Raw genomic sequence first — 57671 nt, 5'->3', positions numbered from 1 at the left:
AGTGCTTGCGGCCCTGTTTCTTGCCGCCGCCGGCGCCCTTGTCGCTGCCGGCCTTGAGGTGGCTGGCAGCGTCCTTGCCGCGCTTGTTGCGTTCACCCTTTCCGCTGCTATCCTGATCCGGCGCGTCCTGCACCGGCGTGGCCGATTGCCGGTTCTGGCCGGCCTGCGATGATGACTTGCCCATGGCGATGTCCTCCTTGGTTGCTGCCGTCTTCATCAGCCTAGCGCGGCTCACTGCAATGGCTATCGGCGCAGTGCTGCGCACTCTGTAGGAATCACGCTTGCGGCGCGGCCCAGGTCTGGTGCAGATGTAGCCGAACACCCAGCATCTCGCGTAAAAAGTACGCACTTCTATCGACTTACTGCGCCACTTCGTGGGCGCACCGATCCTGCCCACGTGAAACAATTCCCGCACGGAAAAGGAAAGACGCGCTGCCGTTTTTCGTCCTAGACTAGTGCCATGACTGCAGACGCTGTCTTTTACAAAAGGACAGGCTGCGGCTACAGCGAATGATGTATTGACCTTATCCCTTACCGATCGGAGACCATCATGGCACAGACTTTGGCAGCAGTATTCGACAACCGCGCATCGGCCGAAAGCGCACGGCAAAAACTGATCGCCTCGGGCTTTGGCAGCGAGCGCATCCGTCTCAACGACTCCGCCAGCGACTACAGCGGCGCGCCATCGGCCACCTCGACCGTGGCCAACACCACCGGGCGCGACGACGACGGCTTTGTCGCCAGCATCAAGCATTTCTTTGCCGACCTGTTCGGCAGCCATGAAGACCGCTATGTCTATGCGGAAGCCGTCTCGCGCGGCCACGTGGTGCTGACCCTGGAAAGCGCCAGCGACGCGGAAATCGACCGCGCCAGCGACATCGTCGAAGACTTCGGTCCGCTCAATATCGAGGAACACAGCGAGCAGTGGCGCGCGGGCGGCTGGAGCCGCGACGACAGCACCACCGGCGGCGGCTATGCCGGCAGCAGCGCCGGCAACCTGAGCGGCAGTGCCGGCGCCAACCTGCAATCGCAGGCGCAGGCCGGCAGCCTGTCGCAGCAGGCCACACCACTGGGCGCGGGCGCCGAGCTGGGCATCAATCCGGCCGTCCCCGTGGGTAACCTCAGCCAGTCATCGACGGCCTCGCAGCAGTTTGCCCGAGATGACACACCGGACTTTATCCAGCCCGGTGGCGCGACCAGCCTGGGCGGCGGCACGCGCAATGTGCGCACCTACCCGCGCGTGGACAGCTTGTCGAACGATGTCATGGCCGACGAGCAGTACTACCGCAGCCACTGGGACGCCACTTACCTGTCGACCGGTGGCCGTTTCGAGGACTACGATCCGGCCTACCGCTATGGCCGCTCGATGGCCGGCAGCGACACCTACCGCGGCCGTCCGTGGGAGGAAGTGGAACCTGACCTGCGCAGCAACTGGGAACATACCTACCCGCAGTCGGCCTGGGAAAACTTCAAGGATGCCGTGCGCCATGGCTGGAATCGCTTGACGTCATAAGGCGATTGCCCGGCAAGAGCGCTGTCAGCTTCAGGAAGGGCCGTAGGTCGGATTAGCGCGGCAAAGCCGCGCGTAATCCGACATTGCCGCTGCTCATGCGTCAGCTTCAAAAAGTGATTCAGGATATGAATTCGCGCGGCAAAGCCGCGCGTAATCCGACATTACCGCTGCTCATGCGTCAGCTTCAAAAAGTGATTCAGGATATGAAAATGATCCTCGAAAAACTGCTCCTCCATCGCCGGCAGTGAGGCCAGCGGCAGCCACTGCGCCAGCGCCGCGTCGTCGGCGGCCGACACTTCCGGCAGCTGGCTGGTCTGCAGATTGAAATGGTGGGCGTGCGTGATGGTGCGCCCGCGCTGGCTGCGGTCGGGGTGGTCGAACACGGCCACGCCGACCAGCGCTTCTTCCAGGGTCGGCGCCAGCACGCCCAACTGCGTCTCTTCCGCCAGTTCCCGTATCGCACCCTGCAGCAAGCGTTCGCGCGGCTCCAGGAAGCCGCCCGGCAGCGCCCATAAATCCTTGCCCGGATACCCACCGCGTTTGACCAGCAGCACATGGCCGCCCGTCTGCACCAGCGCATCGACGGTGCTGAAGATCGGCGCGTACGGCGCCGTGCGCCAGCGCGTTTTATACGCTTCGATGGCGCGGTGTTCCTGCACCAGCGGCGCGTACCACGGCAGCATGGTCCAGGCCTTCAGGTACTGGGCGATTGTTCTGGGCAGCAGCTGCGCCAGCGCGCCCAGCGACACGTCGACGTCTTCCGCTTCGAACAGCACCTTGCGGATCGCCGTGGCGCCGATCGGCGCGCTGGAATCGATCTCCTGGTTGAGCATCGTCCACTGCGGGAAGTGGTGCAGATAATAGCTGGTGGCGTCCTTGAAGCAGGCCACCAGCGCCACGCGCGCGGCGCGCGGCACGGCCTCGGCCACCTTGCGGCGCACGCTGTCGGCCCACAGGCCGTCGTCATAATAGTCGCGCACGGCCACATAGTGCACGCGCACGCGCTGCGCTTCGGGCAGGCTGGCGGCGATCATGGCGGCCCGCTCCTGCCACGTAAACGGGTTCTTCGGGCTGCGCGCATGGAAGGCCGAACCGAGCACCAGCACCACCTGCGCGGCGCTGGACAAGGCGGCCTGCAGCAGGCCGGCGTGGCCGCTGTGGAAGGGCTGGAAGCGGCCGATCAGCACCGCGCAGTCAAAGGACGAATTGGGGTTGGCTGCGCTCATGCTGCGTCTCCGGTAGGGTAGTGGGCGGCGATCGGCAACTGGCGGCCGCTGCCAAAAGCGCGCGAGCGCACGCGGATGATGGGCGCCGCCTGGCGCCGCTTGTATTCATTGCGCGCCACCATGCCGAGGATGCGCGTGACCAGGCGGCGGCCCTCTTCGCTCTCGCGCAGCTGGCCGACAAACGCCAGCGCCTGCGCGCTCTCGGGCGCCGGCAGGCGGTTGCCCTCGATATGCCACTTCAAGATTTCATCGAGTACGGGGTAGGGCGGCAGGCTGTCGGTGTCGCGCTGGCCCGGCGCCAGTTCCGCCGACGGCGGTTTGTCGAGCACGGCGACCGGGATCAGCTCGCGCCCGGCGCTGGCGTTCACGTGGCGCGACAAGGCGAACACTTCCGTCTTGTACAGGTCGCCAATCAGGCCCAGGCCGCCATTGGTGTCGCCATACAGGGTGCAGTAGCCGACCGAGATTTCACTCTTGTTGCCAGTGGTCAGCAACAGCGCGCCAAACGCGTTCGAGTATTCCATCAATATCGTGCCGCGCACGCGCGCCTGCAGGTTTTCCAGCGGCAGGCCGGCCAGTTTGCCGTCGAACGCCGCCGCATAGCCGCTTTCATATTGCGCCACGATATCGCGTATGGGGTGCGTGAGCAGGGTGATGCCCAGGTTCTCGCACAGCGCCACCGAATCGGTGACCGAGCCGGCGCTGGAAAACACGGACGGCATGGTAATGCCGACGACATTGCCGGCGCCCAGCGCTTCGACGGCCAGCGCCAGGGTCAGCGCCGAATCGATGCCGCCCGAGCAGCCGACCACGACCCTGGTAAAGTTGCAGCGGCGCGCATAGTCGCGCAAACCCAGCACGATCTGGCGGCGCGCGAATTCCACCGCCGCGATGCCGTCCACGTCGGGCACGGGAAACGGCTGGCCGTCTGGCTGGCTGAACTGGCCGGCGTCAAAGCGCAGCAGCTGAAAATCTTCGACGAAGCGGGCCGCCTCGAACTGCACCCCGGCCTGCGGCGAGATGGCGAACGAGGCGCCGTCGAACACCAGCTGGTCGTGGCCGCCGACCTGGTTGACGAACAGCAGCGGCAGCTCCAGGCGGCGGCAGGCGGCGCCGAACACGGCATGGCGCAGCGCGCGCTTGCCGATATCGGACGGGCTGGCGTTGATGCTGACCACAAGATCGGGCCGCGCCGCCTGCAGCGAGGCGAATGGATTGACGGCGTAGGCACGGCCCGCGTCGTTCCAGCCGTCTTCGCAGATCATGAAGCCGACCTTGTGGCCGGCCACGTCGAGGGTGCAGGCCACAGGCGGACCGGCCTCGAAATGGCGGCCTTCGTCAAAGATGCCATAGGTGGGCAGCAGCTGCTTGTAGTATTCGGCGACGATCCGCCCGTCCTGGATCGCCAGCAGGGCGTTATGCAAGGGCTTGCCGGGGCCGGGATTGGGGCGCGCCGTGCCAAGCACGGTAACCAGCGCCGGCCAGCGCTTCGACGCCTGCAGCACCGCCTGCAGCGCCGCATCCATATTGCGCACAAAGGCGGCGTCCTCGAACAGGTCGCCCGGATAATAGGCGCTCAGGGTCAGCTCGGAAAACACCACCATCTGCGCGCCATCGTTGCTGGCGCGGCGCATATTGTCAATGACGGCGGCGGTGTTGGCGTCAAAATCACCGATGGTGAAATTGCGCTGGGCGATGGCAAGCGAGAGCATGATGTTTTCTTTCAGTCAAAAGCGCGTAAATCGCTATCGTGCCTGAAAACGGACAAATGGTACTGATGCAATCGTGCAAGCCCCGGTGTCTACAGGGTTTTCAGCCAGGCCCGCAAGCGCGTGCGCGCATTGGCATACGGCGACGACGTATTGAACTGGATCATGCGGCCCATGCTGTACTGCTTGTACCACGGCTGGCCATACAGCTGCCCATCGTCGCTCGCTTCCACCAGCGCCACCAGTTGCTGCCTGGCCAGCGCCAGGCGCTGCAGCAATTGCGCCATGTCGAGGTGGGCATGGTCGGCATAAAACCGCTGCGCCAGCACGCCAAGTTGGTTCCACGTGAAACCTTCGGCGGGAAAAGCGATTTCCCCGATGGACTTTCCCGCAGCGAGTTGCGCATGCCAGTGCAGTACCAGTTCGTTCCAGCCCACCAGATAGGCCAGCAAATCGCACACGCTCATGCGCGTGCCGGCCACATGCCCATCGAGCACCGGCTCGCGGGCTAGGCCCGCTGGTACCCGCGCCAGGTCCTGCTGCAGCCTGGCGTAGCTGGTGTTGATGGCGTCCAGTAATTCCTGCCGGTTGTGCGGGATGGCCATTATGCTTCCTTGCCAGTCTTAGCTCGTCAGTGGCGGCATGGGCGCCGGCTGGGGCGAGGCCCCCGGCACCGGTGCGGCGGCCGAAATGGCCGGCGCCTCGAACTGCGCTGGCAAGCCGCTCAGGATCATGGTGTTGGGCTTGGCGATCGAGATGCCGGCCGCATCGAGGCGCTTGAGCAGTTCGAACAGCAGGGCGCTGCGGATGCCCGACGTCAGGCGCGGCGAGGAGGCAAAGCCGGTGGCGTTGAACAGCAGATTGCCATTGTCGATGCCGTCAAGCTGCACGCCGGGCGCCGGCGTGTCGAGCACGTCGTGGTTGTCGACAAACACGCCCAGGATCAGTGCGCGCGCCGCTTCCGCATCCGTGCCCAGCGGCAGCGGCAGCTTGACCTGCACCAGGCCCAGCGGACTGGCGTGGGTAACGTTGCGCACCGTCTTGGTAATGAATTCCGAGTTCGGCACGATCACGGTGGAACGGTCGCCCATCTGGATTTCCGTGGCGCGCACATTGATGCGGCGAATATCGCCTTCCACGCCGCCCAGCGAGACCCAGTCGCCCACTTTCACGGGGCGCTCGGCCAGCAGGATCAGGCCGGAAACAAAGTTCTGCACCACCGCCTGCAAGCCAAAACCGATACCGACCGACAGGGCCGACGCCACCCATGCGATGCGTTCGAGGCCGATGCCGGCCGACGACAGCGCCAGCGCCACGGCGGTGATCGCGCCGACGTAGCCGAACAGCGTCAGGAACGAGGTCTGCATGCCCGAATCGAGATTGGTGGTCGGCAAATAGCTGTTTTGCAGCCAGCGCTTGAAAAAGCCCACGCCGATATAGCCCACCAGCAACACCAGCAATGCCTGGATCACGGAACCGGGACGTATCGCCACCTGGCCGATGGCCAGGCCGTCCTGCAGCTTGCCCAGGCGCTGGAACAGTTCGGCCGGGCCTTCGCCAAAGGGCGCCAGCAACAGCATCAACATCAGCAGCACGATCAGCGCCCGGCCCAGGCCCGACAGCAGCACGGCCGCCTGGTCGCGCGCCTTTGGCGTGGCCAATACAGGATTGGCCGAATCCGGTGGCGGCGGACGCGAGGCCAGCAGCATGCAAACGTCATCGACCAGCACCGTCAGCAGATAGGTGGTGCAAACCACCACCATGATCCAGGTGATCTGCTTGGTGACAAAGCTGCCGAAGGCCACATAGCCGACCAGCAGGCTGATCAGGCTGGCGGCCAGCGCCAGCCACAGCAGCACCACCACGCAGCGCAGCCACAGCGGCGTGACGGGCGAGTCGGGCTCGGCCGCGCGCACCTGGCGCCAGCAGCGCTCGGCGCGCAGCAAGCCGTAGGCCACTGTCATGCTGAGCACCAGCGCGACGATGCAGTTGACCGCCACCGCCGTCGACAAGCCGGTATTGATGACGATGGAGACGCGCTCGGCGGCCCACACCAGCACCATCACCAGGGCGAACACGGTCGGATAGCGCGCCATGCGCGAGGCCAGCGCGTCGGACAGCGGCAGCAGGCGCCACGAGGCACGGTTCGGCGACAGCAGCGCGTGGCCGAGCCCGGCCGTAAAGCCGGCAAAGCAGATCACGCCAACCAGGCTGCCAAGGAAAACATCGGTCTTGTCGGTCACGCCGTTATTCCAGCGCACGCCCAGGGCCAGCAGTTCGGCCACCAGGCCCGGCGTGGCCAGCGCCAGCACCAGCACGGCCAGCGCATGCAGCGAGCGGCGCAAACGGCCGTGCGGTACGCGGGTCGAGGTGAGCATCAGCAGGCGGCGCGAAATCCATACACTGGCCACCAGCACCAGCACGATGGCGGCGAAAATGCCGCCCCACACCGTCAGCGGCGTGGCGCGCGCGGCGTCGACCAGCTCCTGCCCCAGGTTCTGCAGCCGCATGCGCGTTTGCGGCCATTCTGCATAGAGCTGCTTCCAGAAGCCGCCAGCGAGGATCGACGAGGTGCGCTCGCCCAGGCGCGCCTGCAGCTGCGCGCGGCGCACCGTGGTGACCTGCTCGGACGCTTGCGCCGCTTCCACCGACAGCAGCCGCGCCAGCTTGACCTGGGAATCGAGTTCGCTGCTGCTGTGATCGAGCTGCTTGCGCTGCTCGGCCACGTCGGGCGCGTCCTTGGTGCCGGCCGCAGGTTTGCCCAGCTCGGCCAGGCGTGCCTGCACGCTGGCCAGCTGCGGCTCGATATCGGCCGCCACCTTGTCGGCCTCGGCGCTGGCGGCCAGCGCATCGGCTTTCATTTGCGACAGGGTAGCGTCGGGTACGTCGGCCTCGCCGTCCAGGGTTTTCTGGATGGTGGTGATCTGCTTGCGCAGCTGGTCGAGCTGCTGGTCGACGCTGACGGTGGCGTCATCGGCCTGGGCCCAGGCGGGACTGGCGCCAAATGACAGGGCCAGCAGCAGCGCCAGCAGGAAGGGAAACAGCAATCGGAATGGTCGATGAGAAATCATGCGGGCCTATGGACGGAAGAGTAGGTTTGTTAGCGGCACAATATAGCCGAAAACGCCGCCGTAAAACGCGCAATTGCAGGCTGCATCGGCGTTTGGCAGGCAATTGCCGCTACTGGCCTACGTCTATTGCACTATAGATATGTGATATGAAAAAGACTAGCATCGTGTGCTCAGGACAACGTGCTTCGCCAACGCGGCCGGTCCTTCCACTTCCCTATCGAGCCCATCATGAAGTTCATCTCCAACATCCATATTGGCAAACGCCTTGCCCTGGGCTTTGGCGCCATCAGCGCCATGCTGGTCGTCATCTCCTGCCTGGGCCTGGCCATGCTGGGCAGAATCAACCAGGGCACCGACCATATCGTCAGCGACAGCATGCCGAAAATCGCGATCGCCAATGCGCTGGCCGACCACGTCAACGATATCGCCATCGGCCTGCGCAACAATATGCTGACCACCGATCCGGCCGACCGGCAAAAGCAGGTGGGCGCCGTGCTGGCCGCGCGCGCGGCGGCGCTGGCCGACATGGCCAGGCTCGAGCGCATGGCCAAGCTGCCGCGCGAACGCGAACTGGTAACGCAGCTGCGCGCGGCCCACGTGCGCTATGCGGAAGGCCAGGATGTGCTGATGGGCCTGGTCAAGACCAGCACCCTGGAGCAAGCGCGCAGCTATATGTATGACCAGGTGCGCGCCATGCTCGACACCTACAAGCGCCTGATCGCGCAGGAGATCGCCTTGCAGAGCGACGTGGCCACGCTCTTCGCCGCCAGCGCGCACGACACCTATCTCACCACGCGCACCTTGCTCGTCGCGCTGTCGGCCATCGCGCTGCTGTGCGCGGCGCTGCTGTCTTACACGATTACCCATTCCGTCACTACGCCGCTGGCGCAGGCCTTGAAAGTGGCGCACACGGTGGCCGCCGGTGACCTCAGCAGCACCATCATCGTCACATCGCGCGACGAGATGGGCCAGCTGCTGCAGGCGCTCAAGGGCATGAACGACAGCCTGGCGCGCACGGTGGGCACGGTGCGCGCCAGCACCGACACCATCGCCGCCGCCTCGGCCCAGGTAGCGGCCGGCAGCCAGGAGCTGTCCTCGCGCACCGAGCACGAAGCCAGTTCGCTGGAAGAGACTGCCTCGTCGATGGAAGAGCTGACCGCGACCGTCAAGCAGAATGCCGACAATGCGCGCCAGGCCCATGTGCTGGCCGATACCGCCTCGGGCGCGGCCCAGCGCGGCGGCGCCATGATCACGCAGGTGGTCGCCACGATGGACCAGATCAGCGCGTCGTCGAGCAAGATCACCGATATTATCGGCGTCATCGACGGCATCGCGTTCCAGACCAATATCCTGGCCCTGAACGCCGCCGTCGAAGCGGCGCGCGCCGGCGAGCAGGGACGCGGCTTCGCCGTGGTGGCCACCGAAGTGCGCAACCTGGCCCAGCGCTCAAGCCAGGCCGCCAGGGAAATCAAGCACCTGATCGATGACTCGACCGCCTCGGTCGCCAGCGGCAGCGCGCTGGTGCACCAGGCCGGCGCCAGCATGACCGGCCTGGTCGACAGCGTGCGTCGCGTGACCGACATCATGGGCGAAATCACCTCGGCCAGCGCCGAGCAGACGGCTGGCATCGAACAGATCAACCGCGCCATCAGCGAGATGGACATCGACACCCAGGAAAACGCCGCCCTGGTGGAGGAATCGGCTGCGGCCGCCGCCGCCCTGCGTGAACAGGCGGCGACCCTGGCGCAAGTGGTCAGCGTGTTCAAGCTGGGCGACCAGCCGGCCAGCGTCAAGCCAACCTCCGCTGTCACGCTGCCAGTGGCCAGGCCGGTGCCAGCCTCGCCGGCTCATGCCCCGCTGCCTGCCAGGCAACAGCAGGCGGAACCGGCACTGTCGGAGTGAGAAGAGTTTTGACCGTGCGAAATAGTGAACATAATATTTAAATTAAACACTTTAAATTCAATGATATGTTTATCTTCAAGGTAAACCAATATCGACATCATTTTTCATTTAAGGACTACAATATAAAAAATATGTTCATTCTTCAATCATGACAAAACGCCTGCGCAGCCCCGATACCATGCCCACCCTCGTCAACGAACGGCTGCGCACCTGGGGCCAGTGCGTGCGCAAGCAGCGGGTACAGCAAAACATCACGGCGCGCGACCTGTGCGCCCGTCTCGACATTTCACATCCGACCCTGCAGCGCATGGAGCGCGGCGAAGCGTCCGTCAACGTCGGCCTGTTCCTGGCCGCCTTCCACGTGCTCGGCATGCTCGGCATGGCCGCACCGGAACTCGAGGTGGCGCTGTGGCAGATGGACAGCCCGGCAATGCGCAGCCGGCCAGGCTTGAAGGAGGGCGATGATGACTACTTCTGAGCGCCCGCTGTTCGTCTACTTGCAACGCCCCGACAATGGCGAGTGGGTGGTGGCCGGCCGCTACCTGCCCGATGCGCATGCCGGCAGCGGCAGCTTCCGCTATGCGCCCAGCTATGTCGAAGCGGGATTGTCCTGGGCCATCGATCCGGTCAACCTGCCTTTCGTTCCCGGCGTGGACTACCCGGCGCAGCGTTATGACGGCTTGCACGACGTGCTGCGCGACGCCAGCCCGGACTCCTGGGGGCAGATGCTGATACGCCGGGAACACCAGCTGGGTGTACACGCCACGGCCATCGACTTTTTGCGCCTGTCCGGCAATGGCGACCGCTGGGGCGCACTGGCGGTCGGAGAGTCGCGCAAACCGCATGTCGCGAAACTGGCCAGCCCCCGGCTGCACCGCCTCGATGCGCTGGTGCAGGAAGTGCTGGCGATTGCGCAAGCCAAACCGGCCATCGACGGTCTCTTGCGCAAGCGCCTGTTTGCCACGCCCAGCATGGGCGGCGCCCGGCCGAAAGCCACGGTACAGGACGGCAACGACTACTGGCTGGTGAAGCCGGGCCTGATGACCGATACGGTCGACCTGGCGCTGCTTGAGCATGCCACGATGCAGTGGGGCAGAAGGGCCGGCCTGCGTTTCGCCGACACGCGCCACCATCGGCTGGGCATCGGGCGCAGCGTGCTGCGCATCCTGCGCTTCGACCGGCGCGGCGCGCAACGCATCATGACCGTCAGCGCCGCGTCCCTGCTGCAAGTGCAGTATCCACCGGTGGAAGCGGCCGACAGCAGCGGCGCCAGTTATCCGCGCCTGGCCGAAGAGCTCAAGCGCATCGGCGCGCCGCCGGAAGACGGCATCGAACTATTTGGCCGCATGGTGTTCAACGGCGTGGTCGGCAATAGCGACGATCATCCGCGCAACCACGCCGTGCTGTTCGACCTCGATCAGCAACGCTGGCGCCTGTCACCCGCCTTCGATGTCGTGCCGGATACGCAAGACGATCCCGGCGTGCTGGTCATGCAAGTGAGCGCCGGCCGCCACGACATCACGCGCGAGGCGATGCTGCAGGACTACCTGCGTTTCGGCTTCGCCACCCATGCGGACGCATCAGACCATTTCGATGCCCTCTTGAAACGCATCGAGGATGGCTACGCGGATATCGCACCGCTGCTCGATGCCGCCTTGCGCGCCAACATGCAACAGCGCTTGCAAACGATGCTGGCAAAGTTGCGCATGGCGCCGGTCGTCAGATAGCAGCCGCTGCAGGCGCAAAATACCGCCCCGGCGTGGTGCCGAAGGTGCGCCGGAACAGGGCGATAAAGGCGCTGACATTGTCGTAGCCCAGATCAAACGCCACCGTCGTCACGGGCAAGCCGCCGGCCAGCAGTTCCAGCGATCGCAGCAGGCGCACGCGCTGGCGCCAGGCCGTCAGACTCATGCCGGTCTCGACGGCAAAGCGCCGGCTCAGGGTGCGCGGCGCCAGGTTGGCCCAGGCTGCCCATTGCTCCAGCGTGCGCGCATCGGCCGGGTCGGCGATCAGGGCGCTGGCGATGCGCAGCAGGCGCGCTTCGCGTGGCAGGCTCAAGCCCGGCGCATCGATCGGCGCGGTGGCGATTTCATCCAATAGCACTTGCGCCACCTGCGCGCGGGCGCGGTCCAAAGGCGCCACTTCCCACTGCGCCGCGCGCAGCACCGCTTCGCGCAGCAGCCCCGACACCGCGATCGCGCAGGGCTGCTGCGGCAGCGCGGCGCAGCGCTCGGGCGCCACATATACGGCCCAGCCCGAAAATGGACCATGCGACCTGGCCGCATGCGTGCACGAGGACGGTATCCAGACGGCGTGCGTGGTGGGAATGGTCCAGGCGCCGGCATCGGTGCGCACCGTCAGCAGGCCCGAAAACAGGCCCAGCAGCTGGCCCGGCGGATGGCTGTGCGGGGCCGACTCGCGCGGCACGCTTTCCTTGCCGGTGACGGCGATCAGGGGCGGCTCGCCATCGGCCATGGTCACGGCGTGATGCAGCTTGATTTCAAGCGGGGCAAGTGGAACGAGCGGGGCGGCAGTGGGCATGGCGTGCTTGAGCTATTGATTGGCTATTCCAGCTTAGCAGCGCCACGCTTTCGGCGCTATGGTGGTGATCATCACCGCCTCCAGGATAAAACATGACCAACGTCAATTTAAGTGAACTGTACGCCCCGCCGTCCGAGATGATCGTCAAGGCCGTGCTCGACCATCTGCTGCCGTTTCACCTGAGCTATTTGAAAGCGGCGACCTTCTTTTGCCTGGCCAGCGGCAGCGCCGACGGCCTCGACGCCTCGCCGCGCGGCGGCGCAGCGGGTTTCGTGCATGCGCTGGACAGCAAGACGGTCGCCTTTGCCGACTGGCCCGGCAACAACCGCATCGCCTCGCTGACCAATCTGCAGCAGGATGACCGGATCGGCATGCTGTTCCTGTTTCCGGGCCTGGAAATATTCATGCGCATCAACGGCCATGCGGCCATTTCGACGCATCCGGAACTGCTGCAGGCGCTGGCCGAAGGCGCACGCCTGCCGAAGACCGCCGTCGTGGTAAAGCTCGATGAAGTGCTGTTCCACTGCGGCAAAGCCATCAACCGCGCGAAGCTGTGGACAGAAGAAGCCCGGCTGGACCGCAAGGCCCTGCCGTCGCCGGGCGAGCTCGTGGCGGCCATCACCGGCGCCGACAGCGGCGCGGCGCAGGCCATGGACGAGGGCTATGACACGGCGATGCGCGGCCAGCTGTATTGACTTCAACCCAGCCGCGCCTGCTTGAAACGGCTCTCGAGAAACTCGATCAGCTTGCTGAGCGCCACCGGCATGTTCTTGCGGGTGGCGTAGATGGCGTAGATGTCCATCGGCATCGCTTCGCATTCCGGCAGCAGGGCCACCAGCGCGCCCTTGTCGATCAGCGGCAAGGCCATGTAGGCCGGCAGCATGGCCAGGCCGGCGCCGTACAGCACCGCCTGTTCGATGGCGGCCGCATCATTGGCGCTGAGGTTGCCCGTGACGGGCACCGCCAGTTCCTCGCCGCCGCAGCGAAAAGTCCATGTGCTTTTGCCATAGAAAGAATGCAGCAGGCAATTGTGCTCGCTCAGTTCCTCGACATGGCGCGGTGCGGCGCGGCGCTGCAGATAGGCGGGCGCAGCGCACAGCAGGACCCGGCATTGCGCCAGCTTCCTGGCCACCACGTTCGGACCCAGGGTATTGGTGATGCGGATGGCAAGGTCGATGCGCTCGTCGACCAGGCTGACGGTCTGGTCGGACAGCAGCATGTCGACGCCGACGCCGGGGTAGAGCTCCACGAATTGCGCGATCATATTGGTCAGCACCGAGCGCCCGAGGGTGGTGCTGGCGGTGATGCGCAGCCTGCCGCGCGGCACGCCGCTCGGTTCGCCCACCGACAACTGTATGCTTTTCGCCATCTCCAGCAACTGGCGGCAGCGCGCCAGCGCCTCCATGCCGGCATCCGTCAGGCTCAGCCTGCGGGTAGTGCGGTGCAGCAGGCGCGCGCCGGCCCAGTCCTCCAGTTCGCCCAGGTAGCGCGACACGACAGGGCGCGACAAGCCCAGTTTCTGGGCGGCGGCCGACTGGCTGCCGCAGGCTACCGTGGTAATAAATACCTGCATCGCAACAAGCTTGTCCATCGATTAGACCGTATTTGGCAACAAACCATACCACTTTATAGTGTTTTTTGCTGAATAGAAAGCAACTATACTAAGCAACAATTTTAATTGCATTTAAGAATCGTTTCTTTTGCTGTAATTCCTGTGTTGCCTCGCCCCTGCGACATCCCCTCTTGCCACCGCCCCTGCAGGCAACGGCCGATCTCTCCTTTGAAAAGTTCCTTGATGAATAAGCTTTCGTTTCAACAAAAACTCTGGCTGCCGCTGGTCGCCAGCCTGCTGTGCATTGTGATCATTTTTATCTACAGCGCGGTACAGACCCGCGAGTTGCGCCTCGATGAGCGGCGCAAGGACCTGAGCAATGTGAACGAAGTGGCGCACAGCCTCGTGAAGCATTTTGACGAGCAGACCAAAAGCGGCACCCTGAGCAAGGATGAGGCACAGAAGCAGGCGATCGCCGCCGTCAAGTCGCTGCGCTTCAGCGGCGGCGGCTATACCGCGATTACCAACAAGAACATGATTTCGCTGATGAATCCGTTCGCGCCGCAAAACAATGGCAAGGACATGAGCGGCTTCAAGGATTCCAATGGCTACTATCTGTACCGCCATATCGCCGAAGCGGGCGCCAGCGCCAGCGGTACCGGCTATGTGTATTACGTGTGGGCACGCCCGGGCGGCACCAAGGTTCTGCCCAAGGTGTCGCATGTGATGCGCTACGCGCCGTGGGAGTGGGATCTGATCACCGGTGTCTACATGGATGATATCAACGATGCCTTCAAGCAGGAACTGCTGGAAGCGGCGATTGTGCTGGCGGTGGTCTCGCTGGCGCTGGCGCTGCTGGTCACCCTGGTCAACCGCAGCCTGCGCGCCACCATCGGCGGCGACCCGGGCACCGTCCGGCAGGCCGCCTCGCGCATTGCCAGCGGCAACCTGAGCGGCCCCCTGGAGACCGTCAAGGGGGATGACAGCAGCATCCTGTTCGGCATGCAGACCATGCAGAACCAGCTGGCCGACACCATCGGCGAGATCCGCCGCAGCGCCAACACCATCGCGCTGGCCTCGGCTGAAATTGCCACCGGCAACAGCGATTTGTCGGCCCGCACGGAAAGCCAGGCCAGTTCGCTCGAAGAGACGGCCGCCTCGATGGAGGAACTGACCTCCACCGTCAACCAGAACGCTGTCAACGCACAGCAGGCCAATACCCTGGTGCTGTCGGCCGCCAGCGTGGCCGAGAAGGGCGGGCAAGTCGTCTCGCGCGTGGTGCAGACGATGGACACCATCAATGCCTCGGCCACGCGCATCGTCGACATTATCGGCGTGATCGACGGCATCGCCTTCCAGACCAATATCCTGGCCTTGAATGCAGCGGTGGAAGCGGCGCGCGCCGGCGAACAGGGCCGCGGCTTTGCGGTGGTGGCGTCGGAAGTGCGCAGCCTGGCGCATCGCAGCGCCGAGGCCGCCAAGGAGATCAAGGTCTTGATCGGCAACTCGGTCGACAGCATCAAGGTCGGCAGCACTTTGGTGGCGGAAGCGGGCGTGACGATGGATCAAGTCGTCTCCAGCGTGTCGCGCGTGACCGAGATCATGGCCGCCATCAGCGCCGCCTCGCAGGAACAAAGCACCGGCATCGGCCACGTCAACCAGGCGATCAATGAAATGGATGCCGTCACCCAGCAAAACGCGGCGCTGGTGGAACAGGCGGCCGCCGCCGCGGCCAGCATGCAGGACCAGGCGGCGATGCTGGCGCAACTGGTGCAGCGCTTCCAGCTCGACGCAGGCGAAGCGCAGGCGCTGGCCGGCGATGCGCCGCGCATGGCGGCAAGGAAAACCACGCTGGCGCTGCGGGCGGCGTGATGCGAGCCTACAGCCAGATGCGGTAAATCCAGTAGCTCTCGTCACCGGACTGCAGCAGGCGCAGGAATTTGCCCGGGCTGTGGCCGGTGATATCGCGCACCTCGCGGCACAAGTGCGCCTGGTCCGCATAGCCGCCTTGCGCGGCCACATCCGCCAGGTTCACCGCGCCGTCCAGCGACCTGGCGCGCGCCTCGAAAAACGCCTGCTCGGCGCGGCGCAGCCGCAGCAGGCTGCGCATCGACTGCCCCGCGCGCGCCTTGATGCGCCGCTCGACATTGCGTACGCCGCGCCCCAGCGCCGTATCGGCCGCCTGCCACGCCAGTTGGCGCACCCAGTCGCCGGCCAGCGCACCGGGCCCCCTGGGCCTGGCCGACTGCCACCAGGGCGACAAGCACGCCTCCAGCGCCAGCAAGCGCGCCGCATCGTCGGGCGCACTCAACACTGCCTCCGACAGCGCGCTCCATCGCGGCCCCAGCACATCATCCACCGCCGCCCAGCGATCGACCCAGTCGGCGATGGCGATGCCGCTGATGGCCTGCAGCGCCGGCGGATAGAACATCACCATGAACAGGCGCACGGGGCCGGGATTCCAGCTGGTGGTGGGCTGGGTTTGCGGGCCTGCAAACACGGCGCGCACCGGCACGGCGGGCACCGGCAAACCGGCAGGCACCACCAGTTCGCCCTCGCCCTCGATGAACCAGGCGATGGTGCACAGCGGCGTGGCGGGCGAGTGGTTGTAGCGGTCGCGCGGATCGGTCAACGGCGACGCCACCGTGCTGCGCGTAACGATGGCGCGTACGCACGATGACAGCGCACAAGGGGGCACGAGCAGACGCGTGGCGGCAGGATGGGGCATAGGCAATTCTAACCCGGCGCCGGCTTGTCGCAAACGTTCAAGACGCCGATGCCGCACGGCGGCACAGTGGGCGCATGCCACTACAGGAGAGATGCATGCCACGCCACCTTGCCGACCTGCCCGGACCACGCCCGTGGCCGCTGCTGGGCAACCTGCCGCAACTGTCGCCCACCCGCATGCACCGCCAGGTCGAAGCGTGGGCGCGACGCTACGGCCCGCTGTTCGCCATGCGCTTTGCCACCACGCCGGTGCTGGTGCTGGCCGACCCGGCGCTGATCGCCAGCGTGCTGCGCGAGCGTCCCGACGGCTTTCGCCGCCCGTCGGCCACGGCGCAAGTGGCGCTCGAGATGGACGACCGCCACGGCCTGCTGCTGGCCGAAGGCGACGCCTGGCGCGCGCAGCGCCGCATGGTCATGGCGGCGCTGGCGCCACACGCCGTCAAGGCATATTTTCCGGCATTGGTGGCAACCGGCCTGCGCCTGCGCGAACGCTGGCGCCAGGCCGCGCGCGACGATCACCAGATCGACCTGGCGATTGATCTGAAATGCTACAGCATCGACATCATCGCCGGCCTGGCGTTCGGCATCGAGATCAACACCATCGAACATGGCGAACACGCGCTGCAGCGGCACATGGCCGTCATCCTGGCCGGTCTGGCGCGCCGCTCGATGGCGCCGTTTCCATACTGGCGCTACGTATCACTGGCGCGCGAGCGTGCGGTCGACGCCAGCGTGGCCGCGCTGCGCGTCGCCGTCGACGAACTGATCGCCGCCGCCCGCGCGCGCCTGGCCGCCGACCCGGCACGCCGCCAGCATCCGGCCAACCTGCTCGAAGCGATGCTGTGCGCGGCGCAAGACGATGGCCACAGCATTGACGACAGCAGCGTGGCCGGCAATGTCGCCACCCTGCTGCTGGCCGGCGAAGACACCACCGGCAGCGCGCTGTGCTGGCTGCTGTATTTACTGCACAGCAATCCGCTGGCGCTGCGGCGCGCGCGCGAGGAAGTGCTGCGCGTGGCGCCCGACCCGGAGCAATTCACCATCGAACAGATCAATGCGCTGGACTATCTCGACGCCTGCGCGCGCGAAGCGCTGCGCCTGAAACCGCCCACGCCGTTTATCCCATTGGAGGCCCTGCGCGACAGCGTGGTGGGCGACGTGGCGGTACCGAAAGGCGGCCTGCTGTGGTGCGTGATGCGCCAGCATCACGATGTGCCGCCCGGCAGCGATTTCGACCCGGGCCGCTGGCTGGGGCAGGGGGGCGGCGCCAGCGAACAGCCGCTGACGATGCCCTTCGGCGCCGGCCCGCGCACCTGCCCCGGACGCTATCTGGCGCTGCTGGAAATCAAGGTCGCTTGCGCGATGCTGCTGGGAAGTTTCGAGATGGTTGCCATCGATACGCAAGATGGCAAGGAGCCACTTGAGCTGATGGGATTTACGATGTCGCCGCTGGGCTTGCGCATGCGGCTGCGGGAGCGGTCAAATACGCTCAGTTGAAAAACGGACCGGCAATGCATGCAAGATCAGAAACCTGCCAGGCGCATTGCGCGCCTGGCGGCAATCGACGAAACGCGCATGCTCGCGCGTCTCGTCCGGTAAAACCTTACTCGACCGTCACCGATTTTGCCAGATTGCGTGGCTTGTCGACATCGGTGCCGCGCGCCAGCGCCGTGTGATACGCCAGCAATTGCAGCGCCACCACGTGCAGGATCGGGGACAGCACGCCGTAGTGTTCCGGCAGGCGGATCACGTGCAGGCCTTCGCCCGAGCTGATGTGCGAGTCGACGTCGGCGAAGACGTACAGCTGGCCGCCGCGGGCGCGCACTTCCTGCATGTTCGACTTCAGTTTTTCGATCAGGGCGTCGTTCGGGGCGATGGTGACGACCGGCATTTCATTGGTTACCAGGGCCAGCGGGCCGTGTTTCAGTTCACCGGCAGGGTAGGCTTCGGCGTGAATATAGGAAATTTCCTTCAGCTTCAGCGCGCCTTCCAGGGCGATCGGGTAGTGCATGCCACGGCCGAGGAAAAGGGCGTTTTCCTTGCGGGCGAATTCTTCGGACCAGGCGATGATCTGCGGTTCCAGCGCCAGTACCGAAGCGATCGCCACCGGCAGGTGACGCATGGCTTTCAGGTGGGCCGCTTCGTCTTCTTCGCTCAGGTGGCCGTTGACTTGCGCCAGGCACAAGGTCAGCAGGAACAGGCCGGCCAGCTGGGTGGTGAAGGCCTTGGTCGAGGCGACGCCCACTTCCACGCCGGCGCGGGTGATGTAGGCCAGCGCGCATTCACGCACCATGGCGCTGGTGGCCACGTTGCAGATCGTCAGCGTGTGGTGCATGCCCAGGCTGCGCGCATGTTTCAGGGCGGCCAGGGTGTCGGCCGTTTCGCCGCTTTGCGAAATGGTGACGATCAGGGTATTCGGGTGCGGCACGCTGTCGCGGTAGCGGTATTCGCTGGCCACTTCCACGCTGACCGGTACTTTGGCGATCGATTCGATCCAGTATTTGGCGGTCATGCCGGCATACGAGCTGGTGCCGCAGGCCAGGATCAGCACGCGGTCGATCTGCTTGAAGATTTTATGGGCGTCGTCGCCGAACAGCTCGGGCATGATGCCCGTCACGCCTTCGAGCGTGTCGCCGATGGCGCGCGGCTGCTCGAAGATTTCTTTCTGCATATAGTGGCGATACGGACCCAGTTCGGCCGCACCGGTGTGGGCGTGCACGGTTTTCACTTCGCGCTCGACCGGCTTGCCGTCGACGTCGACGATCCACACGCGCGACAGTTGCAGGTCGACCACGTCGCCTTCTTCCAGGTAGATAATCTGGCTGGTGGTGCCGGCCAGCGCCATGGCGTCGGAAGCGACAAAGTTTTCACCCTCGCCCAGGCCGACGATCAGCGGCGAACCCTGGCGGGCGGCAACCACGCGGTGCGGTTCGTCGCGGCAGAAAACGGCGATCGCATAAGCGCCGTCGAGGCGCTTGACGGCTTGTTGCACGGTCTCGAACAGGTCGCCGTTGTACATGTGCTCGACCAGGTGGGCGATGACTTCGGTATCGGTCTGGCTCTGGAACACATAACCGAGGGCCGTCAGTTCGGCACGCAGTTCGTCATGGTTCTCGATAATGCCGTTATGCACCAGGGCCACGCGCGGATTTTCTTCGTTCGGCGAAAAATGCGGGTGGGCATTGAACGACACCGGGGCGCCATGCGTGGCCCAGCGCGTGTGGGCGATGCCCGTGAAGCCGCTGATGCCTTCTTCGGCGATCTGCTTTTCCAGCTCGGCCACGCGCGCGGTCGAGCGCGAACGCTGCAAGCGGCCGTCGGTATGCAGCGCGATGCCGCAGGAATCGTAGCCGCGGTATTCCAGGCGCTTCAGGCCTTCGACCAGGATGGGGGTGATATTACGTTGCGCTACCGCGCCGACAATGCCGCACATGAGAAACCTCGAATTGAAAATTAACTAATGCACGCATGCTAATGCAGAGCGCATGAAATAAGCTTTCTAAATTCATGTATTTTTGATTGAATATTTCATGTATATTTTGCGATGAAATATTCTTTCATTTAATCGAAATTTCTTTGCCAATTCATTAAATTATGAGTGCTGCCACCATCCTGCTGGACGATATCGACCGGCGCATCCTGAATGCCTTGCAAGTTGATGCATCACAAACCAACAGTGAGCTGGCGCGGCTGGTGCACGTCTCGGCGCCCACTTGCCTGCGCCGGGTCAAGCATTTGACCGACAGCGGCGTGATCGAGCGGCAGGTGGCGATTGTCGCGCCGCAACTGGTCGGGCCGAGCCTGACGGCGGTGGTCGAGATCACGCTCGATGTGCAGGCGGCCGAACGCATGGCCGAGTTCGAACAACTGGTGGCCGCCGAGGCGGCAGTGCTGCAATGCTACCGCGTCTCGCCCGGACCCGATTTCGTGCTGATCGTGCAGGTGGCCGACATGCCGGCCTATCATGCGCTGGCGCACAGCCTGTTTACAGCGCATGCCAATGTGCGCAATGTGAAAAGCTATTTTTCCACCTTCCGCAGCAAGTTCGAGACGCGGCTTGCCGTCTGAGATGGGATCGCCAGCGAGTTATCCCTACTTATTATCCCTGTTGTGCACATTGTTATCCACAGCACAAAAATGGCGTGCTGGCGCAGCGGGCCGCCGAGCGCACGCCAACAGCCCACAGATTGACTGTGCAAAACAAGTTATCCCGACTTGCACACTGCTTGCACACCAGTTGACAACAGGCTTGTACACAGACTTACCCACAGGAAGAAAGTTCAGCGCAATGAATAATACCCTTCCAATTCAATGACTTGAAAGTTATTCCTGGCTTATCCCGTATTTGCGCACAGCTTTGTCCACAGGCTGTAAAAGCAATACCGATGCAGCAAAACAAGAAGGCCAAACGTCGATCCGCCAGGATGCAAAGCGAACTGAAGATGAAAAGTTATCCCTCCTTCCTCACAGCTTTTACAGCAGTTATACCAGGCTTATCCCTGCATGATTTACCTGCTTGTGCACATGGTTATCCACACTGCAAAAGTAACACTATCTATCGTTCCGCCATTTATCCCCGTATTGCCCACCGGCTGTCCACAAGCTTGTCCACAGCCGCGGCAGCATGAAAAAAGCCGCCAGCCCGTGAAGGCTGGCGGCATCGTCTGCCGTCAAGCATGAGAACGAACTTACTTCGGCTTCTTGAGCGGGCGATGCCAGCCCTCGACGGTGGTTTGCTTGGCGCGCGAAATGGTCAGCTTGCCAGCCGGTGCGTCTTTCGACAAGGTGGTGCCGGCGCCCAGGGTGGCGCCCTTGCCGACGGTGACCGGGGCGATCAGATGACTGTCGCTGCCGATAAAGGCGTCGTCCTCGATTACGGTGCGCGATTTGTTGACGCCATCGTAATTGCAGGTGATGGTGCCGGCGCCGATATTGACGCGCGAACCGATGGTGGCGTCGCCGAGATAGGCCAGGTGATTGGCCTTGCTGTTGGCGGCCACCTGGCTGTTCTTGACTTCGACGAAGTTACCGATATGTACTTCCTCGGCCAGCACGGTACCGGGACGCAGGCGCGCGTACGGGCCGATCAGCGAACCGGCGCCGACGATGGCTTCTTCGATATGGCAGAACGGCTTGATGTGCGCGCCGGCCGCGATCCTGGCGTTGACCAGCACATTGTTGGCGCCCACGCGCACGCCATCGCCCAGTTCCACGCGGCCTTCGAACACGCAGCCGACATCGATGGTGACGTCGCGTCCGCAGATCAGTTCGCCACGCACGTCAATGCGGACCGGGTCCAGCAAGGTCACGCCGCGCTCAAGCAGGGCCTGGGCGATATTGTTCTGGTGAATGCGTTCCAGCTGGGCCAGTTGCACCTTGCTGTTCACGCCGGCCACTTCCCACACGGCGCCGGGGTGGGCCGAGGTCACGGACACGCCGTCGGCAACGGCCTGGGCGACGATGTCGGTCAGATAGTATTCACCTTGGGCATTGTTGTTCGACAGGGCCGACAGCCATTTCTTCAGCTGTGCGGTCGGCGCGACCATGATGCCGCTGTTGATTTCGCCAATGGCGCGTTCCTCGGCCGTGGCGTCCTTTTCTTCGACGATGCGCACGATGGCGCCGTTTTCGCGCACGATGCGGCCCAGGCCAAACGGATCGTCCTGCACCACCGTCAGGATCGCCAGCTCGCCATTGCCAGCGGCCTGCACCAGTTTTTGCAAGGAATCGCCGCTGGTCAGCGGCACATCGCCGTACAGGATCAGGGTGGGAACGTTATCGTCCAGCAAGGGCAGCGCCTGCTGCACGGCGTGGCCGGTGCCCAGCTGCTGCGCCTGCTCGGCGGCGGCGATGTCCACCGACCGCTCGGACTTGTAGTCGGCCAGCAGTTTCAGCACCGCTGCGCCCCCATGTCCGTAAATCACGCATAATTTGGACGGCGCCAGGGTGCGCGCCGTATCGATCACATGCGACAGCAGCGGCTTGCCAGCCAGTGGGTGCAGCACTTTTGGCAGTGCCGACTGCATGCGTTTCCCCATACCGGCGGCGAGAATGACAACGTTCATAGTCCGTATTTATTTTATAAGTTAAGAATATGAAAAAGTTTAACACGCAAGCCCCTCTTCACCAGCGCTTTACTTGTGTTCTGCTGGCCCTGATGCTGGTCGTCGTGGCCGGCTGCAGCAGCTTGCGCCTGGCCTACAACAATGGCGATACCGTGCTGTACTGGTGGCTCAACGCCTATGTCGACCTGGACCGCGACCAGAAGGGCTGGGTGCGCGAAGATATCGACAAACTGTTTGACTGGCATCGCAAGACACAGTTGCGCGATTACGTCGAAATCCTGCGCAAAGGCCAGAAACAGGTACAAGGCAATCCCACCCAGGCCGACCTGATGGCCGACTACAGCGAGATCAAATCGCGCACCCAGTCGCTGCTGCTGAAAGCGGCGCCCGACCTGGCCGACCTGGCGCGCTCGCTCAAACCCGAACAGATCGCGCAGATGGAAAAGAAGTTCAAGTCGAACAATGACGACTACCGCAAGAAATTCCTGTCCGGCGACCAGGAAAAACGCCAGCAATTGCGCTACAAAAAGTCGATGGAGCAGTTCGAGCTGTGGTTCGGCAGTTTCAGCAGCGAGCAGGAAGCCCTCATCCGCAAGGCGTCCGATGCGCGTCCCCTGGACAATGAAATCTGGCTCGACGAGCGCTCGCGCCGCCAGCGCAATGTGCTGGCCCTGGTGCAAAAGGTGCAGAACGAAAAGCTGGGCAAGGAAGCCACCGTGGCCCTGATCAATACCCTGATCAAGGACAGTTTCGATCGGCTGGAACACTCCGATCGCAAGGCGTTTTTCGATGCGTTTGAAAACAGCACGGCGCAGATGATTTTGACCGTCATCAAGATCGCCACGCCGGCGCAAAAAGCCCATGCCGTCAAGCGCATGCAGGGCTGGATCGACGACTTCAATTCGCTGGCGACGCAGCCGAAGTAAGAGCAGGGCCACAAGGGCGTCGAGGGGCCATATGCTATAGTGGCCGCCATCGAATTGAAGAAGTTTCTCATGCAAAAGAAGATCAAGAAGCCGGCCAAAGTCCCCGTCCACCACGCGCCGCCACCGAACCAGGTGCGCATTATCGGCGGGCAATGGAAGCGCTCCGTCTTGCCCGTGCTGCAGGCGCTGGGCTTGCGCCCGACGCCGGACCGCGTGCGCGAAACGGTATTTAACTGGATCAACCACCTGCGCGACGGCGACTGGGCCAACGCCCAGGTGCTGGACCTGTTCGCCGGCAGCGGCGCGCTCGGCTTCGAGGCGGCCAGCCGCGGCGCGGCCGCCGTCACCATGGTCGACACGCATACGCCGGTGATCCGCCAGCTCGAAGACAACAAGACCAAGCTGCGCGCAGACAACGTGCAGCTGCTGCGCGGCGACGCGCTGCTGACGGCGCAAGGCCTGGCGGCGCGCGGCCAGCGTTTCGACCTGATCTTCCTCGATCCGCCTTACCAGCAAGATTTCCTGGCCAAGGTACTGCCGCTATGCGCCAATCTGCTCAAAGAGGGTGGCATCGTCTATGCGGAATCGGGAATGGCGATGGTATTCGATGAAAACAGCGAACAAGGCAAGCCGGACTGGATGGCGCCGTGGGAAGTCATCCGCGCCGATAAAGCAGGAACAGTTTATTATCATTTGCTAACTTACAACAAAGTAGTCACTACTGCTTGAATCTGCTCATAATTTAGGCAAAAAAGCCGGCCAGCCCAAGGCGACGCCCCAATTTCAGGCATAATGCGCGTCTATATTGGTGCATCGTCAGGGAGCCGCAATGGTTGTAGCCGTTTATCCGGGAACGTTCGATCCGCTCACGCGCGGTCATGAAGATCTGGTGCGCCGCGCATCGGGTCTGTTTGACAAGCTGATCGTGGGGGTGGCCGACAGCAAGAACAAGAAACCGTTTTTCTCGCTCGACGAACGCCTGGAAATTGCCAACGAAGTGCTTGGCCATTATCCGAATGTGCAAGTGGAAAGCTTTTCCGGCCTGCTCAAGGATTTCGTGCGCAACCACGAAGCGCGCGTCATCGTGCGCGGCTTGCGCGCCGTCTCCGATTTCGAATACGAATTCCAGATGGCCGGCATGAACCGCTACCTGCTGCCTGATGTTGAAACCATGTTCCTCACGCCGTCCGACCAGTACCAGTTTATCTCGGGCACCATCGTGCGCGAAATCGCGGCGCTGGGCGGCGACGTCTCCAAGTTTGTATTTCCCTCGGTCAACCGCTGGCTGCAAAACAAGATTGCCGCCAACGCTGCATTGCCGGAATAAGCAAGAGTAAACATCATGGCACTACTGATCACCGACGAATGCATCAATTGCGATATCTGCGAGCCCGAGTGCCCGAATGACGCGATCTACATGGGCGCCGAAATCTACGAAATCGACCCGAACAAATGCACCGAATGCGTGGGCCACTTCGACGAGCCGCAATGCCAGCAAGTGTGCCCGGTCAGCTGCATTCCGCTCAATCCTGCCTGGATTGAAAGCCCGGAGCAGCTGAAGGCCAAGTATGAGCGCCTGCAGGCCGAATTGCCCGTCAAAAACTAAGATGTTCCTGGCCGCCAAGCTGCGCGGCCCTCTTCCCGCATCTGCTCTACACTGTGGATACCCCCACCACAAAAGGCAGACCATGCACCGCAATTTCCGATTCGGCCGCGCGCTGGCCGCCGCCAGCATCTGTTTTGCTCTGGCGCAGCCGGCGCTGGCGGTCGATGTGGGCGGCGTCAAGCTCGACGACACGGTGCAACTGGCAAACCAGGCCTTGAAACTCAATGGCGCCGGCGTGCGCTACAAACTGATCTTCAAGGTCTACACGATTGCGCTGTACCTGCCGGAAAAGAAAACCCAATTGACCGACATCCTGGCGCTGCCCGGTCCGCGCCGGCTGGAAATCGTCATGCTGCGCGACATCAGCTCCGACGACCTGGGCAAGTCCTTCATGGAAGGGCTGAACCGGACGTCCGACCAGGCCGACCGCACGCGCCTGCTGAGCCAGACGATGCAGCTGGGCGCCATGTTCGAAATGGTGCCTGGGTTGAAGAAGGGCGACATGCTGACGGTGGACTGGCTGCCCGAGGAGGGCACCTTGTGCCGCCTGAACGGCAAGCAGCTGGGCGACAAAGTGCCTGACCTGGCTTTCTATAATGCGCTGCTGAAGATCTGGATCGGCGCCCATCCGGCCGACACGCAATTGCGCGCCCATTTGCTGGGCGAGGTGACGTAACAATATATTGGCGTCCCGGGCGGTGTCGGATTACGCACAAGCGCTAATCCGACCTACGCAGCCTGGTAGGTCGGATTAGCGCGCGAGCGCGTAATCCGACACCATTGTTACCTCAAAACAAAGACGTAAAAAAAGCCGGTGCAATCACCGGCTTCATCTTGTTACGTGCGCGTTTTACGCGCGCGCGGCCAGCTCGCGCGCGAGGCGCTGTTCACGGCTCAGCTTGGGACGCACCACCAGCACCAGGGCGCGGGCAATACCGACCAGCAAGGGCCTGAATATCATCACGAAAGCGCCTGCGGCCACCAGCGCCAGCAGCACTTGCACGACGGTAATAAAGGGAATGTCCAGTACGGGTGCGGATACTGCGTACAGGGCGGTAGCGAAGGTAGACATGATTTCCAGTGCATTATAGAATTTGGCAGTACTATAGTGCAGTGCAACATATAAATCTAATTCCATTTACTGATACCAATTATATGAATCATGAATGGAAACTGTAATATTTTTTTACCAGTGAAATCAATCGGGCCCTGCGCGGTTTACACTGGTAAATAATTTAACTGAATTCAACTTTACCTTGGACTTTCCATGAGTTTTCTGACGCTGGATCTGAACTTGCTGCGCGTTTTCGACGCCGTCATGACGGAGCAAAACCTGACGCGCGCGGCCGGCCATCTGGCAATGACCCAGCCGGCGGTCTCGAACGCCATCAAGCGCCTGCGCGAAAGCCTCGGCGACGAGTTGCTGATCCGCACGGCGTATGGCGTGAAACCGACACCGCGCGCAGAAGCGCTGTGGCCGTCCGTGCGCTCGGCGCTGGCCAGCCTGGAAGCGGCGGTGACGCCGGAAACCTTCGATGTGTCGAAAACCCATGCCACCTTCCGCATGGCGATGGCCGACGCCACCGCCGCGTTCTGGCTGCCGTCCCTGATGCGCTCGATCGAGCGCGAGGCGCCGGGCGTCAATGTGCGCATGATGCCGCTCACCACGCGCGAACCGCGGCCGATGTTGCTGCGCGGCGACATCGACCTGGCGGTCGGTTTCTTTCCCGGCGTGGCGGCGCAATTGTCGAGCGAAACGGGCTCGCCGATCCGCCACGAGCGCCTGTATTCCGGCAAATATGTGTGCGTGATGCGGCGCGGCCATCCGCTGGCCAACCAGGAACTGACGCTTGATAACTATTGCGCGGCGAACCACCTGCTGGTGAGTTTTTCCGGCCGCGCCCACGGCCTGATCGACGAAGCACTGTCGCAGATCCACCGCGAGCGGCGCATTTTACTGACCGTCAACCAGTTCTTCACGGCCGGCCGCGTGGTGGCCAACTCGGACCTGATCACGGTCTTGCCGCGCCACCTGATCGCCTCGACCGGCATGACCGAATCGCTGCTGTACAAGGACCTGCCATTGACCTTGCCGGCGGTCCACCTCGACATGCTGTGGCACGAACGCGACGCGCGCAGCCCGGCTCACAAATGGCTGCGCAACCACCTCGAAGGCATGAATACGCCGGTGTTGCGCTCGGCCACGGCAGCCGGCGGTGGCGTTACCGCCAAACCCCACGTCGATTAAACGTACAGACAGAAGCTACTGCGCTTCTCGGCTACCTCTCCCTTCCGCTCGCTACACTTCTTTCAGTACTTTATGTGGGCGTGCTGGAGCGGTAGCCGACCCGGAAACCGCCCCAGTGCTTGCCGTCTACATAGATGGGCGCCGACAGGTCATGCATGACCTCGCCCGTATCCCTTTTATATGTCTGCAATAAAAACGGCCGCGTGTTGCTGCCGCAGCGCGACCCGGTACGGTCACTGAAAATGCGCTTGGTACGGTTGTGCACGATATCGTGCTCGTAGTCGCCTGTCAGCGGCTGCGAGAATTTCTTGTTGTGGGTCGGAAAATAGCCATTTGTGTCGACCGCGCCCGCATACGCCAGCTGGGGCAGGGCGGCCAGCACGGCTTCCTGCAGGTCCGGCAGGACCTTGTCGGTAAAGGCGTCGAACCGGGTCGTATGCTTGGGCGGATTGGTGTTCGGTATCGGTTGATAGTGGCGGTCGAACAGCGCTTCGCGCGTGATGCGCCCGCTGGCAATCGCCTGCTCGAACAGCTTGCCCACTTCGCGCGCGGCACGCTGGGCGGCGACGCGGATTTCATCGTGCGGCGTGGACACGGTCGACTCGCCCAGCGCGCTGGCGATCACTTCGGCGCGCTCGGCCAGCGCCATCGCCGACTGCGCAGCGCGCGGCAATTCGGTATTGGTCGACAGCATGCTGTCGCGGATCTGCACGATGGCGTCGGCAATCACTTGCGTGGTGTCCACATGTTCGCGCGAGGCGCGCGCGATCTGGCCGATCTCGTCTTCCGACACGCCCGACGACTCCTCGATATGGCGCAAGGAGCCATGCACGCTTTCCACATTGCGCGCCGCTTCGGTCACGCCTTCGGCCAGGGATTGCATGCCATGCGCGGCTTTTTCCGACTGCTCATTGATTTCGCGCACCATCACGCTGATCTCGTCACTGGCTTCCTTGGTGCGCTGCGCCAGTTGCCGCACTTCGCCGGCCACCACCGCAAAGCCGCGGCCGTGTTCGCCAGCGCGCGCCGCTTCGATGGCGGCGTTCAGCGCCAGCAGATTGGTGCGTGCGGAAATATCGGAGATCGCTTCCGTAAAGCCGGTGATGCGTTTTGATTTGTCTTGCAGGCTGAGCATGGCGCTCGACGCCGCCTGCGCATCTTCGCGCGCGCGGTTGACGCGCTGCAAACCCTGGTCGAGTTCGGCGCGCGCCGCCACGCTTTCGACCCGCACGCCGGCGGCCACGGTGGCGGCCCGCTCGGCGTTCGCCGCGATTTTTTCCGTGGTGCGCGCATTCTGTTCGGAACTGTCGGCGATATCGCTGGCCGTCTGCACGTCCAGGTCGACCTTCTTTTTGACGGAATCGACAAAGTACGAGGTTTCCGCCGCGCCAATCATGATGGCGTCGATGGCGCGCCCGACCGTGTCGGCAAACCCGTGCAGGCCAGCCTCGCCCTGGCTGCGGCTGGCCACGGCCGCCAGCGCGGCGCCGATGATGGCGGCCAGCACGGCGATCAGATAGGCAGAAGCGGCGCCTGCCAGCTGCAGCAGGAATACCAGGCAACAGGCCAGCACGATGGCGGCGAGCGTGAATAGAAAGAAACGTACCAGCTGGTGCGGCAACTGCTTCATTGGTCCCCCGCTGCGAGAATCCGTGCCGGCCCCAGGCAGGGCAGGCCGCAGCCGGATGCGGGCATGCACGATTGCACGCACCGCACCTTGATCCCGACGTCTGCGCGTCGTGTCAGGCGGCTGCCGGATGGCAGATTTGTAGTTCCACCCTACAACATTTATCCGCTTAGCTCAATCGGAAAAACCGCAAGGTGGCACCGGGGTCATTTGATCGGCAATTTGGTGGTATTTTTGACTTCTTCCATCACCGCATAAGTGTGGGTTTCACGCACGCCTTTTTGCAGCAGGGTCTTGCCAAGGAATTCGCGGTAGGCCGCCATGTCTTTGACGCGCGCCTTGACCAGGTAATCGAAACCGCCAGCGACCATATGACATTCCAGTACCTCTGGAATGATTTGTACGCTATGCTTGAAGGCGTCGAACACTTCCGGTGTGGTGCGGTCGAGCACGACTTCGATAAACACCAGCAGCGACACATCGAGCAGCTGCGGATTCAACTGCGCCGTATAGCCCATGATGTAGCCCGATTCGTGCAGCTTGCGCACGCGCTCGAGACAGGCGGCCGGCGACAGGTTCACGCGCGCGGCCAGCTCGACGTTGCTGATGCGTCCATCGCTCTGCAATTCCATCAAGATTTTCTTGCTTATCTTGTCCAGCATCCCAAGCACTCCCCAAATAAATATTATTTGGTTAAATTGTCGCATCAAAAACTATCTATTGCTAGCCCTCTGTATTACCAGAATTAATCCATAAGAATCCCCTTTACAATCGAATCATCTTAACATCCGACTTTCTGTATTCTTTTGCACTAAAAAAGGGCAAGAAATACTGGCGGTTCCGTCATCTTTTTCCTTGTAAAGAGTCTCTATGCACCCTGCTGGCCACCCGGCTTTTACCCCGCTTCCCTTTGCCGCGCTCCAGGCGGAAATCCTGCCCGCGGCGACGGCGCCACGCGCCGCCATCACTGCCGCCTATAGGCGCGACGAGGTTTCCGCGGTCCAGTGGCTGTTGCAGCAGGTGCGCGCATCGAGCACCGAAACGACGGCCGAAGGCCAGGCGCTGGCGCACAGGCTGGTGGCGGCCGTGCGCCAAAAACGCACACGCGCGTCCGGTGTCGATGCACTGATGCATGAGTTCTCCTTGTCGTCGGAAGAGGGGGTAGCGCTGATGTGCCTGGCTGAAGCGCTGTTGCGTATACCTGACACTCAGACGGCCGACCGCTTGATCGCCGACAAAATCAGCAAAGGCGACTGGAAGAAACATCTGGGCGAATCGCCCTCGATGTTCGTCAATGCGGCCACCTGGGGCTTGCTGATTACTGGCAAGCTGGTCAGTACCAGCAGCGAGTCGGGCCTCGGTTCGGCCATGACCAGGTTGATCGCCAAAGGGGGCGAACCGTTGATCCGCAAAGGCGTGGACCTGGCCATGCGCATGCTGGGCAACCAGTTCGTGACGGGCCAGACGATCGAAGAGGCGCTGAAAAACAGCCGCGACAATGAAGCGCGCGGCTACCGCTATTCCTACGACATGCTGGGCGAAGCGGCCCTGACCGAACAGGACGCGGCCAATTACTACGCCTCGTATGAAACGGCGATCCACGCCATCGGCAAGGCGTCCAACGGCCGCGGCATCAAGAGCGGACCCGGCATTTCCGTCAAGTTGTCGGCCTTGCACGCGCGCTACAGCCGCGCCCAGCGCGCCCGCGTGCTGGCCGAACTGCTGCCGCGCGTCAAGGCGCTGTTGCTGCTGGCCAAGCAGTACAACATCGGCTTCAATATCGATGCGGAAGAAACCGACCGCCTGGAACTGTCGCTCGACCTGATGGAAGCGCTGGCGTTCGACACCGACCTGGCCGGCTTCGAGGGCATCGGCTACGTGGTGCAGGCGTATCAAAAACGCTGCCCGTTCGCCATCGATTATCTGATCGACCTGGCCCAGCGCAGCGGCCGCAAGTTCATGGTGCGCCTGGTCAAGGGCGCGTATTGGGATGCGGAGATCAAGCGCGCCCAGGTCGATGGCCAGGAAGGTTATCCGGTCTACACGCGCAAGGTCTACACCGACGTGTCCTACCTGGTGTGCGCGCAAAAACTGCTGGGCGCCAGCCGCCTGATCTACCCGCAATTTGCCACCCACAATGCGCAAACCCTGGCGACCATCTACACCTGGGCCAGGCGCGACGGCGTGACCGACTATGAATTCCAGTGCCTGCACGGCATGGGCGAAACCCTGTACGACCAGGTGGTGGGCGCGGCCAACCTCGACAAGCCATGCCGCATCTATGCGCCGGTCGGCTCGCACGAAACCCTGCTGGCCTATTTGGTGCGCCGCTTGCTGGAAAACGGCGCCAACTCGTCTTTCGTGAACCAGATCGTCGACGAAAGCGTGGCCATCGACAGCCTGATCCGCGATCCGCTGGAACAGGCGCGGCTGCAGGGCGGCTTGCCGCATCCGGCAATTGCCCTGCCGCTGGCCATGTTCGGTGGCGAGCGCCGCAACTCGGCCGGCCTCGACCTGTCCAACGACGACACCTTGCGTGCGCTGGCCGAGGGCCTGGCCCAGCCGTACGCCTGGCAGGCATCGCCATTGATCGATGGCGCCGTCAGCCTGAACGCGCCGACCTTGACGATTTGCAATCCGGCGCGTCATGACGACCAGGTGGGGAAGGTCGCAGAAGCGTGCCCGGCCGATGTGGAAACAGCGCTGGCCGCCGCCAGCGCCTTCGCGCCGACCTGGCAGGGCACGGAGGCGTCGCTGCGCGCCCATGCGCTGCGCCGCGCGGCCGACCTGTTCGAACAGCATCACGTCGAGCTGATGGCGCTGGCCGTGCGCGAAGCGGGCAAGTCGCTGCCGAACGCGATCGCCGAAATTCGCGAAGCGGTGGACTTTTTACGCTATTACGCCACCGAGATCGACCATGCGCCGGCCACCGTGGCGCTGGGCCCGGTCACCTGCATCAGCCCATGGAATTTTCCATTGGCCATTTTCACGGGCCAGGTTGCCGCTGCCCTGGCGGCCGGCAATGTGGTGCTGGCCAAGCCAGCCGAGCAGACACCGCTGATCGCCTGGCGCGCGGTGCAGCTGCTGCATGAAGCGGGCGTGCCGCGCGGCGCACTGCAGTTCCTGCCCGGCAGCGGCGAGGTGGTCGGCGCGGCCCTGTGCAATGATGCGCGCGTCAAGGGCGTGATCTTTACCGGCTCGACCCAGGTGGCGCAACTGATCAACCGCACCCTGGCCGCGCGCGCCGTGGTGGAACACATCGACATTGCGCTGATCGCCGAAACCGGTGGCCAGAATGCGCTGATCGTCGATTCCTCGGCATTGCCGGAGCAGGTGGTACAGGACGTGATGTCGTCAGCCTTCGACAGCGCCGGCCAGCGCTGCTCGGCCTTGCGCGTATTGTTCCTGCAGGAAGAAATCGCCGGCAAGACCATCAAGATGCTCAAGGGCGCGATGCAGGAACTGCGCGTGGGCAATCCTGACCGCCTGGCCACCGATATCGGCCCCGTCATCGATGCCGAAGCCCAAGGCAATCTGCTGGCCCATATCAACCGCATGAAAACCGTGGCGCTCGACCATTTCTCGCTCGACCTGCCGCCGGTGGAAGGCACGTTTGTCGCGCCGACGGTGCTGGAAATCAAGTCGCTCGACCAGCTGACGCAGGAAGTGTTCGGCCCGGTGCTGCACGTGATCCGCTACAAGCGCGCCCAGTTGCCGCAGCTGGTGCAATCGATCAACGACAGCGGCTATGGCCTGACCCTGGGCATCCATACGCGCATCGACGAGACCATCGCTTTCATTACCCAGCGCGCGCATGTGGGCAATATCTATGTGAACCGCAATATCGTCGGCGCCGTGGTTGGCGTGCAGCCGTTCGGCGGCGAAGGCAAGTCGGGCACCGGTCCGAAAGCGGGCGGCCCGCTGTACCTGAAACGCCTGCAGCGCAATGCGCCGGCCGGCAGCCAGCACCAGCGGCAAGCGGCGCCGGCGCTCGACGCGCTGATCGTCTGGGCCAAGATGCACGGCCACGAGCAGCTGATGCAGCTGGCCCAGGAATACACGCGCACGACCTTGCTGGGCAGTACCATCGTCCTGCCAGGTCCGACCGGCGAGCGCAATACCCTGAGCTTTGCCGCGCGCGGCACCATCCTGTGCGCGGCCGCCACCTCCGGCGTGCTGATCAACCAGCTGGCGGCGGTATTGGCCACCGGTAACCAGGCGCTGGTATTGGCGCAATCCGTCAGCCTGATCCCGGCCGACTTGCCGGCGGCACTGAAAGACCGCATCCAGGTGATCACGGATATTTCCTCGGGCGAACACGATTTCCAGATCGCCATGCTCGAAGCGGAGCTGGCCGGCGAACTCAAACCGCTGCTGGCGGCCCGGGAAGGGGCCGTGGTGGGTACCATCGACACGACGGCTGACGCCGCCATCCCGCTGTGGCGCCTGGTCGCCGAGCGGGCCCTGTGCGTCAATACGACGGCGGCCGGCGGCAACGCCAGCCTGATGATGCTGAGCGCATAGCTTTATTTGCTCGACAAAGGCAGAACCTGCGGGTTCTGCCTTTTTTTTATCCAAAATCAGCCGGCCAGGTGCTGGCACAGCCGCTTGATGGTGCCAAACGCATAACGCGAGGCCACGCTGTGTACGAAACGCATGAAGTCGACTGCCGCCTCGTCGTTGGCGTTGTCCGACACGGTGCGCATGACCGAAAACGGTACGCCCAGTTCAAAACACACTTGCGCCACGGCCGCGCCTTCCATCTCGACGGCCAGCAGATCGGGAATATCGGCTTTCAGCTGGTTCACATGCGCGGCGCTGCCGATGAACTGGTCGCCGCTGGCGATCAGGCCGCGGTGTACCTGGGGCTGCTGCAAGCTGAATTCCTGGATTTCCAGCGGGTCAAGCACGGCCCGAGCATCGTCGCGCAAAAATGCGGCGGCGGACAGCGCCAGTTGCTCGCTCAACGCCAGGTCGGTGGCAAAACGCTGCAAGCCCGTCAGCGGCACTTCAAAGCGGGGAAACAAGGGCCGCGCATCCATATCGTGCTGCAGCAGCGCTTCGGCCACCACGATATCGCCAACCCTGACCGATTTGTCCCCGCTGCCGGCCACACCGGTAAAGACGATGTGGGTAACTCCGAACTTTTCCACAAGCATAGAAGCCGTCATGGCGGCGGCAACCTTGCCCAGACGCGACAGGACGCACACAGCGTCGATATTCCACAGTTGCCCAAGGGTGTAAGCCCGCATGCCGTGCGAACGCGTGACGGCCCCTTGCATGGCTTCCACCAGCCCCTGCTGTTCTTCATGCAAAGCGCTGATGATCCCCAGGCGCATTTTTTTGTCTGTATTCATGTGTTTTTCACTGGTTCTGCGGGGTTGAAAACGTTAACCGAAGCCGTCTACCGCGCTTTTCCACCGTTTTCGTTTGTTTCTGTGTTTTAAATAAAGATGTATACATAAAAAATAGTAGTGATAGTAAACGGCGGTTTTTCTGTGGATAAGTCGGTATACCTTCGCGTTAACAAGGACTTGGCCTGCAAAAAAAGCGCTGCATAAGCATTGTATCGAGGCAGCACTTGTTTGGGATAAAACTTCGCCTGTGGACAAAGAACGACTTTTCCCACATCTCATCCTGTGGATATGCAGGCAGTTATCCACATGCGGCTGCCAAAAACACGGGATTCACGCCTGCCGCTCTGCTGTCTGTGTACCTGGAGTGCTGGCCAGCACGTTGGCCACGATCGACCACGAATTCCTGCAGACGGTTTGGTCGTGGTGGCTGGCGTCGTGGTTAACGTTTTTTTTTGAGGTTTTTGCCTGTTGTTGGAAAAAATGGCCGCAGGCGCGTTTTTTTTGTCGTTTTACAATAGGTTAATATATAAAAATAGTAGTAATAGTAAACGCCGATCTTTCTGTGGATAAGTCGTTTTTTTTCAACAGGATCAATTGTTTACGCGTCAAAAAAAGCCTGCATAAACCGTGTATCGGCAAAGGAGCAAAATTGTATAAAATATCGGCACCCGCGTAACTTCCTGTTTACGCACAAGTCATCCTGTGGATATCAAGTGACTTATCCACAATCGTTCTGAAATCCCCCGTTTTTTGCCAGTTGCCAACTTAGCCTGATCTGCCGGCAGACGTCGGCGCGTCCTTGGTTTTCTGCAACTCGGTTTGGCAGTGGTGATGCTGTCATGCCAGTTTGTGTTTTTTTGCGAGCGCAGTGTTGGCTCGATTTTTTTTTCAGCTTGCCAGAGCGGCACCGAAGGTGTCAGGGCATGGCGAGCAAAAGCGCGCGTGACCAGGTTTACTCTAACAAGATCGTATACAAGAATAATAATAGTAGTTAACGCAGGCACTTCCTTGTGGATAAGTGCAGATTTATCCTTGTAAACAAAAACTTGGCGCGCGTATAAACGCTGGGTAAGCGTTGTATGACGACATAACAGTTTTGGGACAAAAAAACGCCCTCCAAAAATTTTTTCGTTTACACACATAGTGTACCTGTGGATATCCCTACACTTATCCACAGCAGGAAAAGGCGGTTTTCAGCTGCTGGCTGAGCAATTAATGTCGCCGTGCAACGTCACAGGTGGTAATCTGCTTTGCGACTGATGCAACACAGACTCTGGTAATGGCAAGCGGCGAGGAGACACGCCGCTCACCCTCGATGGTACATACCGAAAGGAGCTTCATTGGAATCGGCAGGCGAATTTGACTACATCATCATCGGTGGCGGTACGGCAGGGTGCGTGCTGGCCAACCGGCTCACGCGTGACCCGAACGCCAGCGTCTTGCTGGTGGAGGCGGGTGGCAAGGACGACTATGTGTGGATCCATATCCCCGTCGGCTATCTGCATTGCATCGGCAATCCGCGCACCGACTGGCTCTATTCCACCCAGGCTGATGCCGGACTGGGCGGGCGCAGCCTGATTTATCCACGTGGCAAGGTGCTGGGCGGCAGTTCGTCCATCAACGGCATGATCTATATGCGCGGCCAGGCGCAGGACTATGAGCGCTGGGCAGCGTTGACCAACGATGCCTCCTGGGGCTGGGACCAGGTGCTGCCGCTGTTCAAACAAAGCGAGGATTATCACGGCGGCGCCTCGGCCAGCCATGGCGCCGGCGGCGAGTGGCGGGTGGAAAAACAGCGCTTGTCGTGGGATATCCTGAACGCCTTTCGCGATGCGGCCGAGCAGGTCGGCATTGCCAAGACGGCGGACTTCAATGGCGGCGACAATAGCGGCAGCGCCTATTTCGACGTCAACCAGCGCCGCGGCATCCGCTGGAATACCTCGAAAGCGTTTTTGAAACCGGCCTCGCGCAGGCCCAACCTGACCATCATGACCGGCTGCCACGTGGAACGCCTGCAGATCACGGCGTCCGATCACGGTCCGCGCTGCACCGGCATCACGTTTACTGGCGGCGGCACGCAGTGGCAGGCCACGTCGCGCCGTGAAACGATATTGACGGCTGGCGCCATCGGCTCGCCGCACCTGCTGCAATTGTCGGGCATCGGCCCGGCCGCCTTGCTGCGCCAGCACGGCATTGCGCCGGTAGTCGATGCACCCGGGGTCGGCGGCAATTTGCAGGATCACTTGCAGCTGCGCATGGTGTTCAAGGTACAGGGCGTGAAAACCTTGAATATTATGGCCGGCAACTTGCTGGGCCGCATGCAGATTGGCCTGCAATATGCGCTGTTCCAGAGCGGGCCGATGTCGATGGCGCCGTCGCAGCTGGGGGCGTTCGCCAAGTCCGATGCCGGCCAGGCCACGCCCAACCTGCAATATCACGTACAGCCCTTGTCGCTCGACAAATTCGGCACGCCCCTGCATGCGTTTCCCGCCTTTACGGCCAGCGTCTGCAATCTGCGCCCGACCTCGCGCGGCCAGGTGCAGCTGGCCTCGCCCGACAGTTATGCGCCACCCAAAATTGCCCTCAATTATCTGAGTACCCCGGAAGACCGCACCGTGGCGGCCGACGCCCTGCGCCTGACGCGCAGGATTGTTGCCGCGCCGGCCTTGCAGCAGTTTGCGCCGCAGGAATACAAGCCCGGTCCGCAATACCAGAGCGAGGCCGAACTGGCGCAGGCGGCCAGCGAGATCGGCACGACGATCTTCCATCCGGTCGGCACTTGCCGCATGGGGCTGGCCAGCGATCCCTTGTCGGTGGTCGACAGCCAGTTGCGGGTGATCGGCGTGGCGGGACTGCGCGTGGTCGACGCTTCCATCATGCCTTTTATTACTTCCGGCAATACCAATTCGCCGACCGTGATGATCGCCGAAAAAGCGGCGCAGATGATACAAAACGACTGGAAAAACGCGGGTCGTTGAGCCTGCTTGCGCCATATGGAAAAGGGGAAAAATCCCCGTAGTTATACTGTATTGTGCGGCAAATTCAAGTTGTGTATTATAAAAAAGACTAAGTAGTACAAAAAGTACAACTAGGAGACACGATGTCCAACATCATCTTGGAAACAAGACATTTGACCAAGGAATTCAAGGGTTTCACCGCTGTCAGCGATGTCAACCTGAAAGTGGAACGCGGCCATATCCACGCCCTGATCGGTCCCAATGGGGCCGGCAAGACCACGTGCTTCAACCTGCTCACGAAATTTCTGGTACCGACTTCCGGACAGATCCTGTTCAATGGAAAAGATATCACCGCCGCCAAGCCGGCGCAGATCGCCCGCATGGGCGTGATCCGCTCGTTCCAGATTTCCGCCGTCTTTCCGCATCTGTCGGTGCTGCAGAATGTGCGCATCGGCTTGCAGCGCCAGCTCGGCACCTCGTTCTATTTCTGGCAAAGCGAACGGGCCCTGAACCAGCTCAACGACCGCGCCATGGCCTTGCTGGCCGAAGTCGATCTCACCGAATTTGCCGACACCATCACGGTTGACATGCCTTACGGGCGCAAGCGCGCGCTCGAGATCGCCACCACCCTGGCGATGGAGCCCGAAATGATGCTGCTCGATGAACCGACGCAGGGCATGGGCCACGAAGATGTGCACCGGGTTACTGAACTGATCAAGAAAGTCTCGGCCGGCCGCACGATTTTGATGGTGGAACACAATATGAGCGTGGTCTCGGGCATCTGCGACAAGATCTCGGTGCTGCAGCGCGGCGCCATGCTGGCCGAAGGCAGTTATGCGGAAGTGTCGCGTAATCCACAGGTGATGGAAGCGTACATGGGCACCACCCATGCGGAACTGGAAGGGGCGCATTGATGACGGCTCAACACTCGGCGCCTGCGCTGGAAATTTCACAACTGCAAACCTGGTATGGCGAGTCGCATATCTTGCACGATGTAAACCTGACAGTGCGGCAGGGCGAGGTGGTCACTTTGCTGGGCCGCAATGGCGCCGGCCGCAGCACCACCTTGCGCGCCATCATGGGGCTGACGGGCGCGCGCACCGGATCGATCAAGGTCAACGGTGTCGAAGCGATCGGTTTGGCCACGCACAAGATCGCCCACCTGGGCATCGGCTACTGTCCCGAGGAGCGCGGCATTTTTTCTTCGCTGTCGACGGAAGAAAACCTGATGCTGCCGCCTAAGCTGACCGTGGCCAGCGGCGAGAAGGGCATGTCGGTGGCCGAAATCTACGCCATGTTCCCGAACTTGCAGGAACGCCGCCACAGCCAGGGCACGCGCCTGTCCGGCGGCGAACAGCAGATGCTGGCCGTGGCGCGCATTTTGCGCACGGGCGCGCGCCTGCTGCTGCTCGATGAAATTTCGGAAGGCCTGGCGCCCGTTATCGTGCAGGGACTGGCGCGCATGATCACCACCTTGAAAGCGAAGGGATACACCATCGTCATGGTGGAGCAGAATTTCCGGTTCGCCGCGCCGCTGGCGGACCGGTTTTATGTGATGGAGCACGGTCAGATCGTCGAGACTTTTGCTGCATCCGAACTCGAGGCCAAGATGCCGGTACTGACCGAGCTGCTTGGCGTATAGCACCAAGCGATCGTCTGAATAGCACACAATAATTTTCAACGGAGACACCATGAAACGTAACGCTATCGCCATTGCCACCGCCGCCCTGTGCGCCCTGGGCTTTTCCTCCGTCGCCCAGGCCCAGATCTCGGGCGACACCATCAAGATCGGCTTTATCTCCGACATGTCGGGCGTGTATTCCGACGTCGACGGTCTTGGCGGCGCCGAAGCCATCAAGATGGCGATCGCCGATGCCGGTGTGGTTATCGCCGGCAAGAAGGTCGAATTCATTTCCGCCGACCACCAGAACAAGGCCGATATCGCCGCCTCCAAGGCGCGCGAGTGGTTCGACCAGCAGGGCGTCGACATGTTGATCGGCGGCACCAATTCGGGCGCCAGCCTGGCCATGGCCAAGGTCGCGGCCGAAAAGAAAAAAGTGTTTGTCGCCATCGGCGCCGGTTCCTCGCGCCTGACCAATGAAGAATGCTCGCCGTACACCGTGCACTACGCCTACGACACCGTGGCGCTGGCGCGCGGCACCGGCGGCACCATCGTCAAGCAGGGCGGCAAGAACTGGTATTTCATGACGGCCGACTATGCGTTTGGCCACTCGCTGGAAAAAGACACGGCCGATGTCGTCAAGGCGGCTGGCGGCAAAGTGCTGGGCAGCGTCAAGCATCCGCTGGGCGCTTCCGACTTCTCGTCCTTCCTGCTGCAGGCGCAGGCGGCCAAGCCGCAAATCCTCGGCCTGGCCAATGCCGGCGGCGACGCCATCAACAGCATCAAGGCGGCCAATGAATTCGGCGTGACCAAGGGCGTGAAACTGGCCGGCTTGCTGATCTTTATTAACGACATCCATTCGCTGGGCCTGAACCTGACGCAGGGCATGTACCTGACCGACGGCTGGTACTGGGACCTCAATCCCGAAACACGGGCCTGGTCGAAACGCTATTTCGACAAGATGAAGAAAGAGCCGTCGATGCTGCAGGCAGCCGACTACTCGGCGGCCAGCAATTACCTGAAGGCCGTCAAGGCGCTCGGCACCGACGATTCCGACAAAGTCATGGCCTACCTGAAAAAGACCAAGATCAACGACATGTTTACCAAAAACGGCGAAGTGCGTCCCGATGGCCGCATGGTGCACGACATGTATCTGATGGAAGTAAAAAAACCGGCCGAGTCGAAATACCCATGGGATTACTACAAGGTGGTGGCCACCGTGCCAGGCGCGCAAGCGTATCTGACCAAGGCCGAATCGAAGTGTTCGCTCTGGAAATAAATTAACAGCACTGCCCGCCTGGCGCCATGCCACGCGGGCAGTGTTGTCGTGGCTATCGGTTCCGGTCACGCTTCACCTTGCGCGGTCACGCCCAGGCCTGGCAGCGCGTCTCCCTTGACACCACACCGTCGTCCGGCGGTGCTTTTTATACTGTGATGCCATGGAAATTTTCGGCGTTCCATTACAAGCGATGATGAGCCAGTTGCTGCTGGGTCTTGTCAACGGCTCGTTCTATGCCATGTTGTCCCTCGGTCTGGCCGTCATCTTTGGCCTGCTCAACGTCATCAATTTCTCGCACGGCGCCATGTACATGATGGGCGCCTTCCTGGCCTGGATGGGCCTGAGCTATTTCGATATCAATTACTGGGCCATGCTGGTGATCGCGCCGATCATCGTCGGCGCCTTCGGCATCCTGATCGAAAAAACCATGCTGCGCTGGCTGTACAAGCTCGACCATCTATATGGCTTGCTGCTGACCTTCGGCATCACCCTGATCGTCGAAGGCGTGTTCCGCTCCTTCTATGGCGTATCGGGACAGCCGTATGCCGTGCCGGAACTGCTGGCCGGCGCCACCGATCTGGGCTTCATGATCCTGCCGAACTACCGCGCCTGGGTGGTCGTCGCTTCGCTGGTGGTGTGCCTGGCCACCTGGTTCGTGATCGAAAAAACCAAGCTGGGCGCCTACCTGCGGGCCGGTACGGAAAACCCGAAACTGGTCGAAGCGTTCGGCATCAACGTGCCGCTGATGGTGACGTTGACGTTCGGCTTCGGCGTGGCGCTGGCCGGCTTTGCCGGCGTGCTGGCCGCACCGATCATCCAGGTCTCGCCGCTGATGGGCTCGAACCTCATCATCGTCGTGTTCGCCGTGGTGGTGATCGGCGGCATGGGTTCCATCATGGGCTCGATCCTGACCGGCCTGGCCCTGGGCGTGATCGAAGGCCTGACCCGCGTGTTCTACCCGGAGGGCTCGGCCACCGTGGTGTTCGTGGTGATGGTCATCGTGCTGCTGCTGCGTCCGGCCGGCCTGTTCGGCAAAGAAAAGTAATCTCATCAGTCATGTATTGGAGCAATCACGATGAATAAAAATGTAGGCTACGCAATCGCCCTGGCGCTGGCGCTGGCCGCACCGTTTTACGGCTACCCGGTCTTCCTGATGAAGTTGCTGTGCTTTGCCCTGTTTGCCTGCGCCTTCAACTTGCTGATCGGTTACACCGGTTTGCTGTCGTTCGGCCACGCGGCGTTTTTCGGCGGCGCCGGCTATGTCACCGGCTACGCCTTGCGCACCTGGGGCTGGCCGACGGAACTGGGCCTGCTGGCTGGCGTCGCCACCGGCGCCTTCCTTGGCCTGGTGATGGGTGGCCTGGCGATCCGCCGCCAGGGCATCTACTTCACCATGATCACCCTGGCCCTGGCGCAGATGGTGTACTTTCTGGCGCTGCGCCTGCCGTTCACCGGTGGCGAAGATGGCTTGCAGGGCGTTCCACGTGGAACACTGCTGGGCACCATCGACCTGGGCAATGACACGGTGTTGTACTACGTGGTGCTGGCCATCTTTATCGCCGGCTTCGCCCTGATCGTGCGCACCATCCATTCGCCGTTCGGACAAGTGCTGAAAGCCATCAAGGAAAACGAGCCGCGCGCGATTTCGCTCGGCTACGATGTCAACAAGTACAAGCTGACGGCCATCGTGCTGTCGGCTTCGCTGGCGGCCCTGGCCGGCGCCACCAAGACGCTGGTGCTGGGCTTTGAAACCCTGACCGATGTGTACTGGGGCATGTCTGGCCTGGTGGTCCTGATGACACTGGTGGGCGGCATGGGCACGCTGGCCGGCCCCATCATCGGCGCCGTGCTGATCATTGCGCTGGAAAACAAACTGGGCGACTTCGGTACCTACCTGGCCACGCATACGGGCGTGGAATGGTTCGGTACCCTGGGCGAATCGGTGGGCATCGTTACGGGGATCATCTTCGTGATCTGCGTGCTGATGTTCCGGCGCGGTATCGTGGGCGAGGCGATCGCCCGCTTCGGGGGCAGGGCAGCCAGGCCTGCAGCCTGAGTCGCATGCAGCAAGCAAGGCCGGACGCAAGTCCGGCTTTTTTTATCTGGAGACCGTTTTTTGGCGTTACCTCATCAATGAATGGAGAACAGCTATGACCACCACCCTCATGCGCACCGGCGGCCTGGGCGCATTATTGTTATTGTCCGCCTGCGGCAGCAGCCACACGGCCGAAGACCTGAACCCCTTGCCCGCCTACCTGGGCGCCATCACCCGTCTTGACGTCGATGGCAAGAGCAATGACTTGTTGACGGCCGGCCTGGGCAAGACCGGCCTGGCCGCGGCCGCGCCTGCGTATGCCGATCCCGAGCGGCCGACCGCGCTGGAGTTGCGCCGCAACGCCATCCATGCCAATTACCGCGCCGTGCTCGACATTGCCGCCAGCAGCGGCTACGGCAGCTTGTACGGGCCGAATGTCGACGCCAATGGCGTGGCCGGCGGCGGCGAAGGCATGATCGCCGGCAGCGAGTACATGGCCTATGCCGACGATGGCACGGGCAAGCAGAACGTGACCCTGATGGTGCAGGTACCGGCCAGTTTCGATCCCGAGCGCGCCTGCATCGTCACGGGCACGTCCAGCGGCTCGCGCGGCATTTACGGCGCCATCGGCAGCTCGGGCGAATGGGGGCTGAAAAAAGGCTGCGCCGTGGCGTATGCCGACAAGGGCTCGGGCACCGGCCTGTATGTGTTCGAAGACGACAGCGTCAACCTGCAGAACGGCCTGCGCGCCATGCGCGGGCAAGCCGGCAAGAACGCGATTTTCGCACCCGACCTGCCTGACGCCGAGCGTGCCGCCTTTGCCAGCGCGTATCCGAACCGCATCGCCTTCAAGCACGCGCACTCGCAGCAGAACCCCGAGAAGGACTGGGGCAGTGCCACCTTGCAGGCGGTCGAGTTTGCCTATTACGTGCTTAACGAGCGCTACGGCGCCACGGCGCGCGATGGTACGTCGCATCTGGCGCGGCTGAAACCGTCCAACACCATCACGATAGCATCGAGCATTTCCAACGGCGCCGGCGCCGCCTTGCTGGCTGCCGAGCACGATACCCGAGGCCTGATCAGCGGCGTGGCCGCCAGCGAGCCGCAGATCCAGCCGCAGCCGTCGACCGCGTACAGCGTGCGCCAGGGTGCGGTGACCGTCGCCAATCCGGGTCGTGCGCTGTTCGATTACTCCACCTATGCGGCGCTGTACCAGCCTTGCATCGCCGCCGTGGCCGGCAGTGCCGGGCGCTGCAGCGCGCTGCTGGCCAAGGGACTGTTGACCGGTGGCGACCTGGCGTCGCAGCAGCAGGATGCAAAACGCCGCCTGCAAGCCTATGGCTGGCTGCCGGAATCCGCCCCATTGCAAGCCTCGCATGCGGGCACGAACATCCTGGTGGCGGTGACCTATGCCTATGCCTACGGCAAGTTTTCCGTGACTGACAAAGTCTGCGGCTTCAGCTTTGCGCAGACCGATGCGCTGGGCAATCCCGTCGCCTATACGAATGCGCAGAAGGCGGCCAGCTTCGCCACGCAAAACGGCATCCTCGGCAATGTGGTGTATGAGAACGCCGCCGGTGGCGCGCGCATCTACACGGCCGCGGTGTCGCCGTCGAGCAACCTTGCCGACCAGGCGCTCGACGGCTTCCTGTGCCTGCGCAGCCTGGCGACCGGCAACGACGCCGTCACTGGCGCTGCCTTGACGGGAACCCTGGCGGCACAAAGCGCGCGCGTGCGCGAGGGTGTGGCGCAGGTACGGGCCAGTGGCAAGCTCAACGGCAAACCGGCGATCATCGTGCACGGCCGCAGCGATACCCTGATACCGGTCAACCACGCTTCGCGCGCCTACGTGGGCCTGAACGCGGCGGCGGAGGGCGCCAACAGCAAGCTGCGCTATATCGAGGTGAGCAACGCCAATCACTTCGATTCCTTCAGCAGCGCCTTGCCGACCCTGATCGTGCCGCTGCATGTGTACCTGAACCGCGCGCTCGACGCCATGTATGCCCACCTGCGTTCTAACCAGGCGCTGCCGCCGTCGCAAGTGGTGCGCACGGTGACACGGCCTGATGCGGCCACACCGATCAGCAATGCGAACCTGCCGCCGATCGCGCCGGCACCGGCGCCCGCTAATACCATTACCGTGGCGGGTGCGGTGGTGAATATTCCCGATTGACCTTGTTGGATCAAAAAAATGGCCACGTTTCACGTGGCCGTCTATTATTATTATTATTATTTCCTTCTTTATTGCCAGGCGCTGTCCGGTATAAGGGCCAGCCCCTGGAACACGGGTTTGGAAAACCAGTAACCCTGCATCAGCGAAATACCGCAGCTGGCCAGGAAGTCGCGCTCGGCACGCGTCTCAATGCCTTCGGCCAACACCTTGATATGCAGTTCGTGGCACAGGCTGGCGATCGAACGCACAATGGCCTGGCGCGGTGCGTGGCTGTCAACGTCGCGCACCAGGTCCATGTCGATCTTGATGATATCGGGCTGGTATTCGGCCAGCAGGTTCAGGCCTGCGTAACCGGCGCCAAAATCGTCGATGGCGGTCTGGAAACCAAAGCGCCGGTATTCGCGGAAGATATTGACCAGGTGAGGGCGGTCCTGCACCCGCTCGCCTTCCGTGACTTCAAAGATGATTTTATCGGTCGGGAAGTTGTGCGTGCGCGCCGCTTCCAGGGTGCTGCGGATGCAGACCTCGGGACGGTAGACGGCATTCGGCAAAAAATTAATCGACAGGAATTGCTGCATGCCCAGCCGCGCGGCGCCGGCTACCGCCTTGACGCGGCAAGCCTGGTCGAAGCGGTAGCGGTTTTCATCGGTTACCTGCGCCAGCACGCTGGCGGCGCTTTCGCCGTTCGGGCCGCGTACCAGCGCCTCATAGGCGTAGATGCTGCGCGTGTCCAAATCCACGATGGGTTGATAGGCATACTCGAAGGAAAATGGCAGCGGTTCGCTGTCATGGCAACCGGCACATCCCTGGTAAGGAAAGACGGTGGCGTCCGGATGGATGGAAATGGCGGTCTTCATGCTGCTAGTGTACCAGCGTCAGCGGCAGCTTCGGTGTGCTGCTTCACCAAGCAGCCGCATAAATGGCGCGTGCGTCTTGTAAAGCGACCGTGCGCGGGTTATTGCCCAGCAAGCGCGTCTGCAGCATGGCGGCTTCGGCCAGCGCGTCGAGGTCGCCTTCGACTATGCCCACCTCATGCAGGGTGCGCGCGATGCCCGTTTCCAACGCCAGCGCCTGCAGCGCGGTGATCAAACCTTCTGCGCGCGCTTCCTCGCTGCCGGTCGCTTGTGGTGCAACGATGGCCGCCAGTTCCGCATACAAGGGTGTGGCATGGCTGAGGTTAAAGCGCAGCACATGTGGCAGCACCAGCGCATTCGACAACCCATGGGGCACGTGAAACATGCCGCCGATCGGATAGGCGAGGGCATGCACGGCGGCGACGGGCGCGTTGGAAAATGCCTGGCCAGCCAGCATGGCGCCCAGCAGCATGGCTTGCCGCGCCACCAGGTCCTGGCCGTTGCGACACACGCGCAGCAGGTTGGTGGACAACAAGGACAGGGCTTCACGCGCCAGCATATCGGACAGGGGATTTTTCAAATGGGCTGTGGTGTACGCTTCGATCGCATGCACCATGGCGTCGATGCCGGTCGCCGCCGTCACTGCCGGTGGCAAGCCCAGGGTCAGGCTGGCGTCGAGGATGGCCAGGTCCGCATACAGCTGCGGCGCCACCACCCCCATCTTGCTGGTGGCGCCAGTGGTGACAATCGAAATAGGTGTCACTTCCGAGCCGGTACCGGCGGTGGTCGGCAGCTGCACCAGCGGCAGGCGCGACCCTTGCACCTTGCCGATGCCATACATGTCGGCCAGCGCTTGTTGGCCTGGCGCCAGCACCGCGATCAGCTTGGCCACATCCATCGAGCTGCCGCCACCGAGGCCGATCACCAGTTCCACGTGAAACAATCTGGCGTGCTCCACGGCGGCCACTACCACCGACTCCGGCGGGTCGGCCTGGACATCCGAAAACACCTGCACTGCGATGGCCGCGTCCCGCAAGCTGCGCAGCGGCCCATCGACCAGGCCGGTGGCAAGAAAGCCGGGATCGGTGACCAGCAGCACGCGGCGCACGGCGGGGAAGTGGTGGCGTACATGGAGACCTAACTGGCTGCTGGCGCCCGGTTCACTGATCAGATGGGGAACGGTGCGGAACTGAAAGGCGGACATGCGAACTCCCGGAGAAGAAGGTTCCACGAGCTTACTCCGCTTTTTGCGATAACGCATGTTCCACGTGAAACCATCTTGACGAACCTCAGCGTTGTTTCACGTGGAACAAAAAAACGATGCCTGGCTTGCTTGCTGAGTAAAAAATAGGCAAAAAATGGCCCGTAAAAAGTTATGGCTGCAAAAAGACTCTATAATCGGAGCTCACTCCTCGCAATTACCTATTACTCATGTTATTTCCTACAGAATTCGACGTCATCGTCGTCGGTGGTGGTCACGCCGGTACCGAGGCGGCCCTCGTTTCCGCCCGCATGGGGCAGAAGACGCTTTTGCTCACGCATAATATCGAGACCCTGGGCCAGATGTCGTGCAATCCGTCGATCGGCGGCATCGGCAAGGGCCATCTGGTCAAGGAGGTCGACGCCATGGGCGGCGCGATGGCGATTGCCACCGACGAGTCCGGCATCCAGTTCCGCATCCTGAATTCCTCGAAAGGCCCGGCAGTACGCGCCACGCGCGCCCAGGCCGACCGTATTTTATACAAGGCCGCGATCCGGTCGCGGCTGGAAAACCAGCCCAATCTGTGGCTGTTCCAGCAGGCGGTCGATGACCTGATCGTCGAAGGCGACCGCGTGGTCGGCGCTGTCACCCAGATCGGCCTGAAGTTCCTGGCGCGTGCCGTGGTGCTGACGGCCGGTACCTTCCTCGACGGCAAGATCCACGTCGGCCTGAACAACTACTCGGCTGGCCGCGCCGGCGACCCGCCGGCGATCTCCTTGTCCGCCCGCCTGAAGGAACTGAAACTGCCGCAAGGCCGCCTGAAAACCGGCACGCCGCCACGCATTGACGGACGCAGCATCGACTTTTCCGTGATGCAGGAACAGCCGGGCGACCTCGATCCGGTGCCCGTGTTTTCGGTCATGGGCAACACGGCCATGCACCCGCAACAGGTGCCGTGCTGGATCACCCACACCAATAGCCAGACGCATGACATTATCCGCGCCGGCCTTGATCGCAGTCCCATGTATACCGGCGTGATCGAAGGCGTGGGACCGCGTTATTGCCCGTCGATCGAAGACAAGATCCACCGCTTTGCAGGCAAGGAATCGCACCAGATTTTCCTCGAGCCGGAAGGCTTGACGACGCATGAATTCTATCCGAACGGCATCTCCACCAGCCTGCCATTCGACGTGCAGATCGCCCTGGTGCGCTCGATGAAAGGCATGGAAAACGCGCATATTTTAAGACCCGGCTATGCCATCGAATACGATTATTTCGATCCGCGCGGCCTGAAGGCCTCGCTGGAAACCAAGGTGGTGGCAGGCCTGTTCTTTGCCGGCCAGATCAACGGCACCACCGGTTACGAAGAAGCGGCCGCGCAAGGCATGCTGGCAGGCCTGAACGCCGCATTGCTGACGCAAGGCAAGGACTCGTGGACGCCAGGGCGCTCCGAAGCCTACCTGGGTGTGCTGGTCGACGACCTGATCACGCAAGGCGTGCAGGAGCCTTACCGCATGTTTACCAGCCGTGCCGAGTACAGATTGAGCCTGCGTGAAGACAATGCCGACATGCGCTTGACGGAAATCGGCCGCGCTTTGGGCTGCGTCGGCGATGCGCAGTGGGAAGCGTTCGAACGCAAGCGCGAAGCGGTGGCGCTTGAACTCGAGCGCCTGCGTTCCACGTGGGTCAATCCGCGCATCCTGGCGGCGGCCGAATCGGAGCGTATCGTTGGCCAGGCCATCGAGCGTGAATACTCGCTGGCGGACCTGCTGCGCCGCCCGAACGTGGCCTACGACACCCTGATGAGCATGACGGGCATGGCAGGACAAGCCCTGGCCGGCCCCGGCGTGGAAGACCCGGCGGTGCGCGAACAGGTGGAAATCCAGCTCAAGTACGCCGGCTATATCGAGCGCCAGAGCAAGGAAATCGAGCGTCACGAACACTATGAAAACCTGGCCTTGCCCGACGGTTTCAACTACCTCGATATCGGCGCGCTGTCGGTCGAAGTGCGCCAGAAACTCGACAAGCAGCGCCCGGAAACCCTGGGTCAGGCCTCGCGCATTTCCGGCGTCACGCCGGCCGCCATTTCGCTGCTGCTGGTACACCTGAAAAAGCGCGGTTTCGGCGCAGGTCAGGCCGAAATACAGACCACCAATTTACAGGACGAGGTTGTTGAATGAAGCAGTTTGACCGGGCCGCATTGGCCCAGATTTTAAATGATGGCATTACTGCGCTGGGGCTGGACCTGAGCGCTGCACAAGCGGAACAACTGCTCGATTACCTGGCGCTGCTGGCCAAGTGGAACAGCGTCTACAACCTGACCTCGGTGCGCGATCCGCTGCAGATGCTGACCCTGCACGTGCTCGATTCGCTGGCGGCCGTGCCTGCTTTCGCGGAGGCCAAAAACGTGCTTGACGTGGGCGCCGGTGGCGGCCTGCCGGGCATGGTGCTGGCCATCGCGCGGCCCGATATCAAGGTGTCGATGATCGATACGGTGCACAAGAAGACCGCGTTTTTGACGCAGGTGAAGGCCGAACTGGGCCTGGCCAACGTCACGGTGTACACCAAGCGCGTGGAGCAGCTGGAAGTGCAGCAGAAATTTGACGTGATCACCTCGCGCGCCTTTGCCGACCTGTCGGACTTCGTCAACTGGTCGAACCACGTGTTGGCCGAGGGCGGTCAATTCATCGCCTTGAAAGGGGTGGCGCCACCAGACGAGCGCGAGCGACTGCCGGCAGACTGGAAAGTGACGAAATTGACCCCGATTCAGGTGCCAGGGCTAAATGCAGAGCGTCATCTGGTGTATATAACAAGAATTTGAAGGCTGAAAAATAAACGATATAAATAATTTATACGGTATAAATTATATAAACAGTATAAATGATATAAACGATTTATATCATATAAATGGTATAAATCGAATAAACAGTATAAATCGTTTTTGGCGCAAGCCGGAACGCGACAATGAAGTTTGCATCCATTTACAACTAGAAGATACATGGCCAAAATTTTTTGTGTAGCAAATCAAAAGGGTGGTGTTGGTAAAACCACAACGAGCGTCAACCTGTCCGCCGGCCTGGCCAAACTGGACCAGCGTGTGCTGCTGGTCGACCTCGATCCGCAAGGCAATGCCACCATGGGCGCCGGCATCAACAAGGCCGGCCTGCATGCCTCGACGTATGAAGTGATGCTGGGCGAGTCCGATGTCAGGACGGCACGCCAGCGTTCGGAAGCGGGACGCTTCGATGTGCTGCCGTCGAACCGCGAACTGGCCGGCGCCGAAGTGGAGATGGTGGAACTGGACCGCCGCGAAAGCCGCCTGAAGGATGCGCTGGCCGAAGTCGATGGCGACTACGACTTCATCCTGGTCGATTGTCCGCCGGCGCTGTCGATGCTGACCCTGAACGGCTTGTGCGCCGCGCATGGCGTGATTATCCCGATGCAGTGCGAGTATTACGCGCTCGAAGGGCTGTCGGACCTGGTCAACACCATCAAGAAGGTGCACGCCAACCTGAACCCCGAGTTGAAGATCATCGGCCTGTTGCGCGTGATGTTCGATCCACGCATGACATTATCGCAACAGGTGTCGGCCCAGCTGGAACAGCACTTCGGCGACAAGGTCTTCAAGACCATCATCCCGCGCAACGTGCGCCTGGCCGAAGCGCCGTCGTATGGCTTACCTGGTGTCAACTTCGATCCGAGCTCGAAAGGCGCGCAAGCGTACATCGCCTTCGGCGCCGAAATGGTCGAGCGCATCAAGCATATGTAAGAAGCAGGCGCCCACGCTACATAATGTGAGCGCTTACTTGAAAACTGATTAGGACAGCATGGCTACCAAAAAATTAAAAGGACTGGGGCGCGGCCTCGACGCCCTGTTGGGCGGCGGCGACTTCGCCAGTCCCGAAGTGAATACACCGACAAGCTTGCCGGTAACGCAAATGCAAGCCGGCAAATACCAGCCGCGCACGCGCATGGACGAGGGCGCCCTGAATGAACTGGCCGCCTCGATCAAGGCACAGGGACTGATGCAGCCTATCCTGGTGCGCCCGATCGGCCAGGACACCCTGAGCGGTCTGGTCAAATATGAAATTATCGCCGGCGAGCGGCGCTTTCGCGCTTCGCAGCTGGCCGGCCTGACGGAAGTGCCGGTACTGGTACGCGATGTCGATGACTTGGCGGCGGCGGCCATGGCGCTGATCGAAAACATCCAGCGCGAAGACCTCAATCCGCTGGAAGAAGCGCAAGGCATCCACCGCCTGATTACCGACTTCAGTTTTACCCATGAGCAAGCGGCCACTGCGGTCGGACGCTCGCGCAGTGCTGTGTCGAACCTGTTGCGGCTGATGAACCTGGCAGCTCCCGTGCAGACCATGCTGATGGCCGGCGATATCGACATGGGGCATGCGCGCGCGCTGCTGGCGGTCGACGCGGCCAGCCAGATCACGCTGGCCCACCAGGTGGTGGCGAAACGCCTGTCGGTGCGTGAAACGGAAAAACTGGTCACGCGCACGGTGGAAGAAGCGGCCAACCCGGCCGAGCCACGCGTAAAAGAGAAGTCGGGCGATATCGCGCGGCTGGAAGAAGAACTGTCCGACGCGCTGGCGACACCCGTGGTTTTCAAGATGGGTAACAAGGGCCGCGGCCAGCTGGTGATCGATTTTGCCGATCTTGACGTACTGGACGGTTTGTTAAGCCGTTTGCGTGGTTAAATGGCGGGCTGATAATACAGTCACAAGCACGGCGGCAAGCGGCGCGGCAAGCCGCTTTGCCATATGTTGGTGCAAATCGCCGCGAAGTGTCGATAAAGCGTCTGTTTCATGCAGCAATCGCCCTGCTGCGGTGCGTCAACGTTTGACTCTGTGGAACAAAGCCAACTATAATCCCGTGTCTTTGCGTGTGTAGATTTTTCCGGGAACTTGGTAATTGAGTGATTCGAAGCAAAACATTGCCAAGCCGGTCTACAAAGTAGTTGCCTTGCAGCTAGCAATCGTGATCAGCTTCGCCACTGTTACCCTGTTTTTCGGTGGTAGTGTGAAGGGCTGGTCCGCCGCAGTTGGCGGTGCAATCGCCGTCATTGGCAGCATGACATATGCCATGCTGGTCGTTCGCGGCTCCAGCGACGCCAAAAAGGCTTTTCGTGCGCACGTGCGCGCGGAAGCGGTGAAAATGTTTATCACAGCAGTGCTGTTTGTATTGGCACTGGTGTTGTTTCAGTCGGCCGCCTGGTTATGGCTGATCTTGGGTTTCGCGGTGGCAACCTTAGCATACTGGTTTTCATTGCTCGCTGTTTAATCATTGGTTTTAGGGCCTGTTGTGCTCCGAAACGACAAATCTAAATTCATTATGACCACAGAACACGCTATTGAAGCGGGCCATGCTGCCCCGGCCAACGCCACAGAATACATCAGCCACCATTTGACGCACTTGAAAAGCGCCGATGGCGCTTTCAATCTGGACACCTTCTGGATCTCGGCTGCCCTGGGTTTTGTTTTTCTTGCCGTTTTCTACATGGCTTCGCGCCGCGCGACGGCCGGTGTTCCTGGCAAGCTGCAAAACTTCGTCGAAATGATCATGGAAATGGTCAATGAGACCATTAATGGCGCTTTTCACGCCAAAAGCAAGATCATCGCGCCGCTGGCCATCACGATTTTCGTGTGGGTCTGGCTGTTGAACGCGATGGACTTCCTGCCGGTTGACCTGCTGCCGAAGATTTTGACCTTGTTTGGCGTGCATAACCTGCGCGTGGTACCGACCGCCGACGTCAACCATACTTTTGGCATGTCGTTCTCGGTAGTTCTGTGCATTATCGCGTTTTCCGTCAAGGCCAAGGGCCTGGGCGGCTGGATCAAGGAATTGTTCACCGCGCCCTTCCATGCAAGCGGCATCATCGGCACGATCTTGTTGGCACCAGTTAATTTCTTGCTGCAAATGGTTGAGTTGGTTGCAAAACTGATCTCCCTGTCGCTGCGACTGTTCGGCAATATGTATGCCGGCGAACTGATTTTCATCTTGATCGCGTTGTTGCCTTGGTGGGCACAGTGGGCGTTGGGTGGTCCATGGGCAATTTTCCATATCTTGATTGTAACTTTGCAAGCTTTTGTGTTTATGGCGTTGACGGTTGTGTATCTGAGCCTTGCGGTTGAGAAGCATTAATCAGCAACTTTATATTTTGTTTTTTTGTTAGTACCTTTCGTTTTTAAATTTAGGAGAATTTTATGCAAGCTCTGATCGCACAAGTACAAAGCATGACCGTTCTGGCAGCAGCAATCATCATCGGCCTGGCCGCAATCGGTACCGCTTTGGGCTTCGCTATCTTGGGTGGTAAATTCCTGGAAGCTTCGGCACGTCAACCAGAACTGATGCCACAACTGCAAACCAAACTGTTCGTTATCGCTGGTCTGCTGGACGCCATCTCGATGATCGGCGTTGGTATCGCTCTGCTGTACACGTTCGCTAACCCGTTCCTGGCTCCATTGATGGCTGCTGTTGCTCAGTAATTCGCTCCAATCCTAGGAGAAACTTTTAGTCAGGAGCAAAGGTATGGACATCAATATGTCGCTCATCGGCCAGATGATCACCTTCGCGGTGTTGGTCTGGTTCTCGATGAAGTTCGTATTTCCAGCGCTGAATACAGCGCTGGATGAGCGTGCCAAACGAATCGCGGATGGATTGGCTGCGGCCGATCAAGGTCAGGCTTCGATGGCTGTCGCCGAGAAGCGTGCGCAAGAAGCATTGAACGGTGCACGTGAAGAAGCGTCGCAACGCGTTGCGGACGCTGAAAAGCGTGCCCAGCTGGTTGCTGAAGAGATCAAGCAAAATGCCCAGGCTGAAGCGGCGCGTATCATTGCGCAAGCCCAGTCCGACGCCGAGCAGCAACTGTCGAAAGCACGCGAAGAACTGCGCGCTCAGGTGGCTGACCTGGCGATCAAAGGTGCCGAGCAGATCCTGAAGCGTGAAGTCAACGCGACGGCACACGCCGAAATGTTGCAGCGTCTTGCTGTCGAGCTGTAATCATGGCAGAACTCGCAACCGTCGCCCGTCCCTACGCGGAAGCTTTGTTCCGCGTAGCCCAAGCAGGTAAGGAGTCAAGCAACCTCGCGGCGTGGTCCGAACTGGTGTCCGAATTGGCCCAGATCGGTAGCCACCCCGAGGTACAGGCGTACGCGCGCAATCCGAAAGTTTCGGAGAGCGACGTCGCCGCCACCATCCTGTCGTTGTTGAAATCGCCGCTCAACGAAGAAGTCAAAAACTTCGTCAATCTGTTGATCGAAAATGGCCGCATCAGCCTGCTGCCGGAAATCGGCGCGCAATTCCATGCCTTGAAAAATGGCCTGGAAGGTGCGGCTGACGCCGAGATCACGAGCGCTTTCGATCTGAGCGAAGGCCAAACGGCCGAGCTGGTCGCAACGCTGGAAAAGAAATTCAGTCGTAAGCTCAACCCTGCTGTCACAGTGGATCCATCGCTGCTTGGCGGCGTGCGCGTAGTTGTTGGCGACCAGGTGCTCGACACCTCGGTGCGCGCCAGACTGCAGCAATTGCACGCCGCACTGGTGTCGTAAGACACGCGCTTCGGCAGGCCAGCTTAGACAGACCCTTACCCCTCGCGCAAGCTGAGAGAAACACTTTTAGGAGTTAGTATGCAACTCAACCCATCTGAAATCAGCGAGTTGATCAAGAGCCGGATCCAAGGTCTTGATGGCGGCGCTGAAGTGCGTAACCAAGGCACGGTTATTTCCGTCGCCGACGGTATCTGCCGCATCCACGGCCTGTCGGACGTGATGCAAGGCGAGATGCTGGAATTCCCGGGCAATACCTTTGGCCTGGCGATGAATCTGGAGCGCGACTCCGTCGGTTCCGTGATTCTGGGTGCTTACGAGCACATCTCCGAAGGCGACACGGTGAAATGCACCGGCCGCATTCTGGAAGTACCGGTCGGTCCTGAACTGCTGGGCCGCGTGGTCAACGCGCTGGGCCAGCCGATCGACGGCAAAGGCGCAGTCGATGCGAAAATGACGGCCGCGATTGAAAAAATCGCTCCGGGCGTGATCGCCCGTGAATCCGTTTCGCAACCAATGCAAACCGGCCTGAAGTCGATCGATGCGATGGTTCCAGTTGGCCGCGGCCAGCGCGAACTGATCATCGGCGACCGTCAAACCGGTAAATCGGCCGTGGCGATTGATGCGATCATCAATCAAAAAGGCCAGGGCATGAAATGTATCTACGTCGCGATTGGCCAGAAGGCCTCGTCGATCAAGAACATCGTGCGCTCGCTGGAACAGCACGGCGCGATGGAATACACCATCGTTGTCGCCGCTTCCGCTTCGGAATCGGCCGCCATGCAATACATCTCGCCGTACTCCGGTTGCGCCATGGGCGAATACTTCCGTGACCGCGGTGAAGATGCACTGATCGTCTACGATGATCTGTCCAAACAAGCTGTTGCTTATCGTCAAATCTCGCTGCTGCTGCGCCGTCCACCAGGCCGTGAAGCGTACCCAGGCGACGTGTTCTACCTGCACAGCCGCCTGCTCGAACGCGCAGCCCGCGTGAACGCCGACTACGTCGAGAAGTTCACCAACGGCGCCGTCACCGGCAAGACCGGTTCGCTGACGGCACTGCCGATCATCGAAACCCAGGCAGGTGACGTGTCGGCCTTCGTGCCAACCAACGTGATTTCGATTACCGACGGCCAGATCTTCCTGGAAACGTCGCTGTTCAACGCCGGTATCCGTCCTGCGATTAACGCCGGTATTTCCGTATCGCGCGTCGGTGGCGCCGCCCAGACCAAGGTCATCAAAAACCTGTCCGGCGGTATCCGTACCGACCTGGCGCAGTACCGTGAGCTGGCCGCGTTCGCGCAGTTCGCTTCGGACCTGGACGAATCGACCCGCAAGCAGCTCGACCGTGGTGCGCGCGTAACGGAATTGCTCAAGCAAGCCCAGTACTCGCCACTGTCGATCTCGCTGATGGCCGTGTCGCTGTTCTCGGTGAACAAGGGCTTCATGGACGACGTGCCAGTCAAGCAAGTGCTGTCGTTCGAAGCAGGCGTCCACGCTTACATGAAAACCAAGCAAGCTGCTCTGCTGGCCAAGATCGAAGAAACCAAGCAACTCGACAAAGACAGCGAAGCAACTCTGTCGGCGGCCATTGCTGATTTCAAGAAATCCGGCGCATATTAAGCGGCCAGGCGGCGCCCGCCTCGAGCGAGGCGCCGCCCTACGCGCAGAAGGAGTAAGGACTCATGGCATCAAGCAAAGAGATACGTGGCAAGATCAAAAGCGTAGAGAATACGAAGAAGATCACCAAGGCGATGGAAATGGTCGCCGCGTCCAAAATGCGCAAGGCGCAAGACCGGATGCGGGCCGCTCGTCCCTACAGTGACAAGATTCGTAATATCGCCGCCAATCTGGCGAATGCCAATCCGGAATACACGCACCCGTTCCTGGCGGCAGCGCAAGGCACGCAAGCCAAGGCAGTGGGTTTCATCGTCGTCACGACCGACAAGGGTCTGTGCGGCGGCATGAACACCAATATCTTGCGCCAGGTGACGTCCAAGTCGCGCGAGCTGGAAGCAGCCGGCAACAAGATTGAAGCAGTCGCTATCGGTAACAAGGGTTTGGGTTTTCTGAATCGCATCGGCGTCAAGATCGTCGCCTCTGCCATTCAAACTGGTGATACGCCGCACCTGGATAAATTGATCGGACCTGTCAAGGTCATGCTCGAAGAGTTCCAGGCTGGCAAGCTCGACGCAGTGTACCTGTGCTACACCAAATTCATCAACACGATGAAGCAGGAACCAGTGGTCGAACAGCTGCTGCCTTTGACGGCCGACAAAATGGTCGCCGACAAGAGCGCGCACTCGTGGGATTACATCTACGAGCCGGATGCACAAAGCATCATCGACGAATTGCTGGAGCGCTATGTAGAAGCGCTGGTGTACCAGGCAGTCGCAGAAAATCTGGCGTCCGAGCAATCGGCACGGATGGTTGCGATGAAAGCTGCAAGCGACAACGCAGGTAGTGTGATCGGCGAACTCAAGCTCGTCTACAACAAGACCCGCCAAGCTGCGATTACCAAAGAACTCTCCGAAATCGTCGCCGGTGCGGCAGCGGTTTAAACGAATTTAACTATATTTGAAGGAACGAACATGGCTGATGGCAAAATCGTTCAGTGTATCGGCGCTGTGGTGGACGTTGAGTTTCCCCGCAACGCGATGCCTAAGGTATTTGATGCCTTGAAGATGGCGGGCTCGGAACTGACCCTGGAAGTACAACAGCAGTTGGGCGACGGCATTGTCCGTACCATTGCACTCGGCTCGTCCGATGGCCTGCGTCGCGGCATGATGATCCAGAACACCGGCAAACCGATCATGGTGCCAGTCGGTAAGGCAACCCTGGGTCGCATCATGGACGTGTTGGGTAACCCGATCGACGAATGCGGTCCGGTATCGCACGAACAGATCGCCTCGATCCACCGCACCGCTCCTGCGTACGACGAACTGTCGCCATCGCAAGAACTGCTGGAAACCGGCATCAAGGTGATCGACCTGGTGTGCCCGTTTGCAAAAGGCGGTAAAGTCGGCCTGTTCGGCGGCGCCGGTGTGGGCAAGACCGTGAACATGATGGAACTGATCAACAACATCGCCAAGGCACACAGCGGCGTGTCCGTGTTCGCCGGCGTCGGTGAGCGTACTCGCGAGGGTAACGACTTCTACCACGAGATGGCTGACGCGAAAGTGGTCGATCTGGAGAATCCAGAGAATTCCAAAGTGGCGATGGTCTACGGCCAGATGAATGAACCGCCAGGTAACCGTCTGCGCGTGGCGCTGACCGGCCTGACGATCGCTGAATCGTTCCGTGATGAAGGCAAGGACGTTCTGTTCTTCGTCGACAACATCTACCGCTTCACGCTGGCCGGTACCGAAGTATCGGCACTGCTGGGCCGTATGCCGTCGGCGGTGGGCTACCAGCCTACCCTGGCCGAAGAAATGGGCCGTCTGCAAGAGCGCATCACGTCGACCAAGACCGGTTCGATCACCTCGATCCAGGCCGTCTACGTTCCTGCCGATGATTACACCGATCCTTCGCCAGCAACCACCTTTGCCCACCTGGATTCGACCGTTGCCCTGTCGCGTGACATCGCCTCGCTGGGTATCTACCCGGCCGTCGATCCACTGGACTCGACCTCGCGCCAGCTGGACCCGCTGATCGTCGGTCAAGAGCACTATGACACCGCGCGTGCCGTGCAAACGACCCTGCAGCGCTACAAGGAACTGCGTGACATTATCGCGATTCTGGGCATGGACGAGCTGGCACCGGAAGACAAACTGCTGGTGGCCCGCGCACGTAAAATGCAGCGTTTCCTGTCGCAGCCTTTCCACGTCGCTGAAGTATTTACCGGTTCGCCAGGTAAATACGTTTCGCTGAAAGACACGATCAAGGGCTTCAAGATGATCGCCTCGGGCGAACTCGATCACCTGCC

51 protein-coding genes (2 of these 51 running past the window's edge) are annotated in these 57671 nt (G+C 61.5%); 34 read left to right on the top strand and 17 right to left on the bottom strand.

The window, feature by feature from the left end:
• On the bottom strand, positions 1-184 hold the 5' portion of the coding sequence (locus tag ASR47_RS11465; RefSeq protein WP_150127762.1) for a hypothetical protein. Its footprint begins 2 nt before the window's first position; only the first 184 of its 186 coding nucleotides appear in the window; the start codon lies at positions 182-184; only part of the stop codon is in view: it crosses the left edge, with 1 base visible at position 1.
• 366 nt (positions 185-550) lie between these two features.
• On the opposite strand from ASR47_RS11465, the gene ASR47_RS11460 reads away from it, so the two are divergent.
• Entirely contained in the window at positions 551-1513 is a 963-nt protein-coding gene (locus ASR47_RS11460) for a hypothetical protein (protein WP_065307906.1), read from the top strand.
• Between the two features lie 161 nt (positions 1514-1674).
• On the opposite strand, the gene ASR47_RS11455 is transcribed toward ASR47_RS11460, so the two are convergent.
• From ASR47_RS11455 to ASR47_RS11440, 4 genes are all read right to left on the bottom strand, one after another.
• On the bottom strand, positions 1675-2739 hold the full coding sequence (locus tag ASR47_RS11455; protein ID WP_065307905.1) for a bifunctional nicotinamide-nucleotide adenylyltransferase/Nudix hydroxylase: 1065 nt from the start codon (positions 2737-2739) through the stop codon (positions 1675-1677).
• Complete coding sequence (locus ASR47_RS11450; protein ID WP_065307904.1) at positions 2736-4451, bottom strand: NAD+ synthase; 1716 nt, start codon at positions 4449-4451, stop codon at positions 2736-2738. Before ASR47_RS11450 ends, ASR47_RS11455 begins: the two co-directional genes overlap by 4 nt.
• Before the next feature lie 89 nt (positions 4452-4540).
• Positions 4541-5053: a ClbS/DfsB family four-helix bundle protein gene (locus ASR47_RS11445; RefSeq protein WP_065307903.1), complete on the bottom strand. Its 513-nt coding sequence runs from the start codon at positions 5051-5053 to the stop codon at positions 4541-4543.
• An 18-nt stretch (positions 5054-5071) separates the two neighbouring features.
• Positions 5072-7495: a DUF3772 domain-containing protein gene (locus ASR47_RS11440; RefSeq protein WP_245714329.1), complete on the bottom strand. Its 2424-nt coding sequence runs from the start codon at positions 7493-7495 to the stop codon at positions 5072-5074.
• 252 nt (positions 7496-7747) lie between these two features.
• Between ASR47_RS11440 and ASR47_RS28155 the strand changes: the two genes are divergently transcribed.
• The 3 genes from ASR47_RS28155 to ASR47_RS11425 all read left to right on the top strand — a co-directional run bounded on the left by ASR47_RS28155 (position 7748) and on the right by ASR47_RS11425 (position 11148).
• The gene (locus tag ASR47_RS28155; protein ID WP_065307901.1) at positions 7748-9421 is read left to right on the top strand and encodes a methyl-accepting chemotaxis protein; all 1674 of its coding nucleotides are present in this window, start codon (positions 7748-7750) and stop codon (positions 9419-9421) included.
• A gap of 148 nt (positions 9422-9569) precedes the next feature.
• Complete coding sequence (locus tag ASR47_RS11430) at positions 9570-9899, top strand: helix-turn-helix domain-containing protein (protein ID WP_065307900.1); 330 nt, start codon at positions 9570-9572, stop codon at positions 9897-9899.
• A complete protein-coding gene (locus tag ASR47_RS11425) occupies positions 9883-11148 on the top strand; it encodes a type II toxin-antitoxin system HipA family toxin (protein ID WP_245714328.1) in 1266 nt (421 codons plus the stop codon). Before ASR47_RS11430 ends, ASR47_RS11425 begins: the two co-directional genes overlap by 17 nt.
• Here ASR47_RS11425 and ASR47_RS11420 read toward each other — a convergent pair.
• Positions 11141-11962, bottom strand: coding sequence for an AraC family transcriptional regulator (locus tag ASR47_RS11420; protein ID WP_065307898.1), 822 nt, complete (start codon positions 11960-11962; stop codon positions 11141-11143). The two genes, ASR47_RS11425 and ASR47_RS11420, sit on opposite strands and share 8 nt — an antisense overlap.
• A gap of 92 nt (positions 11963-12054) precedes the next feature.
• On the opposite strand from ASR47_RS11420, the gene ASR47_RS11415 reads away from it, so the two are divergent.
• Positions 12055-12657, top strand: coding sequence for an MSMEG_1061 family FMN-dependent PPOX-type flavoprotein (locus ASR47_RS11415; RefSeq protein ID WP_065307897.1), 603 nt, complete (start codon positions 12055-12057; stop codon positions 12655-12657).
• Positions 12658-12659: 2 nt separating this feature from the next.
• Here the strand turns inward: ASR47_RS11415 and ASR47_RS11410 are convergent, their stop codons facing one another.
• Positions 12660-13553: a LysR family transcriptional regulator gene (locus tag ASR47_RS11410; RefSeq protein WP_082988872.1), complete on the bottom strand. Its 894-nt coding sequence runs from the start codon at positions 13551-13553 to the stop codon at positions 12660-12662.
• 204 nt (positions 13554-13757) lie between these two features.
• Between ASR47_RS11410 and ASR47_RS11405 the strand changes: the two genes are divergently transcribed.
• Positions 13758-15386 (top strand): methyl-accepting chemotaxis protein, encoded by a 1629-nt coding sequence (locus tag ASR47_RS11405; RefSeq protein WP_065307895.1) that lies wholly within the window; start codon positions 13758-13760, stop codon positions 15384-15386.
• Positions 15387-15393: 7 nt separating this feature from the next.
• Here ASR47_RS11405 and ASR47_RS11400 read toward each other — a convergent pair whose 3' ends face one another.
• A complete protein-coding gene (locus ASR47_RS11400) occupies positions 15394-16242 on the bottom strand; it encodes a helix-turn-helix domain-containing protein (protein WP_065307894.1) in 849 nt (282 codons plus the stop codon).
• Positions 16243-16337: 95 nt separating this feature from the next.
• Between ASR47_RS11400 and ASR47_RS11395 the strand changes: the two genes are divergently transcribed.
• Positions 16338-17738 (top strand): cytochrome P450, encoded by a 1401-nt coding sequence (locus ASR47_RS11395; RefSeq protein WP_065307893.1) that lies wholly within the window; start codon positions 16338-16340, stop codon positions 17736-17738.
• Positions 17739-17844: 106 nt separating this feature from the next.
• Here the strand turns inward: ASR47_RS11395 and glmS are convergent, their stop codons facing one another.
• A complete protein-coding gene (glmS, locus tag ASR47_RS11390) occupies positions 17845-19674 on the bottom strand; it encodes a glutamine--fructose-6-phosphate transaminase (isomerizing) (RefSeq protein WP_065307892.1) in 1830 nt (609 codons plus the stop codon).
• A 161-nt stretch (positions 19675-19835) separates the two neighbouring features.
• Between glmS and ASR47_RS11385 the strand changes: the two genes are divergently transcribed.
• Positions 19836-20309: an Lrp/AsnC family transcriptional regulator gene (locus ASR47_RS11385; RefSeq protein WP_065307891.1), complete on the top strand. Its 474-nt coding sequence runs from the start codon at positions 19836-19838 to the stop codon at positions 20307-20309.
• Positions 20310-20929: 620 nt separating this feature from the next.
• Here ASR47_RS11385 and glmU read toward each other — a convergent pair.
• Positions 20930-22306, bottom strand: coding sequence for a bifunctional UDP-N-acetylglucosamine diphosphorylase/glucosamine-1-phosphate N-acetyltransferase GlmU (glmU, locus tag ASR47_RS11380; RefSeq protein ID WP_065307890.1), 1377 nt, complete (start codon positions 22304-22306; stop codon positions 20930-20932).
• Positions 22307-22335: 29 nt separating this feature from the next.
• Here glmU and ASR47_RS11375 point away from each other — a divergent pair, with 29 nt between their 5' ends.
• The 5 genes from ASR47_RS11375 (at position 22336) to ASR47_RS11355 (ending at position 25514) form a co-directional block, all read left to right on the top strand.
• Positions 22336-23232: a DUF6279 family lipoprotein gene (locus tag ASR47_RS11375; RefSeq protein ID WP_065307889.1), complete on the top strand. Its 897-nt coding sequence runs from the start codon at positions 22336-22338 to the stop codon at positions 23230-23232.
• Between the two features lie 69 nt (positions 23233-23301).
• On the top strand, positions 23302-23961 hold the full coding sequence (rsmD, locus tag ASR47_RS11370) for a 16S rRNA (guanine(966)-N(2))-methyltransferase RsmD (RefSeq protein WP_065307955.1): 660 nt from the start codon (positions 23302-23304) through the stop codon (positions 23959-23961).
• A gap of 100 nt (positions 23962-24061) precedes the next feature.
• Positions 24062-24559 (top strand): pantetheine-phosphate adenylyltransferase, encoded by a 498-nt coding sequence (gene coaD, locus ASR47_RS11365; RefSeq protein ID WP_065307888.1) that lies wholly within the window; start codon positions 24062-24064, stop codon positions 24557-24559.
• Positions 24560-24574: 15 nt separating this feature from the next.
• Positions 24575-24838 (top strand): YfhL family 4Fe-4S dicluster ferredoxin, encoded by a 264-nt coding sequence (locus ASR47_RS11360; protein WP_065307887.1) that lies wholly within the window; start codon positions 24575-24577, stop codon positions 24836-24838.
• 82 nt (positions 24839-24920) lie between these two features.
• Positions 24921-25514, top strand: a complete 594-nt coding sequence (locus tag ASR47_RS11355; RefSeq protein WP_065307886.1) for a chalcone isomerase family protein — start codon at positions 24921-24923, stop codon at positions 25512-25514.
• A 174-nt stretch (positions 25515-25688) separates the two neighbouring features.
• On the opposite strand, the gene ASR47_RS11350 is transcribed toward ASR47_RS11355, so the two are convergent.
• Positions 25689-25910: a hypothetical protein gene (locus ASR47_RS11350; protein ID WP_065307885.1), complete on the bottom strand. Its 222-nt coding sequence runs from the start codon at positions 25908-25910 to the stop codon at positions 25689-25691.
• 195 nt (positions 25911-26105) lie between these two features.
• Here ASR47_RS11350 and ASR47_RS11345 point away from each other — a divergent pair, with 195 nt between their 5' ends.
• On the top strand, positions 26106-27086 hold the full coding sequence (locus ASR47_RS11345) for a LysR family transcriptional regulator (RefSeq protein WP_065307884.1): 981 nt from the start codon (positions 26106-26108) through the stop codon (positions 27084-27086).
• Positions 27087-27156: 70 nt separating this feature from the next.
• On the opposite strand, the gene ASR47_RS11340 is transcribed toward ASR47_RS11345, so the two are convergent.
• On the bottom strand, positions 27157-28716 hold the full coding sequence (locus ASR47_RS11340) for a methyl-accepting chemotaxis protein (protein ID WP_065307883.1): 1560 nt from the start codon (positions 28714-28716) through the stop codon (positions 27157-27159).
• Positions 28717-28919: 203 nt separating this feature from the next.
• Positions 28920-29375 carry an Lrp/AsnC ligand binding domain-containing protein gene (locus tag ASR47_RS11335; protein ID WP_010393827.1) on the bottom strand — a complete coding sequence of 152 codons (456 nt, stop codon included), beginning with the start codon at positions 29373-29375 and terminating at the stop codon, positions 28920-28922.
• 208 nt (positions 29376-29583) lie between these two features.
• Between ASR47_RS11335 and putA the strand changes: the two genes are divergently transcribed.
• Positions 29584-33237, top strand: a complete 3654-nt coding sequence (putA, locus tag ASR47_RS11330; RefSeq protein ID WP_065307882.1) for a trifunctional transcriptional regulator/proline dehydrogenase/L-glutamate gamma-semialdehyde dehydrogenase — start codon at positions 29584-29586, stop codon at positions 33235-33237.
• A gap of 56 nt (positions 33238-33293) precedes the next feature.
• Here putA and ASR47_RS11325 read toward each other — a convergent pair whose 3' ends face one another.
• Together ASR47_RS11325 and ASR47_RS26995 are read right to left on the bottom strand one after the other, a co-directional pair.
• Positions 33294-34052: a 5'-methylthioadenosine/adenosylhomocysteine nucleosidase gene (locus ASR47_RS11325; RefSeq protein WP_150127768.1), complete on the bottom strand. Its 759-nt coding sequence runs from the start codon at positions 34050-34052 to the stop codon at positions 33294-33296.
• A 713-nt stretch (positions 34053-34765) separates the two neighbouring features.
• The gene (locus ASR47_RS26995) at positions 34766-35212 is read right to left on the bottom strand and encodes a hypothetical protein (protein WP_150127761.1); all 447 of its coding nucleotides are present in this window, start codon (positions 35210-35212) and stop codon (positions 34766-34768) included.
• Between the two features lie 198 nt (positions 35213-35410).
• Here ASR47_RS26995 and ASR47_RS11320 point away from each other — a divergent pair, with 198 nt between their 5' ends.
• From ASR47_RS11320 to ASR47_RS11290, 7 genes are all read left to right on the top strand, one after another.
• Positions 35411-37048 carry a GMC family oxidoreductase gene (locus ASR47_RS11320; protein WP_065307880.1) on the top strand — a complete coding sequence of 546 codons (1638 nt, stop codon included), beginning with the start codon at positions 35411-35413 and terminating at the stop codon, positions 37046-37048.
• Between the two features lie 122 nt (positions 37049-37170).
• A complete protein-coding gene (locus tag ASR47_RS11315; protein WP_065307879.1) occupies positions 37171-37941 on the top strand; it encodes an ABC transporter ATP-binding protein in 771 nt (256 codons plus the stop codon).
• Positions 37941-38669: an ABC transporter ATP-binding protein gene (locus ASR47_RS11310; protein WP_065307878.1), complete on the top strand. Its 729-nt coding sequence runs from the start codon at positions 37941-37943 to the stop codon at positions 38667-38669. Before ASR47_RS11315 ends, ASR47_RS11310 begins: the two co-directional genes overlap by 1 nt.
• A 49-nt stretch (positions 38670-38718) precedes the next feature.
• The gene (locus ASR47_RS11305) at positions 38719-39927 is read left to right on the top strand and encodes an ABC transporter substrate-binding protein (protein ID WP_065307877.1); all 1209 of its coding nucleotides are present in this window, start codon (positions 38719-38721) and stop codon (positions 39925-39927) included.
• 160 nt (positions 39928-40087) lie between these two features.
• Complete coding sequence (locus tag ASR47_RS11300) at positions 40088-40972, top strand: branched-chain amino acid ABC transporter permease (RefSeq protein ID WP_065307876.1); 885 nt, start codon at positions 40088-40090, stop codon at positions 40970-40972.
• Positions 40973-41002: 30 nt separating this feature from the next.
• Positions 41003-41983: a branched-chain amino acid ABC transporter permease gene (locus ASR47_RS11295; RefSeq protein WP_065307875.1), complete on the top strand. Its 981-nt coding sequence runs from the start codon at positions 41003-41005 to the stop codon at positions 41981-41983.
• A 94-nt stretch (positions 41984-42077) separates the two neighbouring features.
• On the top strand, positions 42078-44135 hold the full coding sequence (locus ASR47_RS11290) for a 3-hydroxybutyrate oligomer hydrolase family protein (protein ID WP_065307874.1): 2058 nt from the start codon (positions 42078-42080) through the stop codon (positions 44133-44135).
• Between the two features lie 68 nt (positions 44136-44203).
• Here ASR47_RS11290 and ASR47_RS11285 read toward each other — a convergent pair whose 3' ends face one another.
• Both ASR47_RS11285 and ASR47_RS11280 read right to left on the bottom strand, forming a co-directional pair.
• Entirely contained in the window at positions 44204-44992 is a 789-nt protein-coding gene (locus ASR47_RS11285) for an EAL domain-containing protein (protein WP_065307873.1), read from the bottom strand.
• Between the two features lie 43 nt (positions 44993-45035).
• Positions 45036-46193, bottom strand: coding sequence for an iron-containing alcohol dehydrogenase (locus tag ASR47_RS11280; protein ID WP_065307872.1), 1158 nt, complete (start codon positions 46191-46193; stop codon positions 45036-45038).
• 227 nt (positions 46194-46420) lie between these two features.
• Between ASR47_RS11280 and mnmG the strand changes: the two genes are divergently transcribed.
• The 12 genes from mnmG to atpD form a co-directional block, all read left to right on the top strand.
• Positions 46421-48370, top strand: a complete 1950-nt coding sequence (mnmG, locus tag ASR47_RS11275) for a tRNA uridine-5-carboxymethylaminomethyl(34) synthesis enzyme MnmG (RefSeq protein ID WP_065307871.1) — start codon at positions 46421-46423, stop codon at positions 48368-48370.
• Positions 48367-49011, top strand: coding sequence for a 16S rRNA (guanine(527)-N(7))-methyltransferase RsmG (gene rsmG, locus ASR47_RS11270; protein WP_065307870.1), 645 nt, complete (start codon positions 48367-48369; stop codon positions 49009-49011). The genes mnmG and rsmG overlap by 4 nt, the downstream gene beginning before the upstream one ends.
• A gap of 177 nt (positions 49012-49188) precedes the next feature.
• Complete coding sequence (locus tag ASR47_RS11265; protein WP_065307869.1) at positions 49189-49959, top strand: ParA family protein; 771 nt, start codon at positions 49189-49191, stop codon at positions 49957-49959.
• 58 nt (positions 49960-50017) lie between these two features.
• Positions 50018-50899, top strand: a complete 882-nt coding sequence (locus ASR47_RS11260; protein WP_065307868.1) for a ParB/RepB/Spo0J family partition protein — start codon at positions 50018-50020, stop codon at positions 50897-50899.
• A gap of 214 nt (positions 50900-51113) precedes the next feature.
• Positions 51114-51482, top strand: a complete 369-nt coding sequence (locus ASR47_RS11255; protein ID WP_065307867.1) for an ATP synthase subunit I — start codon at positions 51114-51116, stop codon at positions 51480-51482.
• Positions 51483-51533: 51 nt separating this feature from the next.
• Positions 51534-52343 carry a F0F1 ATP synthase subunit A gene (gene atpB / locus ASR47_RS11250; protein WP_065307866.1) on the top strand — a complete coding sequence of 270 codons (810 nt, stop codon included), beginning with the start codon at positions 51534-51536 and terminating at the stop codon, positions 52341-52343.
• Positions 52344-52405: 62 nt separating this feature from the next.
• Positions 52406-52687, top strand: a complete 282-nt coding sequence (atpE, locus tag ASR47_RS11245; RefSeq protein WP_010393790.1) for a F0F1 ATP synthase subunit C — start codon at positions 52406-52408, stop codon at positions 52685-52687.
• Positions 52688-52730: 43 nt separating this feature from the next.
• Positions 52731-53201, top strand: coding sequence for a F0F1 ATP synthase subunit B (locus ASR47_RS11240; RefSeq protein ID WP_065307865.1), 471 nt, complete (start codon positions 52731-52733; stop codon positions 53199-53201).
• Positions 53202-53203: 2 nt separating this feature from the next.
• Entirely contained in the window at positions 53204-53749 is a 546-nt protein-coding gene (locus ASR47_RS11235) for a F0F1 ATP synthase subunit delta (protein WP_065307864.1), read from the top strand.
• A gap of 78 nt (positions 53750-53827) precedes the next feature.
• Entirely contained in the window at positions 53828-55369 is a 1542-nt protein-coding gene (gene atpA / locus ASR47_RS11230) for a F0F1 ATP synthase subunit alpha (protein WP_065307863.1), read from the top strand.
• A 62-nt stretch (positions 55370-55431) separates the two neighbouring features.
• A complete protein-coding gene (gene atpG / locus ASR47_RS11225) occupies positions 55432-56307 on the top strand; it encodes a F0F1 ATP synthase subunit gamma (protein ID WP_065307862.1) in 876 nt (291 codons plus the stop codon).
• A 30-nt stretch (positions 56308-56337) separates the two neighbouring features.
• A protein-coding gene (gene atpD / locus ASR47_RS11220) for a F0F1 ATP synthase subunit beta (RefSeq protein ID WP_065307861.1) crosses the window boundary here: on the top strand, positions 56338-57671 show its 5' portion. 67 nt of this gene lie beyond the right edge of the window; 1334 of the gene's 1401 nt are visible here — the first part of the coding sequence; its start codon is at positions 56338-56340; its stop codon lies beyond the right edge, outside the window.

This window comes from Janthinobacterium psychrotolerans (assembly GCF_001677885.1).
GTDB classification, from domain to species: domain Bacteria; phylum Pseudomonadota; class Gammaproteobacteria; order Burkholderiales; family Burkholderiaceae_D; genus Janthinobacterium; species Janthinobacterium psychrotolerans.
The sequence above is the reverse complement of the archived record's forward strand: the minus strand, read 5'-3'. Positions and strand labels throughout refer to the sequence as shown.

Bases quoted from the DNA above. Each gene is read 5' to 3' on its own strand.
- ASR47_RS11345 (WP_065307884.1), top strand. From the start codon at position 26,106: ATGAGTTTTCTGACGCTGGATCTGAACTTGCTGCGCGTTTTCGACGCC.
- ASR47_RS11300 (WP_065307876.1), top strand. From the start codon at position 40,088: ATGGAAATTTTCGGCGTTCCATTACAAGCGATGATGAGCCAGTTGCTG.
- putA (WP_065307882.1), top strand. From the start codon at position 29,584: ATGCACCCTGCTGGCCACCCGGCTTTTACCCCGCTTCCCTTTGCCGCG.
- mnmG (WP_065307871.1), top strand. From the start codon at position 46,421: ATGTTATTTCCTACAGAATTCGACGTCATCGTCGTCGGTGGTGGTCAC.
- ASR47_RS11455 (WP_065307905.1), bottom strand. From the start codon at position 2,739: ATGAGCGCAGCCAACCCCAATTCGTCCTTTGACTGCGCGGTGCTGATC.
- rsmD (WP_065307955.1), top strand. From the start codon at position 23,302: ATGCAAAAGAAGATCAAGAAGCCGGCCAAAGTCCCCGTCCACCACGCG.
- ASR47_RS28155 (WP_065307901.1), top strand. From the start codon at position 7,748: ATGAAGTTCATCTCCAACATCCATATTGGCAAACGCCTTGCCCTGGGC.
- ASR47_RS11315 (WP_065307879.1), top strand. From the start codon at position 37,171: ATGTCCAACATCATCTTGGAAACAAGACATTTGACCAAGGAATTCAAG.
- atpB (WP_065307866.1), top strand. From the start codon at position 51,534: ATGACCACAGAACACGCTATTGAAGCGGGCCATGCTGCCCCGGCCAAC.
- ASR47_RS11340 (WP_065307883.1), bottom strand. From the start codon at position 28,716: ATGAAGCAGTTGCCGCACCAGCTGGTACGTTTCTTTCTATTCACGCTC.
- ASR47_RS11460 (WP_065307906.1), top strand. From the start codon at position 551: ATGGCACAGACTTTGGCAGCAGTATTCGACAACCGCGCATCGGCCGAA.
- atpA (WP_065307863.1), top strand. From the start codon at position 53,828: ATGCAACTCAACCCATCTGAAATCAGCGAGTTGATCAAGAGCCGGATC.
- ASR47_RS11335 (WP_010393827.1), bottom strand. From the start codon at position 29,375: ATGCTGGACAAGATAAGCAAGAAAATCTTGATGGAATTGCAGAGCGAT.
- ASR47_RS11375 (WP_065307889.1), top strand. From the start codon at position 22,336: ATGAAAAAGTTTAACACGCAAGCCCCTCTTCACCAGCGCTTTACTTGT.
- ASR47_RS11450 (WP_065307904.1), bottom strand. From the start codon at position 4,451: ATGCTCTCGCTTGCCATCGCCCAGCGCAATTTCACCATCGGTGATTTT.
- ASR47_RS11265 (WP_065307869.1), top strand. From the start codon at position 49,189: ATGGCCAAAATTTTTTGTGTAGCAAATCAAAAGGGTGGTGTTGGTAAA.
- ASR47_RS11395 (WP_065307893.1), top strand. From the start codon at position 16,338: ATGCCACGCCACCTTGCCGACCTGCCCGGACCACGCCCGTGGCCGCTG.
- ASR47_RS11305 (WP_065307877.1), top strand. From the start codon at position 38,719: ATGAAACGTAACGCTATCGCCATTGCCACCGCCGCCCTGTGCGCCCTG.
- ASR47_RS11415 (WP_065307897.1), top strand. From the start codon at position 12,055: ATGACCAACGTCAATTTAAGTGAACTGTACGCCCCGCCGTCCGAGATG.
- coaD (WP_065307888.1), top strand. From the start codon at position 24,062: ATGGTTGTAGCCGTTTATCCGGGAACGTTCGATCCGCTCACGCGCGGT.
- glmU (WP_065307890.1), bottom strand. From the start codon at position 22,306: ATGAACGTTGTCATTCTCGCCGCCGGTATGGGGAAACGCATGCAGTCG.
- ASR47_RS11425 (WP_245714328.1), top strand. From the start codon at position 9,883: ATGATGACTACTTCTGAGCGCCCGCTGTTCGTCTACTTGCAACGCCCC.
- rsmG (WP_065307870.1), top strand. From the start codon at position 48,367: ATGAAGCAGTTTGACCGGGCCGCATTGGCCCAGATTTTAAATGATGGC.
- ASR47_RS11240 (WP_065307865.1), top strand. From the start codon at position 52,731: ATGGACATCAATATGTCGCTCATCGGCCAGATGATCACCTTCGCGGTG.
- atpG (WP_065307862.1), top strand. From the start codon at position 55,432: ATGGCATCAAGCAAAGAGATACGTGGCAAGATCAAAAGCGTAGAGAAT.
- ASR47_RS11360 (WP_065307887.1), top strand. From the start codon at position 24,575: ATGGCACTACTGATCACCGACGAATGCATCAATTGCGATATCTGCGAG.
- ASR47_RS11400 (WP_065307894.1), bottom strand. From the start codon at position 16,242: ATGCCCCATCCTGCCGCCACGCGTCTGCTCGTGCCCCCTTGTGCGCTG.
- ASR47_RS11290 (WP_065307874.1), top strand. From the start codon at position 42,078: ATGACCACCACCCTCATGCGCACCGGCGGCCTGGGCGCATTATTGTTA.
- ASR47_RS11280 (WP_065307872.1), bottom strand. From the start codon at position 46,193: ATGTCCGCCTTTCAGTTCCGCACCGTTCCCCATCTGATCAGTGAACCG.
- ASR47_RS11410 (WP_082988872.1), bottom strand. From the start codon at position 13,553: ATGGACAAGCTTGTTGCGATGCAGGTATTTATTACCACGGTAGCCTGC.
- ASR47_RS11285 (WP_065307873.1), bottom strand. From the start codon at position 44,992: ATGAAGACCGCCATTTCCATCCATCCGGACGCCACCGTCTTTCCTTAC.
- ASR47_RS11445 (WP_065307903.1), bottom strand. From the start codon at position 5,053: ATGGCCATCCCGCACAACCGGCAGGAATTACTGGACGCCATCAACACC.
- ASR47_RS26995 (WP_150127761.1), bottom strand. From the start codon at position 35,212: ATGTGTGTAAACGAAAAAATTTTTGGAGGGCGTTTTTTTGTCCCAAAA.
- ASR47_RS11350 (WP_065307885.1), bottom strand. From the start codon at position 25,910: ATGTCTACCTTCGCTACCGCCCTGTACGCAGTATCCGCACCCGTACTG.
- ASR47_RS11260 (WP_065307868.1), top strand. From the start codon at position 50,018: ATGGCTACCAAAAAATTAAAAGGACTGGGGCGCGGCCTCGACGCCCTG.
- ASR47_RS11325 (WP_150127768.1), bottom strand. From the start codon at position 34,052: ATGCGCCTGGGGATCATCAGCGCTTTGCATGAAGAACAGCAGGGGCTG.
- ASR47_RS11420 (WP_065307898.1), bottom strand. From the start codon at position 11,962: ATGCCCACTGCCGCCCCGCTCGTTCCACTTGCCCCGCTTGAAATCAAG.
- ASR47_RS11430 (WP_065307900.1), top strand. From the start codon at position 9,570: ATGACAAAACGCCTGCGCAGCCCCGATACCATGCCCACCCTCGTCAAC.
- ASR47_RS11355 (WP_065307886.1), top strand. From the start codon at position 24,921: ATGCACCGCAATTTCCGATTCGGCCGCGCGCTGGCCGCCGCCAGCATC.
- ASR47_RS11235 (WP_065307864.1), top strand. From the start codon at position 53,204: ATGGCAGAACTCGCAACCGTCGCCCGTCCCTACGCGGAAGCTTTGTTC.
- ASR47_RS11385 (WP_065307891.1), top strand. From the start codon at position 19,836: ATGAGTGCTGCCACCATCCTGCTGGACGATATCGACCGGCGCATCCTG.
- ASR47_RS11405 (WP_065307895.1), top strand. From the start codon at position 13,758: ATGAATAAGCTTTCGTTTCAACAAAAACTCTGGCTGCCGCTGGTCGCC.
- atpE (WP_010393790.1), top strand. From the start codon at position 52,406: ATGCAAGCTCTGATCGCACAAGTACAAAGCATGACCGTTCTGGCAGCA.
- ASR47_RS11310 (WP_065307878.1), top strand. From the start codon at position 37,941: ATGACGGCTCAACACTCGGCGCCTGCGCTGGAAATTTCACAACTGCAA.
- ASR47_RS11295 (WP_065307875.1), top strand. From the start codon at position 41,003: ATGAATAAAAATGTAGGCTACGCAATCGCCCTGGCGCTGGCGCTGGCC.
- glmS (WP_065307892.1), bottom strand. From the start codon at position 19,674: ATGTGCGGCATTGTCGGCGCGGTAGCGCAACGTAATATCACCCCCATC.